The 56,769-nt window shown below is 55.5% G+C and carries 60 protein-coding genes (2 of these 60 running past the window's edge); 33 read left to right on the top strand and 27 right to left on the bottom strand.

The window, feature by feature from the left end:
- The 9 genes from JOE25_RS12375 to JOE25_RS12335 form a co-directional block, all read left to right on the top strand.
- Positions 1–1,272: the 3' portion of a methyl-accepting chemotaxis protein gene (locus JOE25_RS12375; RefSeq protein ID WP_209635599.1), read on the top strand. 399 nt of this gene lie to the left of the window's left edge; only the last 1,272 of its 1,671 coding nucleotides appear in the window; its start codon lies off the left edge, out of view; the stop codon is at positions 1,270–1,272.
- Between the two features lie 85 nt (positions 1,273–1,357).
- Entirely contained in the window at positions 1,358–2,983 is a 1,626-nt protein-coding gene (locus JOE25_RS12370) for a methyl-accepting chemotaxis protein (protein WP_209635597.1), read from the top strand.
- 28 nt (positions 2,984–3,011) lie between these two features.
- Complete coding sequence (gene cheR / locus JOE25_RS12365) at positions 3,012–3,884, top strand: protein-glutamate O-methyltransferase CheR (RefSeq protein ID WP_037418939.1); 873 nt, start codon at positions 3,012–3,014, stop codon at positions 3,882–3,884.
- The gene (locus JOE25_RS12360; protein WP_209635595.1) at positions 3,884–4,933 is read left to right on the top strand and encodes a chemotaxis response regulator protein-glutamate methylesterase; all 1,050 of its coding nucleotides are present in this window, start codon (positions 3,884–3,886) and stop codon (positions 4,931–4,933) included. The genes cheR and JOE25_RS12360 overlap by 1 nt, the downstream gene beginning before the upstream one ends.
- Positions 4,934–5,019: 86 nt before the next feature.
- Entirely contained in the window at positions 5,020–5,409 is a 390-nt protein-coding gene (gene cheY, locus JOE25_RS12355; RefSeq protein ID WP_012145701.1) for a chemotaxis response regulator CheY, read from the top strand.
- A 10-nt stretch (positions 5,410–5,419) separates the two neighbouring features.
- Entirely contained in the window at positions 5,420–6,064 is a 645-nt protein-coding gene (cheZ, locus tag JOE25_RS12350; RefSeq protein WP_037418947.1) for a protein phosphatase CheZ, read from the top strand.
- 174 nt (positions 6,065–6,238) lie between these two features.
- Positions 6,239–7,390, top strand: coding sequence for a flagellar biosynthesis protein FlhB (gene flhB / locus JOE25_RS12345; RefSeq protein WP_209635593.1), 1,152 nt, complete (start codon positions 6,239–6,241; stop codon positions 7,388–7,390).
- Positions 7,383–9,461: a flagellar biosynthesis protein FlhA gene (flhA, locus tag JOE25_RS12340; protein ID WP_209635591.1), complete on the top strand. Its 2,079-nt coding sequence runs from the start codon at positions 7,383–7,385 to the stop codon at positions 9,459–9,461. Before flhB ends, flhA begins: the two co-directional genes overlap by 8 nt.
- Complete coding sequence (locus JOE25_RS12335) at positions 9,461–9,865, top strand: flagellar protein FlhE (RefSeq protein WP_209635589.1); 405 nt, start codon at positions 9,461–9,463, stop codon at positions 9,863–9,865. The genes flhA and JOE25_RS12335 overlap by 1 nt, the downstream gene beginning before the upstream one ends.
- Positions 9,866–9,869: 4 nt before the next feature.
- Here JOE25_RS12335 and JOE25_RS12330 read toward each other — a convergent pair whose 3' ends face one another.
- The 5 genes from JOE25_RS12330 to flgA all read right to left on the bottom strand — a co-directional run bounded on the left by JOE25_RS12330 (position 9,870) and on the right by flgA (position 12,430).
- Complete coding sequence (locus JOE25_RS12330) at positions 9,870–10,172, bottom strand: helix-turn-helix domain-containing protein (RefSeq protein WP_209635587.1); 303 nt, start codon at positions 10,170–10,172, stop codon at positions 9,870–9,872.
- A 12-nt stretch (positions 10,173–10,184) separates the two neighbouring features.
- Positions 10,185–10,649, bottom strand: a complete 465-nt coding sequence (locus JOE25_RS12325; protein ID WP_245209863.1) for a type II toxin-antitoxin system RelE/ParE family toxin — start codon at positions 10,647–10,649, stop codon at positions 10,185–10,187.
- A gap of 119 nt (positions 10,650–10,768) precedes the next feature.
- Positions 10,769–11,203 carry a flagellar export chaperone FlgN gene (gene flgN / locus JOE25_RS12320; protein WP_209635585.1) on the bottom strand — a complete coding sequence of 145 codons (435 nt, stop codon included), beginning with the start codon at positions 11,201–11,203 and terminating at the stop codon, positions 10,769–10,771.
- 56 nt (positions 11,204–11,259) lie between these two features.
- Complete coding sequence (flgM, locus tag JOE25_RS12315) at positions 11,260–11,586, bottom strand: flagellar biosynthesis anti-sigma factor FlgM (RefSeq protein ID WP_209635583.1); 327 nt, start codon at positions 11,584–11,586, stop codon at positions 11,260–11,262.
- Positions 11,587–11,776: 190 nt separating this feature from the next.
- Positions 11,777–12,430, bottom strand: coding sequence for a flagellar basal body P-ring formation chaperone FlgA (gene flgA, locus JOE25_RS12310; RefSeq protein ID WP_209635581.1), 654 nt, complete (start codon positions 12,428–12,430; stop codon positions 11,777–11,779).
- Positions 12,431–12,590: 160 nt separating this feature from the next.
- Here flgA and flgB point away from each other — a divergent pair, with 160 nt between their 5' ends.
- The 11 genes from flgB (at position 12,591) to flgL (ending at position 22,988) form a co-directional block, all read left to right on the top strand.
- Positions 12,591–12,998 carry a flagellar basal body rod protein FlgB gene (flgB, locus tag JOE25_RS12305; RefSeq protein ID WP_209635578.1) on the top strand — a complete coding sequence of 136 codons (408 nt, stop codon included), beginning with the start codon at positions 12,591–12,593 and terminating at the stop codon, positions 12,996–12,998.
- An 11-nt stretch (positions 12,999–13,009) separates the two neighbouring features.
- On the top strand, positions 13,010–13,414 hold the full coding sequence (gene flgC / locus JOE25_RS12300) for a flagellar basal body rod protein FlgC (RefSeq protein WP_037418983.1): 405 nt from the start codon (positions 13,010–13,012) through the stop codon (positions 13,412–13,414).
- Between the two features lie 12 nt (positions 13,415–13,426).
- Entirely contained in the window at positions 13,427–14,104 is a 678-nt protein-coding gene (gene flgD, locus JOE25_RS12295) for a flagellar hook assembly protein FlgD (RefSeq protein WP_209635576.1), read from the top strand.
- A gap of 176 nt (positions 14,105–14,280) precedes the next feature.
- Positions 14,281–15,504, top strand: coding sequence for a flagellar hook protein FlgE (gene flgE / locus JOE25_RS12290; protein ID WP_209635574.1), 1,224 nt, complete (start codon positions 14,281–14,283; stop codon positions 15,502–15,504).
- Between the two features lie 12 nt (positions 15,505–15,516).
- A complete protein-coding gene (locus JOE25_RS12285; RefSeq protein ID WP_209635572.1) occupies positions 15,517–16,272 on the top strand; it encodes a flagellar basal body rod protein FlgF in 756 nt (251 codons plus the stop codon).
- Between the two features lie 18 nt (positions 16,273–16,290).
- On the top strand, positions 16,291–17,073 hold the full coding sequence (flgG, locus tag JOE25_RS12280) for a flagellar basal-body rod protein FlgG (protein WP_020827517.1): 783 nt from the start codon (positions 16,291–16,293) through the stop codon (positions 17,071–17,073).
- Between the two features lie 72 nt (positions 17,074–17,145).
- Positions 17,146–17,844 carry a flagellar basal body L-ring protein FlgH gene (gene flgH / locus JOE25_RS12275; protein WP_209636127.1) on the top strand — a complete coding sequence of 233 codons (699 nt, stop codon included), beginning with the start codon at positions 17,146–17,148 and terminating at the stop codon, positions 17,842–17,844.
- Between the two features lie 145 nt (positions 17,845–17,989).
- Positions 17,990–19,090, top strand: coding sequence for a flagellar basal body P-ring protein FlgI (locus JOE25_RS12270; RefSeq protein WP_209635570.1), 1,101 nt, complete (start codon positions 17,990–17,992; stop codon positions 19,088–19,090).
- Positions 19,090–20,031, top strand: coding sequence for a flagellar assembly peptidoglycan hydrolase FlgJ (gene flgJ / locus JOE25_RS12265; protein WP_209635568.1), 942 nt, complete (start codon positions 19,090–19,092; stop codon positions 20,029–20,031). Before JOE25_RS12270 ends, flgJ begins: the two co-directional genes overlap by 1 nt.
- A gap of 294 nt (positions 20,032–20,325) precedes the next feature.
- Positions 20,326–21,972, top strand: coding sequence for a flagellar hook-associated protein FlgK (gene flgK / locus JOE25_RS12260; protein ID WP_209635566.1), 1,647 nt, complete (start codon positions 20,326–20,328; stop codon positions 21,970–21,972).
- A 56-nt stretch (positions 21,973–22,028) separates the two neighbouring features.
- Complete coding sequence (flgL, locus tag JOE25_RS12255) at positions 22,029–22,988, top strand: flagellar hook-associated protein FlgL (RefSeq protein WP_209635564.1); 960 nt, start codon at positions 22,029–22,031, stop codon at positions 22,986–22,988.
- Between the two features lie 441 nt (positions 22,989–23,429).
- Here flgL and sra read toward each other — a convergent pair whose 3' ends face one another.
- The 14 genes from sra to fliF form a co-directional block, all read right to left on the bottom strand.
- A complete protein-coding gene (gene sra, locus JOE25_RS12250) occupies positions 23,430–23,561 on the bottom strand; it encodes a stationary-phase-induced ribosome-associated protein (RefSeq protein WP_209635562.1) in 132 nt (43 codons plus the stop codon).
- 380 nt (positions 23,562–23,941) lie between these two features.
- Positions 23,942–24,724 (bottom strand): flagellar biosynthetic protein FliR, encoded by a 783-nt coding sequence (gene fliR, locus JOE25_RS12245; protein WP_209635560.1) that lies wholly within the window; start codon positions 24,722–24,724, stop codon positions 23,942–23,944.
- A gap of 2 nt (positions 24,725–24,726) precedes the next feature.
- Positions 24,727–24,996 carry a flagellar biosynthesis protein FliQ gene (gene fliQ / locus JOE25_RS12240; RefSeq protein ID WP_037419012.1) on the bottom strand — a complete coding sequence of 90 codons (270 nt, stop codon included), beginning with the start codon at positions 24,994–24,996 and terminating at the stop codon, positions 24,727–24,729.
- A 33-nt stretch (positions 24,997–25,029) separates the two neighbouring features.
- Positions 25,030–25,806: a flagellar type III secretion system pore protein FliP gene (fliP, locus tag JOE25_RS12235; protein WP_245209862.1), complete on the bottom strand. Its 777-nt coding sequence runs from the start codon at positions 25,804–25,806 to the stop codon at positions 25,030–25,032.
- Positions 25,803–26,207, bottom strand: coding sequence for a flagellar biosynthetic protein FliO (gene fliO, locus JOE25_RS12230; protein WP_209635558.1), 405 nt, complete (start codon positions 26,205–26,207; stop codon positions 25,803–25,805). Before fliO ends, fliP begins: the two co-directional genes overlap by 4 nt.
- Positions 26,207–26,620: a flagellar motor switch protein FliN gene (fliN, locus tag JOE25_RS12225; protein WP_037419017.1), complete on the bottom strand. Its 414-nt coding sequence runs from the start codon at positions 26,618–26,620 to the stop codon at positions 26,207–26,209. Before fliN ends, fliO begins: the two co-directional genes overlap by 1 nt.
- Positions 26,617–27,618 (bottom strand): flagellar motor switch protein FliM, encoded by a 1,002-nt coding sequence (gene fliM / locus JOE25_RS12220; RefSeq protein WP_037419020.1) that lies wholly within the window; start codon positions 27,616–27,618, stop codon positions 26,617–26,619. Before fliM ends, fliN begins: the two co-directional genes overlap by 4 nt.
- Positions 27,619–27,623: 5 nt before the next feature.
- Positions 27,624–28,106 carry a flagellar basal body-associated protein FliL gene (fliL, locus tag JOE25_RS12215; protein ID WP_209635555.1) on the bottom strand — a complete coding sequence of 161 codons (483 nt, stop codon included), beginning with the start codon at positions 28,104–28,106 and terminating at the stop codon, positions 27,624–27,626.
- Positions 28,107–28,412: 306 nt separating this feature from the next.
- A complete protein-coding gene (locus JOE25_RS12210; RefSeq protein ID WP_209635554.1) occupies positions 28,413–29,630 on the bottom strand; it encodes a flagellar hook-length control protein FliK in 1,218 nt (405 codons plus the stop codon).
- On the bottom strand, positions 29,627–30,073 hold the full coding sequence (gene fliJ / locus JOE25_RS12205; RefSeq protein ID WP_209635552.1) for a flagellar export protein FliJ: 447 nt from the start codon (positions 30,071–30,073) through the stop codon (positions 29,627–29,629). Before fliJ ends, JOE25_RS12210 begins: the two co-directional genes overlap by 4 nt.
- Before the next feature lie 22 nt (positions 30,074–30,095).
- A complete protein-coding gene (fliI, locus tag JOE25_RS12200; protein WP_209635550.1) occupies positions 30,096–31,457 on the bottom strand; it encodes a flagellar protein export ATPase FliI in 1,362 nt (453 codons plus the stop codon).
- The gene (gene fliH, locus JOE25_RS12195; protein WP_209635548.1) at positions 31,457–32,155 is read right to left on the bottom strand and encodes a flagellar assembly protein FliH; all 699 of its coding nucleotides are present in this window, start codon (positions 32,153–32,155) and stop codon (positions 31,457–31,459) included. Before fliH ends, fliI begins: the two co-directional genes overlap by 1 nt.
- The gene (gene fliG / locus JOE25_RS12190) at positions 32,148–33,140 is read right to left on the bottom strand and encodes a flagellar motor switch protein FliG (protein WP_037419039.1); all 993 of its coding nucleotides are present in this window, start codon (positions 33,138–33,140) and stop codon (positions 32,148–32,150) included. Before fliG ends, fliH begins: the two co-directional genes overlap by 8 nt.
- Positions 33,137–34,828, bottom strand: a complete 1,692-nt coding sequence (gene fliF, locus JOE25_RS12185; RefSeq protein ID WP_209635547.1) for a flagellar basal-body MS-ring/collar protein FliF — start codon at positions 34,826–34,828, stop codon at positions 33,137–33,139. The genes fliG and fliF overlap by 4 nt, the downstream gene beginning before the upstream one ends.
- A gap of 483 nt (positions 34,829–35,311) precedes the next feature.
- On the opposite strand from fliF, the gene fliE reads away from it, so the two are divergent.
- The gene (fliE, locus tag JOE25_RS12180) at positions 35,312–35,626 is read left to right on the top strand and encodes a flagellar hook-basal body complex protein FliE (protein ID WP_209635544.1); all 315 of its coding nucleotides are present in this window, start codon (positions 35,312–35,314) and stop codon (positions 35,624–35,626) included.
- Between the two features lie 45 nt (positions 35,627–35,671).
- On the opposite strand, the gene JOE25_RS12175 is transcribed toward fliE, so the two are convergent.
- A complete protein-coding gene (locus JOE25_RS12175; RefSeq protein WP_209635542.1) occupies positions 35,672–36,271 on the bottom strand; it encodes an NAD(P)H-dependent oxidoreductase in 600 nt (199 codons plus the stop codon).
- Between the two features lie 145 nt (positions 36,272–36,416).
- Here JOE25_RS12175 and JOE25_RS12170 point away from each other — a divergent pair, with 145 nt between their 5' ends.
- On the top strand, positions 36,417–37,331 hold the full coding sequence (locus JOE25_RS12170) for a LysR family transcriptional regulator (RefSeq protein ID WP_209635540.1): 915 nt from the start codon (positions 36,417–36,419) through the stop codon (positions 37,329–37,331).
- Positions 37,332–37,882: 551 nt separating this feature from the next.
- Here JOE25_RS12170 and JOE25_RS12160 read toward each other — a convergent pair.
- The 4 genes from JOE25_RS12160 to fliD form a co-directional block, all read right to left on the bottom strand.
- A complete protein-coding gene (locus tag JOE25_RS12160) occupies positions 37,883–38,749 on the bottom strand; it encodes a helix-turn-helix transcriptional regulator (protein WP_209635538.1) in 867 nt (288 codons plus the stop codon).
- Between the two features lie 311 nt (positions 38,750–39,060).
- Positions 39,061–39,429 carry a flagella biosynthesis regulatory protein FliT gene (gene fliT, locus JOE25_RS12155; protein WP_209635536.1) on the bottom strand — a complete coding sequence of 123 codons (369 nt, stop codon included), beginning with the start codon at positions 39,427–39,429 and terminating at the stop codon, positions 39,061–39,063.
- The gene (gene fliS / locus JOE25_RS12150; RefSeq protein WP_209635526.1) at positions 39,429–39,839 is read right to left on the bottom strand and encodes a flagellar export chaperone FliS; all 411 of its coding nucleotides are present in this window, start codon (positions 39,837–39,839) and stop codon (positions 39,429–39,431) included. The genes fliT and fliS overlap by 1 nt, the downstream gene beginning before the upstream one ends.
- Before the next feature lie 27 nt (positions 39,840–39,866).
- On the bottom strand, positions 39,867–41,264 hold the full coding sequence (fliD, locus tag JOE25_RS12145) for a flagellar filament capping protein FliD (protein WP_209635524.1): 1,398 nt from the start codon (positions 41,262–41,264) through the stop codon (positions 39,867–39,869).
- A 280-nt stretch (positions 41,265–41,544) separates the two neighbouring features.
- Here fliD and JOE25_RS12140 point away from each other — a divergent pair, with 280 nt between their 5' ends.
- The 7 genes from JOE25_RS12140 (at position 41,545) to tcyN (ending at position 47,527) form a co-directional block, all read left to right on the top strand.
- Positions 41,545–42,600: a flagellin gene (locus JOE25_RS12140; RefSeq protein WP_209635522.1), complete on the top strand. Its 1,056-nt coding sequence runs from the start codon at positions 41,545–41,547 to the stop codon at positions 42,598–42,600.
- A 183-nt stretch (positions 42,601–42,783) separates the two neighbouring features.
- Entirely contained in the window at positions 42,784–43,506 is a 723-nt protein-coding gene (locus JOE25_RS12135) for an RNA polymerase sigma factor FliA (RefSeq protein WP_209635520.1), read from the top strand.
- A 58-nt stretch (positions 43,507–43,564) separates the two neighbouring features.
- Positions 43,565–44,074, top strand: coding sequence for a flagella biosynthesis regulatory protein FliZ (gene fliZ, locus JOE25_RS12130; protein ID WP_037419066.1), 510 nt, complete (start codon positions 43,565–43,567; stop codon positions 44,072–44,074).
- 127 nt (positions 44,075–44,201) lie between these two features.
- The gene (locus tag JOE25_RS12125; protein ID WP_209635518.1) at positions 44,202–45,194 is read left to right on the top strand and encodes a D-cysteine desulfhydrase; all 993 of its coding nucleotides are present in this window, start codon (positions 44,202–44,204) and stop codon (positions 45,192–45,194) included.
- 114 nt (positions 45,195–45,308) lie between these two features.
- Complete coding sequence (gene tcyJ, locus JOE25_RS12120; protein ID WP_209635516.1) at positions 45,309–46,109, top strand: cystine ABC transporter substrate-binding protein; 801 nt, start codon at positions 45,309–45,311, stop codon at positions 46,107–46,109.
- Positions 46,109–46,771: a cystine ABC transporter permease gene (tcyL, locus tag JOE25_RS12115; RefSeq protein WP_209635513.1), complete on the top strand. Its 663-nt coding sequence runs from the start codon at positions 46,109–46,111 to the stop codon at positions 46,769–46,771. Before tcyJ ends, tcyL begins: the two co-directional genes overlap by 1 nt.
- 3 nt (positions 46,772–46,774) lie before the next feature.
- A complete protein-coding gene (gene tcyN, locus JOE25_RS12110) occupies positions 46,775–47,527 on the top strand; it encodes an L-cystine ABC transporter ATP-binding protein TcyN (protein ID WP_209635511.1) in 753 nt (250 codons plus the stop codon).
- Between the two features lie 31 nt (positions 47,528–47,558).
- On the opposite strand, the gene JOE25_RS12105 is transcribed toward tcyN, so the two are convergent.
- From JOE25_RS12105 to putA, 3 genes are all read right to left on the bottom strand, one after another.
- Entirely contained in the window at positions 47,559–47,972 is a 414-nt protein-coding gene (locus JOE25_RS12105; protein ID WP_209635509.1) for a type II toxin-antitoxin system HicB family antitoxin, read from the bottom strand.
- Between the two features lie 29 nt (positions 47,973–48,001).
- Positions 48,002–48,184, bottom strand: a complete 183-nt coding sequence (locus tag JOE25_RS12100) for a type II toxin-antitoxin system HicA family toxin (protein ID WP_209635507.1) — start codon at positions 48,182–48,184, stop codon at positions 48,002–48,004.
- A gap of 149 nt (positions 48,185–48,333) precedes the next feature.
- Positions 48,334–52,305: a trifunctional transcriptional regulator/proline dehydrogenase/L-glutamate gamma-semialdehyde dehydrogenase gene (gene putA, locus JOE25_RS12095; RefSeq protein ID WP_209635505.1), complete on the bottom strand. Its 3,972-nt coding sequence runs from the start codon at positions 52,303–52,305 to the stop codon at positions 48,334–48,336.
- A gap of 568 nt (positions 52,306–52,873) precedes the next feature.
- On the opposite strand from putA, the gene putP reads away from it, so the two are divergent.
- The 4 genes from putP to efeB form a co-directional block, all read left to right on the top strand.
- Positions 52,874–54,358 (top strand): sodium/proline symporter PutP, encoded by a 1,485-nt coding sequence (gene putP / locus JOE25_RS12090; protein ID WP_209635503.1) that lies wholly within the window; start codon positions 52,874–52,876, stop codon positions 54,356–54,358.
- Positions 54,359–54,600: 242 nt separating this feature from the next.
- Positions 54,601–55,446, top strand: a complete 846-nt coding sequence (gene efeU, locus JOE25_RS12085) for an iron uptake transporter permease EfeU (protein WP_209635501.1) — start codon at positions 54,601–54,603, stop codon at positions 55,444–55,446.
- Between the two features lie 18 nt (positions 55,447–55,464).
- Positions 55,465–56,601 carry an iron uptake system protein EfeO gene (efeO, locus tag JOE25_RS12080; RefSeq protein WP_209635499.1) on the top strand — a complete coding sequence of 379 codons (1,137 nt, stop codon included), beginning with the start codon at positions 55,465–55,467 and terminating at the stop codon, positions 56,599–56,601.
- Positions 56,602–56,612: 11 nt separating this feature from the next.
- A protein-coding gene (gene efeB, locus JOE25_RS12075) for an iron uptake transporter deferrochelatase/peroxidase subunit (protein WP_209635497.1) crosses the window boundary here: on the top strand, positions 56,613–56,769 show its start. It continues 1,142 nt past the right edge of the window; the window shows 157 of its 1,299 coding nt (coding positions 1–157); it begins with the start codon at positions 56,613–56,615; its stop codon lies off the right edge, out of view.

The following is a 56,769-nucleotide window of genomic DNA, read 5'->3' as shown; positions in this document are numbered from 1 at the left end:
GGTGCACTCACCGAACTGACCGTATTGCTGGGTGAGGGCAAGATCAACGCCTTCTTTGACCAGCCGACGCAAAGCTATCAGGACGCCTTTGAGGATATCTACAACACCTATCTGGCTCAGAACGACAAGCTTTACCAGAGCGCAGTGGAAGACAGCAATAACTCCTTCAGTTTCGCCATCTGGACATTGGTGGTTGTGCTGGCGGTCGTGTTGGCAGTCATTGTGCTGGTGTGGAGCGGTATTCACCACATTCTGGTACGCCCGCTGAACCGCATGATCGAACACATCAAGATGATCGCCGCCGGCGATTTGACCCAGCAGATCGCCGTGACCAGCCGCAATGAAATGGGCGTGTTGGCCGCCAGCCTCAAGCACATGCAAAGCGAACTGATCGAGACCGTCAGCGGTGTACGCCAGGGGGCCGACGCTATTTATAGTGGCGCATCCGAAATTGCCGCCGGCAACAACGATCTCTCTTCACGCACCGAACAGCAGGCCGCCTCACTGGAAGAAACCGCTGCCAGCATGGAGCAGTTGACCGCCACGGTGAAACAGAACGCCGAGAACGCCCGCCAGGCCAGCCAACTGGCATTGAGCGCGTCCGAAACCGCGCAGAAAGGCGGGAAAGTGGTCGCCAATGTGGTGCAGACCATGCATGACATCGCCGGTAGTTCGCAGAAAATCGCTGATATTACAGGCGTGATCGACGGCATTGCCTTCCAAACCAACATTCTGGCATTGAACGCCGCGGTAGAAGCGGCACGTGCCGGTGAGCAGGGCCGTGGTTTTGCGGTCGTGGCTGGCGAAGTGCGCAATCTGGCGCAGCGCAGCGCACAGGCGGCGAAGGAAATCAAAGGCCTGATTGAAGACTCTGTCAACCGTGTTGATATGGGATCGGTACTGGTGGAAAGCGCCGGTGAAACCATGGGCGACATCGTGAATGCGGTCACTCGTGTTACCGACATCATGGGTGAGATTGCATCGGCATCCGATGAACAAAGCCGTGGTATCGATCAGGTGGGCCAGGCCGTGGCTGAAATGGATCGCGTCACACAACAGAACGCCTCGTTGGTGGAAGAGTCCGCCTCGGCAGCCGCGGCACTGGAAGAACAGGCCAGCATGTTGACGCAGTCAGTGGCGGTATTCCGCCTTAAAGCGGCAGGCCAGGACGAGTTCAAAATGCCCGTCACGAGCAAGGCAGCAGTAGCACCGGTACTCAATCATAAAAAAATGAACGCCAGCGATCCGCAGGATAACTGGGAAACGTTCTAACCGGCATTTGGGCCTCCTTCCGTCTCTGGGGGAGGCCTATTCCCCGTCGTAAGCTGGCCATCGGCCGGCTGCAAGGAGGTTCACAGTGTTTAACCGAATCCGCGTCTCTACCAGTCTGTTTCTGTTGTTGATGACTTTTTGTGTTATGCAGTTGGCCACCAGCGGCTTGTCGTATACCGCTTTCCGTTCCGATAACCATAATCTGAACCTGATCACCCTCGGTAGCCAGCAGCGCGACGCCCTTAGCTTAAGCTGGGTGTCGTTACTGCAGGCACGCAACACGCTGAACCGAGCCGGTACCCGTTCAGCGCTCAAGTTGCCGCAAGATCAGGTGAATTCACTGATGGGCAATGCGCGCAGTTCGTTGCAGAAAGCAGACCTCTATTTTAACCAGTTCCTGGCGGTGCCGCGTAATAGCGAACAGGAACAACAACTGACAGAAACCACCAAGGCAAGCTATGACCGGCTGCGCAGCGCGCTGCGGGAGCTGATCACCTTCCTGGAGAACGATAATTTGCAGGCGTTTATGGATCAGCCGACGCAGAAAACCCAGGATCTATTTGAAGCTGACTTTGTTCAGTATCTGCAGCTGGTGAACGCGAATGTCAGCGAAGCCAATGCGTCGAATCAACGCTCGTTCACCCTCTCGGGCTGGTTTGTGGCGGGTGCCGTGCTGATGTTGGTCGTGGTTACCGGCAGCGCCATGTGGTGGTTACGTAACATGCTGGTGCAGCCGCTGAATATTATGCGCAGCCATTTTGATCGCATTGCCGCCGGTGACTTGGCCACGCCGATCCAGGTGTATGGGCGTAATGAGATCAGCCAATTATTCGCCAGCCTGCAACGGATGCAACAATCACTGATTGGCACTGTGGGTGCGGTGCGCGACGGTGCCGAGTCGATCCTGATTGGCTTGCAGGAAATCTCTGAGGGTAACAACGATCTTTCTTCACGCACTGAACAGCAAGCCGCTTCGCTGGAAGAAACCGCTGCCAGCATGGAGCAGCTGACCGCCACGGTGAAACAAAACGCCGATAACGCACGTCAGGCCTCACAGTTGGCACGGGATGCGTCAACGACCGCAGCCAAGGGCGGTGAACTGGCGGGCGATGTGGTGACCACGATGCATGACATTGCCAACAGTTCTCAGAAGATTGGCGCCATTACCAGCGTTATCGACGGCATTGCCTTCCAGACCAATATTCTGGCGTTGAATGCAGCGGTAGAGGCAGCACGTGCCGGTGAGCAGGGCCGTGGTTTTGCCGTGGTCGCCGGAGAAGTGCGCAACCTGGCGCAGCGTAGTGCACAGGCGGCGAAAGAAATTAAAGGCCTGATCGACGAGTCAGTCAGCCGCGTTAAGCAAGGCTCAGTACTGGTGGAAAATTCCGGTGCCACCATGCAGGACATCGTGCGTTCGGTCACCCGGGTTACTGACATCATGGGCGAGATCGCTTCCGCGTCAGACGAACAAAGCCGCGGCATCGAACAGGTGACTCAGGCGGTAACCCAGATGGATCAGGTAACTCAACAGAACGCCGCATTGGTGGAGGAAGCGGCTTCGGCGGCGACTGCACTGGAAGATCAGGCAATTACTCTGGCTGACGCAGTATCGGTGTTCCGCTTGGCGGACGATAACTTCGCTGCCCCTGTTAACGCGAAAGACGCCGTTTCACCCGTGGTAAAGGAAGCCTCAGATTGTCAAACCGCATAAGCAGCCCGTTTTTTCTAAGTGAGATGGTATGAAACCGGCACCGTCGATTCCTCATCGTGACCCTGCGACACTACTGACGCAGATGGTGCAACGTTTGCCGTTGCTGGACGTGCATTTTCGGCGTATCAGCCAGCTGATTTATCAGCGTGCCGGCATTGTGTTGGCGGAGCACAAACGAGAGATGGTTTACAACCGTTTGGTGCGTCGCCTGCGTTTATTGGGCCTGAATGACTTTGGCGACTATCTGGCATTGCTGGAAAGCGATCCAAACAGTGCCGAATGGCAGGCATTTATCAATGCGTTGACCACCAACCTGACGGCCTTTTTCCGCGAAGCGCACCACTTCCCCATTCTGGCGGAGCATGCGCGTCAGCGGCCAAACGGCTATAGCGTGTGGAGTACTGCGGCATCGACGGGGGAAGAGCCCTATTCGATTGCGATCACCCTGAGTGATGTGCTGGGGCAACGTGCCACTGGCTGCCAGGTATGGGCCAGTGACATTGATACCCAGGTATTGGAAAAGGCCGAAGCGGGGGTATATCGACAGGAAGATTTGCGCACCCTGACGCCGACGCAGATGCAGCGTTACTTTTTGCGCGGCACCGGCCCGCATCAGGGACTGGTACGGGTACGACCTGAACTGGCGGGGCGCGTGAACTTCCAGTCACTTAACCTGTTGGCTCCCGAGTGGGCGCTGCCGGGCCAGTTTGACGCTATTTTCTGCCGCAACGTGATGATCTATTTCGATAAGGCGACACAAGAGCGCATTCTGCGCCGCTTTGTACCCTTGCTTAAACCGGGGGGCCTGATGTTTGCCGGTCACTCCGAGAACTTTAGCCAGATCAGCCGGGATTTCTACTTGCGTGGGCAGACCGTGTATGGCCTGACCAAGGAGAGGTAATGAATAAAATCAGAGTATTGTGCGTAGACGATTCGGCACTTATGCGGCAGTTGATGACCGAGATTGTCAACGGTCATTCCGACATGGAGATGGTAGCCAGTGCTCCCGATCCACTGGTTGCTCGCGATCTGATCAAAAAGTTTAATCCACAGGTGCTGACGTTAGACGTCGAAATGCCGCGTATGGATGGGCTCGATTTCCTTGAAAAACTGATGCGGCTGCGCCCGATGCCGGTGGTGATGGTGTCATCGTTGACCGGTAAAGGTTCGGAAATTACCTTGCGGGCGCTGGAGCTGGGGGCGGTTGATTTCGTGACGAAACCGCAGCTGGGTATTCGCGAAGGCATGCTGGCTTACAGCGAACTGATTGCCGAAAAAATCCGTACGGCGGCCAAGGCGCGGTTACCACAGCGCTCTAACAGCCCGGCACCGGCGATCCTCAGCCATGCCCCCTTGCTCAGCAGCGAAAAGTTAATCGCCATTGGGGCTTCTACCGGGGGAACGGAAGCCATCCGTCAGGTACTGCAACCGCTGCCGGCGACCAGCCCTGCGTTGCTGATCACTCAGCATATGCCACCGGGCTTTACCCGTTCATTTGCCGAACGGTTGAACAAGCTTTGTCAGATCACGGTGAAAGAAGCCGAAGACGGCGAACGCGTGCTGCCGGGTCATGCTTATATCGCGCCGGGTGACCGGCATATGGAGCTATCGCGCAGCGGGGCCAACTACCAGGTTAAGCTGCACGACGGCCCGGCGGTGAATCGCCATCGGCCATCGGTGGACGTGCTATTCCGCTCGGTGGCGCAGTATGCAGGGCGCAATGCGGTGGGGGTGATCCTGACCGGTATGGGTAATGACGGTGCGGCAGGGATGCTGGAAATGCACCGTGCCGGTGCCTATACGCTGGCACAGAACGAAGCCAGTTGCGTGGTCTTCGGAATGCCGCGTGAGGCAATTGCCTCGGGCGGGGTTAATGAAGTGGTGGAACTGGATCGCATGAGTCAGCGCATGCTGGCGCAAATTGCCGGTGGCCAAGCGCTGCGTATTTGATTTTATGCCCTTATTGAGAGGGCTATCGCTAATGGCTGCCGTGAGGTGGCTATTGTTTGGAATAATTTAAAAGGTTAGGAATAAAAATGGCAGACAAGAGCCTCAAGTTTCTGGTGGTGGATGACTTTTCCACTATGCGTCGTATCGTCAGAAACTTGTTGAAAGAGTTAGGATTCAATAATGTAGAAGAAGCCGAAGACGGTGCGGATGCGCTGAATAAACTGCGTGCCGGCGATTTCGATTTTGTGGTTTCCGACTGGAACATGCCCAACATGGACGGTCTGGAATTACTGCAAACTATTCGTGCTGACGGTGCGTTGGCGAGTATGCCGGTGCTGATGGTGACGGCAGAAGCCAAAAAAGAAAACATTATCGCGGCGGCTCAGGCTGGCGCCAGCGGTTACGTGGTGAAACCTTTTACGGCGGCAACGCTGGAAGAAAAGCTCAATAAGATCTTTGAAAAACTGGGCATGTAAGGAGAGGGCGATGAGAGACATTCCAATGCCTGCCAGCGATGCGGCAACCGCGGGGGAGATAATCTCCCGCATTGGCCAACTGACACGCATGTTGCGTGACAGCATGCGCGAACTGGGGCTCGATCAGGCGATCGCCCAGGCGGCAGAGGCAATCCCGGATGCACGCGATCGTCTTGATTACGTGGTCACCATGACGGCGCAGGCGGCGGAACGGGCGTTGAACTGCGTTGAGGCGGCTCAGCCGCGTCAGGCGGAGCTGGAGTCAGAGGCCAAAGCCTTAAAGGGCCGCTGGGACGACTGGTTTGCCGATCCCATTGAGTTGGACGACGCACGCGAGTTGGTGACCGACACCCGTCAGTACCTGGAACAGGTGCCAGAGCATACGGCGTTCACTAACGCCCAGTTGCTGGAAATCATGATGGCGCAAGATTTCCAGGATCTGACCGGTCAGGTGATCAAGCGCATGATGGACGTGGTGCAGGAGATTGAAAAGCAGCTGTTGATGGTGCTGATGGAAAATATTCCAGAACAGCCGGCGAAAGAGAAAAAGCCGAACGACAGCCTGCTCAATGGCCCGCAGCTCGACCAAAACGGTGCCGGCGTCATTGCCAACCAGGCGCAAGTCGACGATCTGCTCGATAGCCTCGGTTTCTAACGCGCTCAGGGACGCGGCCTGGCTGCGTCCCTGATGTTTTCAGCGACAGGATATGGCCCACTTACCTTCATCCCTCAAATAACCCGTCTTTTTCCCCGCTGTTCCGCCAATGAAATCGGCATTTTTTTGGCATGCTGACCGCAATTTTATTCCCCCCGCACAGGAAGCGCGCCCGTGGCTGAAGACAGCGATCTGGAAAAGAGCGAGGCCCCCACGCCCCACAGGGTGGAGAAGGCGCGCGAAGATGGCCAGATCCCACGCTCACGTGAACTGACATCCGTCCTGATGCTGGTGGCAGGGCTGTCGATCATCTGGGTCTCCGGCGGCAACATGGCGCAACAGCTGGCGGCAATGTTGACGCAGGGCCTGAATTTCGATCACGGCATGGTCAGCAACGACAGGCAGATGTTGCACCAATTGGGCATGCTATTGCGGCAGGCGGTGTGGGCGCTATTACCGATCATGGCGGGGCTGACGCTGGTGGCGCTCACGGCTCCTATGCTGCTGGGCGGCGTGCTGCTAAGCGGTAAATCACTCAAATTTGATTTAAAGCGCATGAACCCGCTGTCGGGGTTGAAACGGATCTTTTCCAGCCAGGTGCTGGCGGAGCTGCTGAAGGGCATCCTGAAGGCGACGTTGGTCGGGTGGATCACTGGTTTATTCTTGTGGCACAACTGGGCAGCGATGCTGCATCTGGTGACGCAACAACCGCTCGATGCATTGGGTAACGCGCTGCACATGATCATCTTTTGCGGCCTGTTGGTTGTGCTTGGGCTGACGCCAATGGTGGCGTTCGATGTGTTTTATCAGCTGTGGAGCCACTTCAAAAAGCTGAAGATGACCAAGCAGGACATCCGTGACGAGTTCAAGGAACAAGAGGGTGATCCGCACGTCAAAGGGCGCATCCGTCAGCAGCAGCGTGCCATCGCTCGCCGACGCATGATGGCGGACGTGCCCAAGGCTGACGTCATCGTCACCAACCCGACGCATTACGCTGTCGCATTGCAGTACAACGACAAAAAGATGAGCGCGCCGAAAGTGCTGGCCAAGGGGGCCGGCGAGATTGCACTGCGCATCCGCGAACTGGGTGCGGAGCACCGCATCCCTATGCTGGAAGCGCCGCCGTTAGCGCGTGCATTGTATCGGCACAGCGAGATTGGACAACACATTCCCGCTACCTTGTATGCCGCCGTGGCCGAAGTTCTGGCCTGGGTTTACCAGCTAAGACGCTGGCGGCGTGAAGGGGGATTGATCCCGAAAAAACCTGAACGTTTACCGGTGCCGGAAGCACTGGATTTTGCTGGAGAAAGTAACTCTGATGGCTAATTTAGCCGCCTTGCTTCGTTTGCCGGGCAGTTTTAAAGATACGCAGTGGCAGGTGCTGGCTGGCCCAATACTGATTCTGATGATCCTGTCGATGATGGTGTTGCCGTTGCCGGCATTTATCCTCGATCTGCTGTTCACCTTCAATATTGCCTTGTCGATCATGGTGCTGCTGGTGGCGATGTTCACCCAGCGTACGCTGGAATTCGCTGCATTCCCCACCATATTGCTGTTCTCGACCTTATTGCGCCTGTCGCTGAACGTCGCCTCGACACGAATCATCCTGATGGAAGGGCACACCGGCTCAGCCGCTGCCGGTCGCGTGGTGGAGGCCTTTGGTCACTTCCTGGTCGGCGGTAACTTCGCCATCGGTATTGTGGTGTTTATCATTTTGGTGTTAATCAACTTTATGGTTATCACCAAGGGTGCCGGGCGTATTGCCGAAGTGGGCGCCCGCTTTGTGCTGGACGGCATGCCGGGTAAGCAGATGGCGATCGACGCCGATCTCAACGCAGGGTTGATCGGTGAAGAGGATGCGAAAAAACGGCGTTCTGAAGTCACACAGGAAGCTGATTTCTACGGCTCGATGGACGGCGCCAGTAAATTTGTGCGTGGCGACGCGGTAGCCGGTTTAATGATCATGGTGTTGAACGTGGTCGGTGGCCTGTTGGTCGGCGTACTTCAGCACGGGATGGAGCTGGGCACTGCAGCAGAAACTTACACCTTGCTGACTATCGGTGACGGCCTGGTTGCGCAGATCCCCGCATTGGTTATCTCCACTGCCGCGGGTGTTATCGTCACCCGTGTGGCCACCGATCAGGACGTTGGCGAGCAGATGGTTGGCCAACTGTTCAACAACCCACGCGTCATGTTACTCAGTGCGGCTGTGCTGGGTTTGCTGGGGCTGGTCCCGGGAATGCCGAACCTGGTCTTCCTGCTGTTCACCGCAGGCCTGTTAGGGCTAGCCTGGTGGCTGCGCGGGCGCGATCAGCAAGCGCCGAAGGTGCAAGACGTGCCGGTAGCGCAGGACAATCCGCAGGCGGTGGAAGCCAGTTGGTCAGACGTACAGCTGGAAGATCCTTTGGGTATGGAGGTCGGTTACCGCCTGATCCCGATGGTGGATTTCCAGCAGAACGGCGAGCTGCTCGGCCGTATCCGCGGTATCCGTAAAAAGTTTGCCCAGGAAATGGGGTACCTGCCGCCGGTCGTGCATATACGCGATAACCTGGAATTGCCCCCTGCGAGCTACCGTATCCTGATGAAAGGGGTCGAAATAGGCAGTGGTGAAGCGCAGCCGGGACGTTGGTTGGCCATCAACCCAGGCAACGCCGTGGGTGAGCTGGCCGGAGACAAAACCACCGATCCTGCCTTTGGCCTGGAAGCCGTATGGATTGATAGTGCGCTGCGCGAACAGGCGCAGATCCAGGGCTTTACCGTGGTTGAGGCCAGTACCGTGGTAGCCACCCACCTTAATCATTTGATTGGTCAGTTCGCCAGCGAGCTGTTTGGTCGACAGGAAACGCAGCAACTGTTGGATCGTGTCGCCCAGGATATCCCTAAACTGACCGAAGATTTTGTGCCCGGTGTGGTGTCGCTGACTACGTTGCATAAGGTGTTGCAGAACCTGCTGGCTGAACGGGTTTCGATCCGCGATATGCGTACCATTATTGAAACCTTGGCGGAGCATGCGCCGTCGCAAACCGATCCTTATGAGTTGACGACCGTGGTACGCGTTGCATTGGGACGGGCGATAACCCAGCAGTGGTTCCCGGGCAATGGTGAAATTCAAGTTATTGGTTTGGATACTCAACTTGAGCGCTTGTTATTGCAGGCGCTGCAGGGCGGTGGAGGGCTCGAGCCGGGGCTGGCAGATCGTTTACTGGAACAGGCCAGGCAGGCGCTCCAGCGACAGGAAATGCTCAGTGCCCCGCCGGTACTGTTGGTGAACCACGCACTGCGGGCGCTGCTGGCACGCTTCCTGCGCCGCAGTCTGCCGCAGATTGTGGTGCTGTCAAATCTGGAAATTAATGACGATCGACAAATCCGTATGACGTCCACGATAGGGGCAGCTTAATGAAACGGCTTTTGGCGCTGATTTGCCTGCTGGCGCCGATGAGCGTACAGGCGATATCCGGTTCCTGGGTGGCCGACAGTGTCGGTGCCACGCTGGAGTACGGGGGGGAGCGGGGGGAATCGCCAGGGCTACGTGCGCCTAATGCGTTACCGGACGGGAATGCGCGTATCACCAGCGTCAGTTGGCGCTACCAACTGCTGGCTGGCGAACCGGCGGGTATGCAAGCACAGCTCTGCACCTTAACCCGCTGTATTGTGCTGGGCGGCGGCAGCGGTAGCAGCAGCGGGTTACAGGGCGAACCGGCCAACGCCGAGCTGCGCTTTGTTTATTACGTGCAGGCGCGCGGTAGCCTAAACCCGCCACTGCGCGTGATAAGCAATCAGGTGATTGTTAATTACGAATGACGGATTAGGCAAGGATTGCCAGCCCGTTGTGTTCGACCAGCGAAAGTAGCTTCATTGCGGCGGAATTTGGAACAGCCTCACCGCGCTCCCATTTTTGCACCGCTTTTTTGCTGACGTTCAGGTGCAAGGCAAACACCGGTTGACTGACGTTTTCGCGCTCGCGCAGGGCGCGGATGTCGGCAGCGGTGTACTGTTTTACCGGGCGTAAACACAGCATGTTGAAGGTTCGCATAGTGACATCGTCAACAAAACCCGACTGATGCAGTTCCTGAACCTCTTGATGGATCTCAGCAAGGATTTTGCTCATAGGTCAGTCTCCTCAACTTCTTGTCATTAACCAACGGATAAAGCCTGAAGGGCGAGAAATCCAGATAGAGTGCAGCCAGACACTGCAACCCGGCGAGCTCATCATTAGCGATATTGTTCTTTTCATTTTTTTGGCAAACCCCCGCATGAAAAACAGGTGTTCTTCCTCCCGAAAAGCGATAAGCACTCGGTAACCGCCGCGTTTTCCACCCCCGGCTCTGGCAACGCGTTTTGTATACACGCAACTGCCCAAATTGGCATCGTACAGTTTGTTTTGTATTTCACGAGCGGCCTTAATCACCGTAGCGTCGCTGATACGTTCATGAGCGGCGAATGCCTGAAACGTTTTGGTGAGATAAATATCGGCTATCCATCCTCCCTGTGAAATTATACCCTTTAAGGGTATAGATAAAGTAATTTGAAAACCAACACAGGGTGAGGGAAGGCGTTGGGAAGGTAAAAGTCCAAATGCCGGCATTGCGCAGCACTCTGCAAATAAAAAGCGGCTAATAAGATAGGGTGATAATAAGAGTGCGAGTGCGATCGCAATAGAAGCAGAGCACCCGGTTGAAGGGCAACCGGGTGGCATCTCGTAGGTCAAACGCCGATTTTTCGGCCTAGCAGGCTGGTGTTGCGTGACTGGCCATCCGGGCCGTAAAGCGATTTATTTTGCTTGCCGAGGATCGCCAACGCCTGAGTGTTGTGATCGATCTGCTGATTGAGCAACATGCCGTTATGCTGGTTTTTATCGCGCAGCTGTTGGCTGAGCCTCTGTACGTGTTGCCATGCCTCTGCCAGGGGCGGATGTGCAGAATAAGGGGCCTGCTGCCCTTGTGCACTTTCCTGGCGTAGCCGTTGCTGTTCCAAATAGTTTACCGTGGCCAATAACTGGCTCTTCGCGTCGGTCGCGCGTTGCAACGCCACACCCGGTAATTGGCCTGAGCAGAGCAAATCATGTTCTTCCGTCAGCACTGTATCCAGCGCATTCAGGGTTTCCAGCAGCTTATTGATCAATTGCGCCAGATTATCCATTGCAAATAGTCACCTTTCAAAGAGTCCCTGAGTCTTAATCTGGCGGCAATGCCTGATTAAGCCTCTGGCGTTGGGCTGCCGTTTGACATCCACTGCGCGTCGTTTTGCACGTCTTGCAGCAGCGCATCGGCAATTTTGCCCGCATCCATTTTCAGCTCGCCGTTACGGATCGCCTGTTTAATGGCATCCACTCGGTTCATATCAATATCTTGCGTGCCCGGTTGCATTAATCGCGCTTGCGCGTCGCTCAATTTAACCTGGGTGCCGCTGACGGTGCTTTCTGTCTGTGCGGCCTTGCGCGGCTGAAGTGGATTTTCAGCTGGCGTTTCACGCGGTTGCACCGTCGGAACGGGGTGCAGCCGTTGGGTGCGATCGATACTCATGGTCAATCTCCATCGTTGCCGTCGCCGCGCAGGCAATGGCTGATATTTTTTTGCGGCCCTGGCGGCCAATAAAATACTGCTTATGTTTTTCTTATCGGCAGGTTTTAAGAAACCTTTATACCCGTCATGCTTGAAGTTGCATCTTTGTTGACTGCATTGAGACAACGCCCATGATCTTGGGGAGACATTTTTATAATGTGATGCGGATAGTGCCGTCGTCACCGGCAATACCACTGACAATTTGCCCGGAAGCCATGCGAACGCGGATGCTGTCTTCAGCGGCAGCATTGTTCATCGCCTTGCCCGAACCCGTGATATTAAATCCGCTTCCTTGTGCCGTCACCTGAACTGACTGACCGGCCTTGATCACCCAGGCCCGGCGTAACATCGCGAAGGTCAGCGGTTGGCCAGGGCTGATATTCCGCAGGCTGATGGCCCCGAGGGCCTTGCCGGGTTCGCTCAATGTCCGTGGCGGCAGTGTGTCGAGCCGCCCACTTTTCAGCGTGATGTCCGCCGCCGTGAGCTGGCGACCTGCACTGATGCCGCGCGCCGACACCAGGTATTTCCCGATCACCTGAACCTGCGTCTGGATAAAACGCCGTTCCTGCCCACAGCGTGCCGAGACGCTGATATTACCCCATCGGCGCGCACTCTGCGGCAGAGAAAGCTGCGGAAATTCGCACTGTGGCCACTGGGATGGTGGCGTGCGCACCAGCACCTTGACCTGCACCGGACTGCCACTGAACTGGCTGCTGATGAAGCGATCGATCTGCACCGCCAGATCGTCGGCGTGCGCGTTCATGCTGAACATCAGCAGGGTAAACAGCCGCATTTTACCTTTCATCATCGCTTCCTCAATAGCCATCAGGGTGCGCGTAAGTGTACCCGGACTGCGCGCAGGCTAAGCAGATAAATAGCGACGCATTTTGCTCTTATTCCCACGATAGGCTGGCGGAAGGGACGTTTATGCTGTCGGCTCCAAATTCTAACCTCGCGGAGGGAGCATGATCGACAAACTGGACGCTGCTCTGCGCTTTGGTCAAGAGGCGCTGAACCTGCGCGCCCAGCGGCAGGAAATTCTGGCCGCCAACATCGCCAACGCAGACACACCGGGCTATCAGGCGCGGGATATCGATTTCGCCAGCCAACTGAATAAGGTGCTGGAACAGGGCCGCGTCAGCGGCAGTGGTATTGCGCTGAATATGACGTCCGCACGCCACATCCCGGCGCAGAACATGCAGCCACCGCAACTTGATCTGCTGTTCCGCGTACCGGATCAACCGTCGATGGACGGCAATACGGTGGACATGGATCGTGAGCGTACCAATTTCGCCGATAACAGCCTGAAATATCAGACCGATCTGACGTTAATTAACGGTCAGATCAAAGGGATGATGTCGGTGCTGCAATAAGGATAAGGTTCATGTCATTACTGAATATATTTGATATCTCAGGCTCTGCGCTGTCCGCACAGTCGCAGCGCATGAACGTCAGTGCCAGCAACATGGCCAACGCCGACAGTGTGACCGGCCCGGACGGTCAACCCTACCGTGCCAAACAGGTCGTGTTCGAAGTAGCGGCCGCACCTGGGCAGCCAACGGGCGGTGTGCGAGTGGCACAAGTGGTGGATGACCCCGCACCGGAGCGCATGGTGTATCAGCCCGGTAATCCGCTGGCCGATGCCAAGGGTTACGTACGTATGCCGAACGTCGACGTGGTAGGCGAGATGGTCAACACCATTTCTGCCTCCCGGAGTTATCAGGCCAACGTCGAGGTGCTTAACACCACCAAGTCGATGATGATGAAAACCCTGACGTTGGGTCAATAACCGGAGACCACCATGGCTATTGCCGCAACGACGAATGAAACGCTGGATAACACCGTTATCGGGGCTAACAGCAAAACCACCAACAGCCAGGATCTGAACAACAGCTTCTTGACACTGCTGGTGGCGCAGCTGAAGAACCAGGATCCCACCAACCCGATGCAGAACAATGAACTGACCAGCCAGTTGGCACAGATCAATACCGTTCAGGGCATCGAGAAACTTAACACCACACTGGGGTCGATCTCCGGGCAGATCAACAGCAATCAGTCTCTGCAGGCCACTGCGTTGATCGGCCATGGCGTGATGGTCCCCGGCAGCAACATTCTGGCCGGCAGCAAAGAGGGCAAGGTCAGCACCACGCCATTTGGCGTTGAGTTGGAACGTGCCGCAGACCAGGTCACCGCGACCATCACCAATGCTAACGGACAAGTGGTACGTACCATTGAGATCGGCGGTCTGACCGCCGGCGTGCATTCGTTCACATGGGATGGCTCGTTGGATGACGGCAGTGCCGCGCCCGACGGTGCCTACAAAGTGGCGATCAACGCCAAGGGCAATGGCGAACAGCTGGTGGCCCGCAGCCTGCATTTTGGCATGGTCAACGGCGTAATCCGCGATGGCAACGGCGCCAAGCTGGATCTTGGTCTGGCGGGTAGCGCCACACTGGAAGATGTTCGACAGATCTTATAGCACAACAATGTATTTCACTCGGTTATACCCAAAATAATTCGGGTCGCAGGGGCGGCCACTGAACGATTCCCGATGCGCTTCCTCAGGTAGCCGATTCGGGTGAGTCAAGGCGGTCTGCACACCTGCAGCTTGAAGTATGACGGGTATGGATGCCTAAACACTATTCGGAGAATAACATGGCCTTTTCTCAGGCAGTAAGCGGCTTAAACGCGGCAGCAACCAACCTGGACGTGATTGGTAACAACATCGCCAACTCTGCCACTTCCGGCTTTAAATCTGGCAGCGTTTCTTTTGCCGACATGTTTGCTGGGTCGCAGGTTGGGCTGGGCGTTAAGGTGTCCGGTATCACCCAGAACTTTAAGGGCGGCACCACCACCGGTACGAGCCGTGCGCTGGACGTGGCCATCACCGGCAACGGTTTCTTCCGCATGCAGGACAAGGATGGCGGTATCTTCTACACCCGCAACGGCCAGTTCAAACTGGATGAAAACCGTAACCTGACCAACATGCAAGGTCTGCAACTGACGGGCTACCCGGCAGCCGGTACGCCACCGACCATTCAGCAGGGCGCTAACCCGGTGCCGCTGAGCATTCCTGAAGGCATGATGAACGCCAAGGCTTCTTCCTCTGGTTCTATGGTGGCTAACCTGAAGTCCACGCATAAAGTGCCGGAAAACAAAACGTTCGATCCGACCAAGCAGGACTCCTACAACTACGTCAACACCATCACCGCTTATGATTCACTCGGCAATGCACACAACATCAATGCTTACTTTGTGAAGACCGACGATAACAAGTGGCAGGTCTATACCCAGGACGGCAGCGAGAAACCGGTGGATGCAGGGACGATGCAGTTCAGCACCAGCGGTAATCTGGTCAGCACCACCAGTACCCAGGGTGCAGTGGGTGATTTCAGCATGTTGATCCCGATGGGCAGCAAAGACGGTGCCCCGGCGCAGAACTTCACGCTGAGTTTTGCCGGCAGTATGCAGCAGAACGTTAGCAGCGACTCGGTGAGCAAAGTCTCGCAGGACGGCTACGCGGCAGGTGAATACACCAACTTCCAGATTAACAACGACGGTACGGTCGTGGGGATCTACTCCAACCAGCAGACGCAGGTACTGGGGCAGATCGTGATGGCTAACTTCTCCAACCCGGAAGGCCTGGCTTCTCAGGGCGATAACGTGTGGCAAGAAACCGGCGCGTCAGGTCAACCGCGCGTGGGTCTGGCAGGCGGCGGCGGGCTTGGCAAATTGGCCAGCGGTGCGCTGGAGTCGTCCAACGTCGATCTTAGCCAGGAGCTGGTGAATATGATTGTTGCCCAGCGCAACTATCAGTCGAATGCTCAGACCATCAAGACGCAGGACTCCATCCTGCAAACGCTGGTTAGCCTGCGCTAATAGGATTGAGTTATGGATCACGCGATTTATACCGCGATGGGTGCGGCACGGCAGACGCTGGACCAGCAGGCGGTCACCGCCAATAACTTGGCCAACGCCTCGACGCCGGGTTTTCGTGCCCAGTTGTCGGCGCTGCGCGCGGTGCCGGTAGACGGCCCGAGCCTGGCGACGCGTACATTGGTAACGGCTTCCACACCGGGTGCTGACATGAGCCAAGGGGCGCTGAACTACACCGCGCGTCCGCTGGACGTTGCGCTGCAGCAGGACGGTTTTTTGGCCGTAAGCCTGCCGGACGGCAGTGAAGCCTACACCCGTAACGGCAATATTCAGATCTCCCCCACCGGGCAACTGACGGTGCAGGGCGTGCCCCTGATGGGCGACGGCGGGCCGATCGAGGTACCGCCATCGGCGGAGATCACTATCGCCGCAGACGGCACTATCTCGGCGCTGAACGCGGGCGACCCGCCGAACAGCATCGCTCAGATCGGCCGACTGAAACTGGTGAAGGCCGATGCGCGTGAAGTGACGCGCGGCGATGACGGCCTGTTTCGTTTGACGCCGGAAACCCAGCAGCAGCGTGGCAATCAGTTGCCGAATGACCCGCTGGTGCAGGTGATGCCGGGCGTGCTGGAAGGCAGTAACGTCAAACCGATGGAAACCATGGTCGATATGATCGCCAACGCCCGTCGTTTTGAGATGCAGATGAAGGTCATCCACAGCGTGGATGAAAATGAACAGCGCGCCAACTCGTTGTTATCAATGAGTTAATAAGCAAGGAAATAACCCATGATCCCATCTTTATGGATTGCCAAAACCGGTCTGGATGCGCAGCAGACCAATATGGACGTGATTGCCAACAACCTGGCTAACGTCAGTACCAACGGCTTTAAGCGTCAGCGCGCGGTGTTCGAAGATCTGCTGTACCAGACCATGCGTCAACCGGGGGCACAGTCCTCCGAGCAGACGACGTTACCGTCCGGGTTGCAGATCGGTACCGGCGTTCGTCCGGTGGCGACCGAACGTCTGCACAGCCAGGGCAACCTGTCGCAGACCAACAACAGCAAGGACATCGCCATCAAGGGGCAGGGTTTTTTCCAGGTGATGATGCCGGACGGCACCCTGGCTTATACCCGTGATGGTTCGTTCCAGAGAGATCAGAACGGACAATTGGTGACGGCCAGTGGCTTCCAGGTGCAACCGGCGATCACCATTCCGGCCAATGCCTTGAGTATTACCGTAGGCCGTGACGGTATCGTCAGCGCTACCCTGCAGGGGCAAACCGCCGCCCAGCAGGTAGGCCAACTGACACTGACCACCTTTATCAATGACAGCGGCCTGGAAAGCATGGGTGAGAACCTGTATCAGGAAACCGAAAGTTCCGGTGCGCCGAACGAGAGCACGCCCGGATTAAACGGTGCCGGTCTGCTGTATCAGGGGTACGTGGAAACCTCTAACGTCAACGTGGCGGAAGAGTTGGTCAATATGATCCAGACCCAGCGTGCCTATGAGATCAACAGCAAAGCGGTATCGACTTCCGATCAGATGCTGCAAAAACTGACGCAACTGTAATTGACGGGCGCTGTTGCGCCCGTAACCCTATTTTGTGAAACAAAGGCGATACCCGTGGTAACCACATATCTGATGGAAAAGCAGCCGCAAGGAAAACGCTGGCTGGCGGCAATGGCGATGCTGACGCTGAGCGGCTGCGCTTACATTCCACATAAACCCCTGGTGGACGGTGCTACCACGGCGCAGCCAGCACCGGCGGGTGCGCCCGTGCCGAACGGCTCTATTTTCCAGACGGTGCAGCCGATGAACTACGGTTATCAGCCACTGTTTGAAGACCGTCGTCCGCGCAACATCGGCGATACCTTGACCATCGTGCTGCAAGAAAACGTCAGTGCCAGCAAAAGCTCCTCCGCCAACGCCAGTCGCAACGGCGCCAGCAAATTCGGCGTTGCCACATCACCGCGTTATCTGGACGGCCTGCTGGGCAACGCGCGTGCCGATATGGATATTTCCGGCGACAGCACCTTTGGTGGCAAGGGCGGGGCCAACGCCAATAATACCTTCAGCGGTACCATTACCGTGACGGTCAACCAGGTCTTGGTCAACGGCAATCTGCACGTGGTAGGGGAAAAACAGATCGCCATCAATCAGGGCACCGAGTTCATTCGTTTTTCCGGGGTGGTCAACCCGCGCACGATCAGCGGCAGTAACTCGGTTACCTCCACCCAGGTGGCGGACGCACGTATTGAATACGTCGGCAACGGCTATATCAACGAGGCGCAGACCATGGGCTGGTTGCAGCGCTTCTTCTTAAATGTCTCTCCGTTTTGAGTACAGGCTATTTTACGTGCCATTTTGAGGTTGGGCAGTGCTCGGGGCCGTCACGTACCGCGTGTAAGCTCCGCTCCCTGCGCGCTGTCAGCCCTCAAACTGCCTGCGACAATAACGCCTTGTGGCTAAGGTGAATGAGGTTCCAATGTTAAAGAAATTTCTAATGGTGCTGGTGATGGGCGCGCTTAGCCTGCCGGCCGCGGCGGAGCGCATTCGCGATCTGGTTACGGTGCAGGGGGTACGTGATAACGCCCTGATTGGTTACGGGTTGGTGGTAGGGCTGGACGGATCTGGCGACCAGACCATGCAGACACCGTTCACGACCCAGAGCCTGAGCAACATGCTGTCGCAACTGGGTATCACCGTGCCGCCGGGCACCAATATGCAGTTGAAAAATGTGGCGGCCGTTATGGTCACCGCCAAGCTGCCGCCGTTTTCACGTACGGGTCAGAATATTGACGTGGTGGTGTCCTCAATGGGCAACGCCAAAAGCCTGCGTGGCGGTACCTTGCTGATGACGCCGCTGAAAGGGGTGGATAATCAGGTCTACGCATTGGCGCAGGGCAACGTGCTGGTCGGGGGGGCAGGCGCGTCGGCCGGTGGGAGCAGCGTGCAAGTCAACCAACTGGCGGGTGGCCGCATCAGCAATGGCGCGACCATTGAACGAGAGCTACCGACCACCTTCGGTGCCGGTGGCGTGATTAACCTGCAACTGAATGATGAAGACTTTACGCTTGCGCAGCAGATCAGCGACGCGATCAACCGCCAGCGTGGGGGCGGGACGGCTTCACCGCTGGATGCCCGTACGATCCAGGTGCTGGTGCCGCAGGGCAACAGCTCACAAGTCCGCTTCCTGGCCGAAATCCAGAACATTAGCGTCAGCGTGGGGGCGATTGACGCCAAGGTGATCATCAACTCACGAACCGGTTCTGTCGTAATGAACCGCGACGTAATCCTGGATTCTTGTGCCGTCGCGCAGGGCAACTTGTCAGTGGTGGTCGATCGACAAAATACCGTCAGCCAGCCAACGACGCCGTTTGGCGGCGGGCAGACGGTAGTGACGCCAAATACCCAGATCTCCGTGCAACAGCAGGGGGGCTCGCTGCAAAAGGTGAATGCCAGCGCTAATTTGAACAACGTGATCCGTGCGCTGAATGCGCTGGGTGCGACACCGAACGATTTGATGTCGATCCTGCAGGCGATGCAAAGTGCCGGTTGTTTACGCGCCAAGCTGGAAATCATCTGATGGCTGGGGATTTGATGGCGATGTCGGGCGCGGCCTATGACGCCCAGACGCTAAACGGCTTGAAGCGTGATGCGGCGGCGGATCCGCAAGGCAACCTGAAACAGGTGGCGCAGCAGGTTGAAGGCATGTTCGTGCAGATGATGCTAAAGAGCATGCGCGCCGCGCTCCCGCAGGATGGCGCGCTAAGCAGCGATCAAACGCGGCTGTATACCTCAATGTACGACCAGCAGATTGCCCAGCAGATGTCGCAGAAAGGCCTGGGGCTGGCCGACATGATGGTCAAGCAGATGGGCAATGCCAATGCTGTGCCGAGTGAAACCGCAGGCCTGTCGCCGATGGCGTTGGACAACGAGGTGCTGCAAGCGCTGCCAAATCAGGCACTGGAGCAGATGATCCGCCGTGCGGTGCCGAAGGCCCCCTCGGCGGCACCAATGACGCTCAATAACGGCAACTTTGTTGCTCGACTGTCTATCCCGGCGCGGGTCGCCAGTCAGCAGAGCGGTATTCCGCATCAGCTGATTGTCGCGCAGGCCGCGCTGGAATCAGGCTGGGGGCAACGCGAGATCCCGACCGCAGAAGGGGCACCGAGTTATAACCTGTTCGGCATCAAGGCAGGCGGGAGTTGGGACGGTCCGGTGACCGAAATCACCACGACCGAGTTTGAACAAGGGGCAGCGAAGAAGATTAAGGCGAAATTCCGCGTTTACGGGTCTTACGTCGAGGCGATGGCCGACTACGTCAAACTGCTGACGAATAATCCGCGCTACGCCGACGTTGCCAATGCCCGCAGTCCTGAACAGGCGGCGCATGCATTGCAACGGGCCGGGTATGCCACCGATCCTCAATACGCCAACAAGTTGGTCAGTGTGATTCAGCAAATGAAAAACACGGGTGAGCAGGTGATAAAAGCCTATACCCATGACTTGAAGGACCTGTTCTAAATCCCCCTTCATTCCTGACGCGATAACGGTGTGGGGTGAAGGTGCTATTCGGCCCATTCGTGGGCCTTACTCCTGACGGACCAGTGCAGGCCGGTGGGTTACCCCGCTTGAGGCCGCCTTGTTGCCACGCGCATTATTGGGGGATTTGCGAAAGTTATGAATCATGAATAAAGGCCAGCAATTCCCTATCAAGTTTCCCCGTTTTTTGCCGATAACCGAGACAGGCTGAGTGAACAAACTCAGCAGCTTAATAAAACCCTGTGGGCCACCGGCACCGCAGCAAAAGGAATTCTTATGTCCAATAGCTTAATCAATACCGCGATGAGCGGACTGAATGCGGCTCAGGTGGCGCTCAGTACCGTCAGCAACAACATTTCCAACTACAACGTGGCCGGCTATAACCGCCAGACCGCCATTCTGGCGCAGAACGGCGGCTTAAGTACCATGAGCGGTTTTATCGGTAATGGCGTAACCGTTACCAGCGTCAATCGCGAATACAACCAGTTCATTACCAACCAACTGCGTAGCGCACAGGGCAATGCCGAAGCGCAGGGTGCCTACTACGAGAAAATCTCTCAGATAGATAACCTGCTGGCGAGCAAAACCAACTCGTTGTCGACCAACATGCAGGATTTCTTCACTAACCTGCAAAACCTGGTGAGCAATTCTGGCGATGACTCTGCGCGTCAGACCGTGCTGGGCAAAGCCAACGGTTTGGTTAACCAGTTCAATAACACCGACAAATACCTGCGTGATATGGACAGCGGCGTCAACCAGCAGATCAGCGACAACGCACAACAGATCAACAGTTACAGCCAGCAGATTGCCCGCCTGAACGACGAGATCACTCGCCTGCGCGGCAGCGGCGGCGAGCCGAATGCGTTGTTGGATCAGCGCGATCAACTGGTGACGGATCTGAATAAAGTGGTTGGTGTCCAGGTGACCCAACAGGATGGTGATGCCTATACGGTTTCATTCGCTAACGGCCTGACGCTGGTGCAAGGCAGCACCACTTATCAGGTGTCGGCAGTCCCTTCCAGCAGCGATCCTGCACGATTGACCCTGGGCTATGACCGCGGCCACGGTGCCAGTGAAGTGCCTGAGGGCCAGATCAATAGCGGCAGTTTGAGCGGCGTGTTCAAGTTCCGCAGCGAAACGCTGGACGGCGCACGTAACCAACTGGGGCAAATTGCACTGGCGTTGGCAGATAACTTTAATCAGCAGCACCGCGCAGGTTTCGATCTGAACGGCGACGCTGGTACCGACTTCTTCAGCTTTGGTGGAGGCCGTGTGGTGGATAACACCCGCAATACGGGTGACGCCTCACTGTCGGTTTCTTATACCGATACCAGTAAAGTGAAAGCCAACGACTACCGCGTTGAGTTCGACGGCAGCAACTGGCAGGTGAGCCGCCTGCCGGACAACGTTAAGGTGAACGCTACAGCGGGCACGGGTGCCGACGGTAAGCCTACCTTGAGTTTTGATGGCCTGCAGGTCAGCATCGACGGTAGCGCCAAAGCCAAAGACAGCTTTACCGTGAAGCCGGTCAGTGACGTGGCGGGTAGCCTGAAAGTCGCCATCAGCGACACGTCGAAAATTGCTGCTGCCGGCAAGGATGACAGCGGTCGCGGCGACAATGAAAACGCCAAAAAACTGATCGATCTGCAAACCCAAAAGCTGGTGGACGGTAAAGCCACGTTTAGCGGTGCCTACGCCAGCATGGTCAGCAGCATCGGCAACCAGACCGCCGCCGCCAAGGTGGCGACGACCTCGCAGGGCAACATTGTCACGCAGCTGGCCAAGCAACAGCAGTCGATCTCCGGCGTTAACCTGGATGAAGAGTACGGTGAGCTATTGCGTTTCCAGCAATATTACATGGCTAATGCGAAGGTGGTTGAAACTGCCAGCTCGCTGTTTGACACCCTGTTGAGTATCCGTTGATTTAATTGCCGACCGGCCTTGATGGTGCCGGTCGCTCACAGTGAGGAACCTACAGCATGCGCATGAGCACCAGCATGATGTACCAACAAAACATGTCCGGTATCACCGGCAACCAGTCGTTGTTTATGAAGGCTGCCGAGCAGCTGGCGACGGGCAAACGGGTGATCAACCCCTCTGACGATCCGCTGGCGGCATCGCAGGCGGTGATGTTGTCGCAGTCACAGGCCGAGAACAACCAGTATACGCTCGCGCGCACCTTTGCCCGGCAGAGCGTTTCGATGGAAGAAAACGTGTTGGCCGGTGCAACGTCCACCATCGCCGACATCAAAACGTTGATCGTCAACGCGGGTGGCACCAAAAGTGATAACGACCGCGACTCGTTGGCAACGCAGTTACAGGGGTTGAAAGATCAACTGCTCAATCTGGCTAACAGCACAGACGGCAATGGCCGCTACATGTTTGGCGGTTACGTGAACGATAAGCCACCCTTTGTCGATGAAGGTGGAACCGTAAGCTATAAAGGCGGTGACAAGGCGGTCGAACAGAAGGTGGACGCCAACCGTACTATGACCATCGGCCATACCGGTGATGGGGTGTTTATGGCGCTGACCAGCAACCCGAAACCTGAGCCGGACGGCAGTGCCCCGGTTGCCAACGTGTTTGAGAGCATCGACATTGCCCTGAAGGCGCTGAAAACGCCGCAGCAGGATGCGGACGACGCCACCAAGCAGCAGGTGACTGATGCCTTGGCCAAGGCGAGTCGCGGCATGGATAACTCCTACAACAAGGTGCTCAGCGTGCGTGCCGAATTGGGGAGCCAACTGCAGGAAATGGATCAGTTGGACAGCATTGGCAAAGAGCGCGACATGACCAACCAGGTGCAAATGAGTGCGCTGACGGATGCGGATCTGGCCGAGTCGATCTCTGCTTACTTTATGCAACAGGCCGCGTTGCAGGCGTCATACAAGACTTTCGGCGATATGCAGGGTATGTCGCTGTTCCAGATGAACCGCTAATTCCCGCCGATACCCGCCGTCTTTCAAGCCGCAGCGTGGTTGCCTGCACGACAAGGCCCATTCACGGGCCTTGTTTCTGGCTGCAGCCTGAAATCGATAGGCATAGCGATGATAAATCGCCTTTAGTGAGGGCGCAGCAGGCAGCGCGCGCTCAGAATGAACGGCAATAATAAACACCCGTTGTGAAGCCATAGCGGGTAACCCTTTGGGTGTGCTTAGAAGACTCTATCTCTGTAGAGAATTCTTGAAACCGGGCGCACTTGTTTGGCACGTCACTCTTTCCCCCACTAAGGTTTGAGTGACGTGCCTTTTTTTCGACAGACACAAAAAATAGATGTGTCATATCCGCCTTATTTAACGCGGTGAAACGCCAAGGTATTTATTGTGGACTGAGGAATAATTATAGATGTTATATATCTATATTTAATGATAACGGCAGCGTTATTTTTTCTTTTTAACCATTTTCCATTTCCCGTCTTTTTCCGACGGGCAGAGGGCAATCTGAATCCGGTTGGTTGCCCAGTGCGTCAGGCCCAAGGTTCTTCGTGCTCTTCGGTTGGTTTTTGCTTTCATGTCTATGCTCCTGAGAATAGAGGTAAAAACACCGCAGACAATAAATATGCCTGACCCGCCGGCTGACCCCGGTGAGTGGCTGTTTTATCCTTGCGGAGATGGAATGTGTTTTATATTTCTACTTCCCTATGCGTTCTTTTTTAATCGCGCTCCTGTATTTTATCCTGTGAAAATTAATGGATGGCAGGGTGGTTTTCTACTGATGGCTTTATATTTAACAAGGCCATTCTAAGGGGGGTATTTTATTATTCAAGGCAATAAGATTAATTGAAGCCAAATAGTGTTTATCTGTTTTTTTCAACTTTTTATAGCGAGAAAGGGGGTTTACTGCCAGTTTGTTCGGAGAGGGGCGGCCGTTAAGCCGCACGGGTTGGCTAACATTAAGGCGTCATGTTGCCGATGACGCTGGCCAGACGATCGAAGAATTCGCCGAAAAGGTGCTCACAGAACGGTGCCAGCATCGGCATCATCATACCTATGGTCATGATACCTATCGTCATGGTGACCGGGAAACCGATAACAAACACCGACAGCTGAGGGGTCATGCGATTGAGCAGGCCCAGCGCCAGGTTCAGCGTGAGCAACAGGCATATCAGCGGTAACGCCAACATCATGCCGTTGATAAAGATCAGCGAGCCTGCTTGGGTGAGCGCCAGAAAACCATTGCCATTCAAGGGTTCCGCCTGGATAGGCAGGGTATGGAAACTGTCCACCAACAGTGAAATCAGCCACAGGTGGCCGTTGAAGCTGAGGAACAGCAGCATGGCCAGCAAATTGAGTAGCCGTGCCAATACCGGCGTATTCGGCCCGCCACTGGGGTCAAAGAAGGTGGCGAATGACAAGCCCATCTGCATGCCGATCACTTCGCCAGCCAAGCGTATCGCCGCAAAGGCAAATTGCATCGTCAGGCCCAGCGCCACACCGATCAGTATTTGCTGAGCCGCCAGCCACAACCCGGCTGCGGAAAAAATGGGGACAGTACTGATTGGCAATCCGGGCGCAATCAGTATCACGATCAGCCCGCCGAGGCCAATTTTCACCTTCTTGCTGATTTGCTTTTCGCTGAAGACCGGAGCAGTACTGATGAGCGCCAGAATGCGTAGCAATGGCCAGAAGTATTGACTCAGCCAGACGCCGAACTGCGCGCTATCAAATGTGAGCATGATTAACCAATCAGATTTGGCAGATTAGTGAACAGCGTACGCATGTAATCCAGCAGCAGGTTCAACATCCATGGCCCGGCGATCACGATGGTGGCGACCACCGCCAGAATTTTTGGAATGAACGACAGCGTCATTTCGTTGATCTGGGTGGCGGCCTGCAGCAGGCTGACCACCAGGCCGCTGACCAGCGCGGCGAGCAGCATGGGGGCTGCCAGCGCCAGCGCCACTTTCATCGCTTCGGTGCCCAGTGCCATGACCGATTCGGGTGTCATTATGCTTCCTTCAGAGGTGGCGTGAGCGCCGGGTTACGAGTAAAAACTCTGCGCCAGTGAGCCGAGCAGTAACTGCCAACCATCTACCAGTACGAACAACATCAGTTTGAACGGTAGCGAGATGGTCGCCGGCGGTACCATCATCATCCCCAACGCCATCAAAACGCTGGCGACCACCAGGTCGATAATCAGGAAAGGAATAAACACGGTGAAACCAATCTGGAACGCCGTTTTTAGCTCGCTGGTGACGTAGGCAGGCAACAGAATGCGCATAGGCACCGCTTCCGGCCCCGCCAGCGGGGGTTGGTTAGCGAGTTTGGCGTACAGCGCCAGATCGGTTTCACGCGTTTGGCGCAGCATAAACTCGCGTAGTGGCTGCGCGCCTTTATCCAACGCCACATCCAGGCTGATTTTATCCTGGCTAAACGGCAGATAAGCGTCCTGATAAACCTTGTCGAACACCGGTGACATGATGAAAAAGGTCAGGAAAAGTGCCAGTCCAAGCATCACCTGGTTCGGCGGCGCTGACGGGGTACCCAGCGCATTGCGTAACAGCCCAAGGACAATGATGATGCGGGTGAAACTGGTCATCATCAGCAACATGGCGGGCAGGAAACTGAGCGACGTCAGCAACACCAGCGTTTGCACCGGCAATGACCAACTTTGGCCGCCGTTAGCCAACGGTTGGCTGATCAGCCCAGGCAGCTGTGCGAAAGCCGCCGGGCTGACTAACAGCAAGGCCGCGGTGATACCGCAAAGGCATTGCTTGCCCCGCGCAAATGAGGCGATATAAGGAACGAGGAATTTCATGCCGATTTTTCCGGGCGTTTCAGAACTTTTTGCATCAGTTGGCGAAAATCCGCCGGCGGCACCGTGTCGGCTACCGTGCTGTCTTTCGGTGGTGCGGGCAGGGTATGTAACGGCGTGATTTGCTGTGCAGTGACGCCGAGCACCAATAAGGTGTTATCCACCTCGATCACCACCACGCGCTCACGTTGTCCCACCTGACAACTGGCACGCAGGTTAAGCAGTTTGCTGTTGCGTGCCTGTGGGGCAAATCCCAGACGACGGAAAAGCCAACCTGCCAGCAGGATCAAGAGCAGGATACTGCCAAGCGCGGTGCTGACTTGCGTCAGCACCGAACCGGCCGGCAGCGCCGGCGCGGAGGATTGCAAAGTGCCTGCGTTAGGCGTGGTCGTGCTTGGATTCATCAGCGGCTCAGGCGGCGCATGCGCTCGGAAGGGGTGATGATGTCGGTAATGCGCACGCCAAACTTGTCGGCCACCACCACGACTTCGCCTTGGGCGATCAGATAACCGTTGATCATGATGTCCAGCGGTTCACCCGCCAGCCCGTCCAACGCCACGACAGATCCCTGCGACAGACGCAGCAGTTCCTTGATGGTCATTTTGGTACGGCCCAGTTCGACGGTTAATTTGACCGGGATGTCCAGGATCAGATCGATATCTTGCAGGCTGCCGCTTGCATCTTGCGGTTCCAGCGATTTGAACACGGCGTCACTTGCAGACGTTTTTTCAGTAGCTTGCTGTTCGTTAAACGCATCAGCCCACAGATCGTCCACGGATTCCTTTCCTTCGCCAGACGGTTGCTTAGGATCACTCATTTGGGCTGTTCCTCACTCAGAGCATTCAAAATAGGGTTAATCAAATGTTCAACACGCAGGGCATATTGCCCGTTTAACGTGCCGTATTGGCTGGTCAGAACGGGTACGCCGTCCACGTGGGCAATCAGGCGATCCGGCTTATCAATCGGTAATACGTCCCCTGGCTGCAACTTCAGGATCTTTGACAGCCGCATTGGGATATCGACGAAGTTGGCAATCAGTTCCAGCTCGGAATGTTGCACCTGCTTCACTAAGGTTTCACGCCAATGGCTGTCTTCCTGCCGTGAGTTTTCCAACGGCGGGTTGGTCAGCAGCTCGCGTAACGGCTCAATCATCGCAAACGGAATACAGATATTGAATTCACCGCTCAGCGCACCGATCTCCACCTGGAACGGCGTAGTCACCACAATGTCGTTCGGTGAGGTGGTGATATTGGTGAATTTCACCTGCATTTCTGCGCGCACGTATTCCACATTGATCTTGTAAATCGCGCTCCAGGCATCGCCGTAGGCGTCCAGCGCCAGGCGTAACATGCGTTTAATCACCCGCTGCTCAGTGGGGGTAAACTCACGGCCTTCCACTTTCGTTGGAAAGCGGCCGTCGCCGCCGAACAGGTTATCGACGGCGATAAATACCAGGCTCGGTGCGAACACGAATAACGCGGTGCCACGCAGCGGATTCAGGTGCACCAGGTTGAGGTTGGTTGGCACCGGCAGATTACGGGCAAATTCGTGATACGGCTGGATCTTGATCGGGCCGACGGTAATGTCCGGGCTACGACGCAGCAGGTTGAACAATCCCATGCGGAACTGCCGGGCAAAACGTTCATTGATGATTTCCAGCGCGTGCAGACGCTCGCGTACCACGCGGCGCTGGGTGGTCGGATCGTACGGCTTGACCTCGCTCTCGTTGCTGGTGACGGCTTCGGGTTCATCACCCGCGCTGTCTCCATTGAGCAAGGCGTCGATCTCTGCCTGTGAAAGAATGCTGTCGCCCATAGTGATTACCGCAATATGAAGGCAGTGAACAGCACATCGCTGACCACCTGCTTCGGTTGTCCCTTAACCAGCGGTGGGCTAAGCACGTCCTTAATTTGCGCCACCAGTTGCTGCTTCCCTTGTTCGCTACTCAGTTGACCCGCTTCCTGACGTGACAGCAGCATCAGCAGACGGCTGCGCACTTCCGGCAGGAAATCGTTCAATTGGCGGCGGGTGTTTTCGTCCGGCAAGCGTAATGTCAGGCCGATATACAACACGCGATCCGGGTTGTTATCGGGCGTCATCAGATTGACGGTGAAGGTGTCCAGCGGCATGAATACCGGTGCGGCCGGCGGTTGTGGTTTGGCGGCAGGTTGCGCGCCGCTCTGATGTTGCTTGAGCTGCCACCAGCTGTAACCGGCCGCGCCGCTGGCGATGACGGCGATCAACACCAGCAGAATGACCAGAAGGGAGCGTTTAGGGGCTGCCGGTAGGGTATTTTGAGACATAGCTAAATCAAATTCCTGTTGTTATACCCGTCGTCTTTCAAGCTGCAACCTAAGATCTCGCGGGTATATAGCGCGTGTAAAAGCCGCACGCATGACATAATTTATCCAAAATAATTGGAGTTGCGTCGCGACGGCCTGGTTGTCAGTCCCCAAGCGCATAGATAACTATGTGACCGGGGTGCGCAAACGCAGCCAACAATGATGCAGCTTCAACTATGACGGGTAGCGGTATTATCGCGTCTATTCCGGCGTGCAATAGCCAGAATAGACAGAGAAAAGCGTGCCAGCTTGGACGTTTGCGGTGGCTCAGGCGAAAATATCAACGCCGCTGACGGCGCGGGCCATCGCCTGCAATTCCAGCGGCGCGCTGAGAGCCTCACCGGTCAGATTGCTGTCACCGTGGCGATCGCGGTAATCCGGTCGGCCCTGCTGCTCAGCGTTTTGTTGCTGTGCCTGTTGCCACTGGGGTGTGGATTCCCCCCCGACGCTGCTTTGCCCCAGATTGATGCCGCTCTCTGCCAATGCATGACGCAGTTGCGGCATGGCGGCTTCGACGGCGGCACGTACCTGACCTTGTGCGGAGGCAATGTGCAGGTGGGCCTGATTGTCATCCAGCTTGAGGGTGATTTGCAGCGCCCCCAGTTCTTGCGGATGCAACCGCAGCTCGGCACTTTGCTGGCCGTTGCGATGGAACATCAGGACCTGTTGGTTCAATGCCTGCTGCCATTCTGGGCTGCCAAGTTGGGCGTTCAACTGGGGGGTTGGCGGCGCAGTGACCAGCGAGGTCGCGGGTGCCGATGCGGCTATCGGGCTGGACACCGGTGGAGCCATGTGAGGATTAACCGCTGCCTGAGGTTGCGCGTCCGCGCTGAATTTCAACGCGGCGGTATCCATCTTGTCGTGCGTTGCGGCTGTCTGTTGCGGGCTGTCCGCGCGGCTTTCAACGTTGAGCGGATCTTTGGCCAGCGTTGCCGGGGTTTTCTGTACGTCGGCTATCGGGCTGCCCTTGGCGTCTGGTTGTTTACCCAGTGCGGCGGTCAGCAGGGCGGCAGGTTGAGTGGCATCCTGATCACCTTCAACGGTAAGTTTGGCGGTGCCTGGTACAGAAGGGGGAGTGGCGATGGGCAGCATCGCGAACAGGGCTTGCAGTGTGGCTGCGTCGATCTCACCGGCAGGCCGCAGAGCAACGTCTTGAGGCTGCTGATCTGAGGGCAGCTCTTCGTCGGCGTCGCTGGCTAACGGCTGATTACCACGTAATAACGAGGGCGTAATAAGCCCATCGCGCTCGCCGAAGGCGGCCAGAAGCTGCGTCAGTTGGTTGTGGCTGAGCGGGCTTGATTCACCTTCTGCGTCCAGTGCCGTCGGTGACAGTTTTCCTGCGGACTTGTCGGCAGGTAGCACGCGTGCACCGAGCAGTTGGGCAAAGGCGGAGGAGAGCGCTGACTCGTCCAGCGGCGCCTGTGCGTCCGGCAGTAAACCGGTCTCGCTCTGAGACGATATGCCCGGCAAAGCGTTGAGATTCATTGTTGTAGATTCCTTTGTGCACTGCGTTGAGCGAACTCATCCATCAGTTTTTGATCCCGTTTGTTCTCCAACTGCTGCTCCGCGCTCTGGGCACGGGAGTGCAGGGTTTCGAAGGCATTCAGCCGTTGCTGCTTGTCTTGCCAGTGCTTCATGGCGTGGTCGACCTTCTGCCCCCACTGCGTCAGCTGTTGGCGATGTTGGGTAATGGCCTGTTCCAGCGTGCCGATAAACTGCTGGTAGTTCTGCCAATTTGACGACTCCATGCCGCCACTCAGTTGGTTATTCAGCTTCTGGCGGTACTCATCCTGATAATTGAGCAACATGGAAAGCTGCTGCTCAGCGGCTTGTTGTGCCTTGCGTACCTGACCCAATTGCTGCGTTGCCTGTTCCACCGCATCCTGCGCCAGATCGCGCAGGGTAATGAGGGGTGACTGTGGTTTCATCGGATTTGCGCCTTTAGTGACGTTAAACGATCAACTGTTGTAGCTGTTGGCAGGCGTCGTCGTAACCGCTGCGCTCGAAAATACCCTGTTGCAGATAGGCCTCCATCTGCGGATACAGCGTCATGGCTTTGTCCAGCAGTGGATCGCTGCCGGCGACGTAGGCACCGACGCTGATCAGGTCACGGTTACGTTGATAGCTGGCCAGCATCTGTTTGAAGTTGCGTACCCGGCGGTAATGCTCGTCGTCAATCAGTGACGTCATGGCGCGGCTGATCGACGCTTCGATGTCGATAGCCGGGTAGTGACCGGCTTCGGCAAGCCGTCGCGATAGCACGACGTGACCGTCGAGAATGGCGCGCGCCGAGTCGGCAATCGGATCCTGCTGGTCATCGCCTTCCGTCAGGACGGTATAAAAGGCGGTAATGGAACCACCGCCGCTGATGCCATTACCGGCACGTTCTACCAGCGCCGGCAGTTTGGCAAAGACGGAAGGTGGGTAGCCTTTGGTTGCCGGGGGTTCGCCAATAGCCAGGGCGATCTCACGCTGCGCCATGGCATAACGGGTTAGCGAATCCATAATCAGCAGCACGTGTTGACCACGATCGCGGAAGTCCTCGGCGATACGGGTGGCGTAGGCGGCCCCTTGCATACGCAGTAAGGGGGAAACGTCTGCCGGTGCGGCAATGACCACCGAACGTGCCCGGCCTTCAGGGCCAAGGATGTTTTCGATGAAGTCTTTGACCTCGCGGCCGCGTTCACCGATGAGGCCGACGACAATCACATCGGCCTGGGTATAACGCGCCATCATGCCCAGCAGGACGCTTTTCCCCACGCCAGAACCGGCAAACAGGCCCATACGCTGCCCGCGCCCGACGGTCAGCAGGCCATTGATGGTGCGTACGCCGACGTCCAGCACCTGTTCGATCGGCGTGCGTTGCAGTGGGTTGAACGGGGCTGTGATCAAAGGTGCACGGTAGCCGGTTTCCGGTGCAGGCAGGCCGTCGAGCGGTTTGGCACTGCCGTCGAGCACGCGTCCCAGCAATGCCGGGCCAAGTGGCAATTGTTTGCCGGCACTTTGCCCTTCGGGCGAGATGCGGGCGTAAACCCGGGCGCCGGGGACAATGCCTTCCACTTCTTCCAGAGGCATCAGAAACAGCCGCTGACCGTTAAAACCGACCACTTCGCTTTCCACTTCCTGCACTTCACTGGCGTCGTGACGTTCGATCAGGCAGGTGGCGCCAATCGGCAATTGTAGCCCGGTGGCTTCGAGCACCAGCCCGGTAGCGCGTGTCAGACGGCCATAGCGGCGTACCGTCGGGGTGTGGGCAATGCGTTTCTCCAGCTGGTCCAGGGACGTCAGCCAGCGACCGAGGCGCAGGGTCATTACACGTCCCCCGGCGCGGCAAGGCGGCAGAGTTCGTGCCAGCGTGTTGCCAGGCTGGCGTCGAGATCGCCTTCATCGGCACTGACCTTGCAGCCACCCGGGTGCAATTGGCCATCCGCCAGCAACCGCCAGCCGTGCAGGCTGAGGGTCGCACCTAATTGCTGCTCTATCCGCTGATAGTCATCCGGATGAACGCGCAGCTGCGGTTTGCCGCTGAACATAGGCTCTTGTTGGATCAACTGCTGGATTTGGGCCAGCAGAGCGGTTCCGTCACACACCGGGGGCTGGCCGAGCACTTGCTTGGCGGCGGTTAAGGCGAGTTGCATAAGGCGCGAGGCTATTACGCTGTCGAGCGCATCCAGCGTGTGCTGGAATTCGGTCACCAACTGTTGCCAGTGGGCAGTCAGAGGCTGTTGCTGCTGTTGCGCCTCCAGCAAGCCCTGCTGGCGACCGTCCTCCATGCCGGCCTGAAATCCTGCGTCGTAGCCCTTTTGCTGACCGTCCGCATAGCCCATCTGCTGGCCCTGTTGCTCGGCCTGCAGGCGCAACTGGGCCAATTGCTGCTCCTGGACGACAGTGTCGTCCACCGGGATGCCGTAAGTCTCTGCCACCGGCAGAGGGGCAATCTCTGGCTTGGGTTCGGTCAGATCGTTAAGCGACCATGGCTGCCAGGGCAGGGTGTTGATGCGATCAGACATAGGTGTCCTCGCCACCGCCGATAATCATTTCGCCGGTTTCTGCCAAACGACGGACCACCAACAGGATGGCTTTCTGTTCGTTCTCTACCTGCGACATACGTACCGGGCCACGGTTGGCCAGGTCGTCGCGCAGAATGTCGGCGGCGCGTTGCGACATGTTCTTGAGGAACTTCTCGCGCAGCGGCTGTTCCGCACCTTTGAGCGCGACCAGTAAGGATTCGCCTTCCACTTCCTGCAACAGGCGTTGGATGCTGCGATCGTCGACTTCCACCAGATTTTCGAACAGGAACATCTCGTCGATGATTTTCTGCGCCAGTTCGCCATCGTACTCGCGCATGGCGTCGATAACGGCTTCTTCCTGCTGCGTTTTCATCAGGTTGATGATCTCGGCTGCAGTGCGCACCCCACCCATTTTGCTGCGCTTGAGGTTTTGGCCATCGAGCAGGTTGTTCAGAACTTCGGTCAGTTCTGCCAGCGCGGCCGGTTGCACGCCGCCGAAGGTCGCGATACGCAACATCACGTCGTTGCGCAGGCGCTCGTCGAACAGCGCCAGAATATCTGCCGCCTGACCCCGTTTCAGGTGGACCAAAATGGTCGCGATGATTTGTGGATGCTCGTCGCGGATCAGATCGGCGGCGCTCATCGGCTCCATAAAGTTCAGTGTTTCCATGCCGGTGGTGGTTTCGCGCGATTCGAGAATATCCTCCAACAGGCTAGAGGCACGTTCTTCGCCCAATGCCTTGACCAACACAGAACGCAGATAGTCGCTCGCGTTGACGCTCAGCGCTGCATATTGTTCGGCGTCGTCTTCAAACTCGCGCAGTATTTCGTGCAGCTGTTTGTGGGACACCTGGCTCATGCTGGCCATGGTGCCACTCAACTGCTGGACTTCACGCGAGGAGAGGTGTTTAAACACCTCGGCAGCGCGATCTTCACCTAGCGTCATCAGCAGGATGGCGCTTTTTTCGGTTCCGGTCAGACTCATAGTTCGTTACTCATCCATTGGCGGATTACCAGAGCGACCACACGCGGGTCTTTATCAGCCAGATCGCGGATCCGCTGGCTCTGGACTTCTGCACTGACGCGCTGCTGCGATTTACGGTGCTGCGCCAGCTCCTCATTACTCGGTTTAGTGCTGTCGGCCGGTTTAGCCATTGGCGCATTGGCAGCGGCGAGCGCGGCTTTTTGCACGGCCTGACGGTTTTGCAGTTGCGGGCGTACCAGCTTGCGCCAGAGTAGCCAAGCGACCAGCAGGACCAGCAGATAACGACCTGCGTCGAACAGACGATCGATAAAGGCCTGGCTTTGCCAGAACGGCAACTCGGCACCCGTGACGTCGTTATCAGTAAACGGCGCGTTGACCACATTAAGGGTATCGCCACGGGCACTGGAGAAGCCCATGGATTCACGTACCAGGGATTCAATCTGTGCCAACTGCTCTTTGCTCATCGGCAATGGCTTGCCGCTTTTATCCGTGCCGCTGTAGTTGACCACCACCGCAACCGACAGCCGCTGCACTGTCCCGGCTTTTTGCTGGGTATGGCGAATGGTGCGATCGACCTCGTAGTTGGTGGTTTCATCGTGACGGCTGTTCTGCGGCCCAGTACTGCGCGGCGCGGTAGAGGCGGCGGCCGTATTGGCCGTGTTGGTGTTATTGCCTGCGGCAGCCGGTTTGGCGGTTTCGATCGGCGCGGTAGCAGGGGTGCTAGGCTGATTTGACAACGCACCCGGTACACCGCCGACCTGTGGCCCACCAATTTGATCGCTTTGGCTCATTTGCTTTGAGCGCACGGCAGCTTTGTTCGGCTGCTGGTTGGGTTGATATTCTTCGTCGGTTTGCTCGCGGGTCGCAAAATCGATCTGTGCAGTGACCTGAGCACGCACGTTGGCGCTGCCGACCATCGGTGCCAAAATGGCTTCTATCCGGCGTTGGTAGCGGCTTTCCACTTCGTTGGCGTATTTCAGCTGTGCTGCGTTCAGATCGCGACCTGCGCCGTCAGACTGGGTAAGCAGCCGACCTGATTGATCGACCACCGTAACGTTGCCTGGCGGCAAACCGGCAACGCTGCTTGAGATCATATAAACGATGGCGTTGATCTGGCCGTCATCCAATGCGCGACCGGGTTGGAGCGTCAGTGTCACCGAGGCAGATGGGGATTTTTGCTCGCGAACGAACAGGGAAGGTTTTGGCAGTGCCAGATGCACCCGGGCGTTTTGTACTGGCCCCAGTGATTCGATGGTGCGTGACAGTTCACCTTCCAGCGCACGCTGGTAGTTGATTTGCTCACTGAATTGACTGATGCCGAATTTTTCCTGATCCAGCAGTTCGAAGCCGACGGCTCCCCCTTTAGGCAGGCCCAATTGCGCCAAGCGTAAACGGGTTTCATGCACTTTCTCTGCGGGGATCAGCAGCGCCGCACCGTTCTCGGCGAAGCGGTAAGGGATATTCATCTGCGTGAGTTGAGTCACGATGGCCCCGCCGTCGCGATCGTTAATGTTGCTGTACAGAACGCGGTAGTCTGGGCTTTTCACCCATAACAGCAGTGCAACCACAATGGCGATGGCAGCGGAAGCGGCGATCAGCAGTGGGATTTTTGGGTTGGCGCGCAGACGATTCCACATGGCTTGCAGGCCATTATCGCGGCTTTCGGTGGCGGTAATTGAAGCACTCATTTTAGCCAGTGTCCTTCAATGACGCTCAGGATCCGGTGCAGGCCACGGCGTAGCTCCCTGCCAGGCTGATGAACGATGTGGTTAGCGTTGTGTGACAAAACAGACTCCCTGATACACATATAAATATACCCTATGCCTTTCAAGTTACAGCTAGGCTGCCGGCTCGCTCATTCCCTGGTGTTGTAGGGGCGCAGCATGCTGCACCTGAGTTAATCGGGGCGAATTCATTTGCCCCCTACAGCAGCCATTGAGGTGAGCGCGTGCAGATAAAACGCTGCAACTTGAAAGACGACGGATATAGCGGCGCTCCCATTTCTGGGCATGCCATTATTTCCTCTTGAGGGGAATTTCGATGGCCCGATAAGCCGGGTTTTTTGCAGTTAATTAACGGCTTTAGGATAAAAACGCTGTGATAGGGTGTGGATCATCAAAGTAGTGCCTGATGCAACAACGTCCGGCAACAACGTTTTTATTGAGGTCAGAATGGCAATTCAGGGCATTGAAGGGGTATTGCAGCAACTGCAGGCCACGGCGATTCAGGCGGGAACAATGGGGCAAAGTGCGCCGGCACAGGGCGTCAACTTTGCCAGCGAACTGAAAGCCGCGATCGGCAAGATCAGTGATACCCAGCAGGCCGCACGCAAACAGGCGCAGGATTTTGAAGTGGGTGTGCCGGGCATAAGCTTAAATGACGTCATGGTTGATTTGCAAAAATCCTCAGTCTCACTGCAGATGGGCGTACAGGTGCGTAATAAGCTGGTTTCCGCCTACCAGGAAGTGATGAATATGGCGGTGTGATGAGCATGGCCTCGTGTTTGAGGCCATGTTTGTTGGAAATGACGATCAGGAAAGTAACGCAGCAAGTTGATGGTGGGCACTTTCCATACCCCGATCTCGTCCATGTGGTTTCATATCCAGGCCTTCCGCATAAACGAATTCCACTTCACTGATGCCCATCAAGCCTAAAACGGAACGCAGGTAGGGGGTGACCGCATCGGTTTCGTTACCCACATGTATGCCGCCGCGCGAACTGATCACCAGGGCACGCACGTCTTCAACCAGACCGACCGGATAAGTCGACGTGTAGTTGAACGTGACGCGGGCACGTGCCACCAAATCAAACCAGTTCTTTAAATGTGTCGGCACGTTAAGGTTGTACATCGGCGCACCAATCACCACCAGATCGCTGGCTTTAAGCTCGGCAATTAATTGATCCGAGAGTGCCACCACCTCTTTGGCCCGCGGGCTGGGGGACTCGCTGCCACGTAATGCGCCAAACAATTCGGCGTCCAGCACGGGTAAGTCGAGCGAAACCAAGTCGCGTATTACGACGTTATCCTGAAGCCCCTTGGTGTTGCGTTCGGTCAAAAAGGCGTCGATCAATGTATTCGTGTGGGATTGATCGCCCATGATGCTGGATTTGAGTACCAAGATATTGTTCATGATCTTTTCCTGATGAGTGTCTGCATAAGCCCCAATGCGTCAGTTGGCCCCTTGGGGTGTTCGAGATAACGCATGTTAACATTGCTGAATATTCACCAGTGGTGATAGTGTTTCACATCATTGATTCCAAAAAGGAAGCAATACGGTGAGAACAGAACTAAACGGCATCCCGGTATTTGTCGCCGTAGCGGAGGCGGGTAGCTTCGCCAACGCGGCTGAAAAATTGCATCTGACACGCTCTGCCATCAGTAAAATTATCTCTCGGTTGGAGGCGCGTCTGGGGGTCATGCTTTTCCTGCGCACGACGCGCAGCCAAAGTCTGACGGATGAGGGGGTGTTGTTCTATGAGCATTGTCGACAGGCACTGGCGACGATCAACAATGCCGAGGCTTTGCTCGATAGCGGCAAAGTGCAAGCCAGCGGCAGGTTACGTGTGTCAATGCCCGTGCTGTTCGGCCATTTGTGCATTGCGCCGATACTGACGGAAATGGCGATACAGCATCCGCAATTGACGCTGGAACTCTCCTTTAGCGATCGCACAGTGGACTTGATCGACGAAGGGTTTGATCTGGCTATTCGTATTGGCGCCTTGCCTGACAGCAGTCGCCTGATAGGTCGGCAGTTAGGCCACCACGGCATGACATTTTGTGCGTCACCGGCCTATTTACAGCGCTATGGCGAACCGCAGTCGTTACAAGCACTGAGCCAACATCAGGCGGTAGGGTATTTACGTGCCGGCAGTGTCCAGAAATGGCAACTCAGGGACGGCAACAACAGCCTGCAAGAAATCAGGCCGCAGGCAAGAATCGTGATGGATGATATGCAAGCTATTGTCAATGCTGCGGTAAGCGGTGCCGGCGTGGTTTGGCTACCGTATTGGCTTGCTCGTGAGCACCTTGCTGAAGGTCGCCTGGTGGCGATAATGCGCCGCTTTGGCAGCGTAGATTTCCCCGTTAGTGCCGTTTGGCCCCATGCCGCTTACCAACCGTTAAAAGTCAGGTTGGCGGTGGACCAATTAGTTGCGCAACTTCCTGCCCGATTGGCCCTTGTTGCGCCTTGATCACCGAATGACTGTGCTTTAGTGATGTCATTGTGAATAATCAGTGGCTTGATCATGGCGATAACGGCAACGCAACGAACATCAATCGCCGGAGTAGAAGGGGAGAAAGTACGATGTAACGCAAATTGCCATGTTTATCGCTGCATTATAATTCCAGGGTGTAAAGACCTTTCAATTACCAGGTAATATAATGAGCGGTAAAAGTGAACGCAGATGGCGGTTGTTAAGTATTTTAATACTTATCGTTTTAACTGTATTAATAAGCATTTTAATTAAACAAAGTTAAAACAATTGGGGCCACGTTTGTGGCCTTACTGTTTTATTTTCCCGCCAACATTCGCATGGCTTCTTCTTCATACAGTAAGCCAAACAACCACATGCCGAGTAGTAATACAACCAGGGAAAACAGCAGCTTTTCGTTGAGCATGGTTTATTCACTTCTGACCGTTTTAATGCTGCGTTGATGCTATCCCACCTGGTCGTTTTGTGCCAATCCTGTTTACAAAAACAACGACTTCATTGTCCAATGATTTAATTTACGCGTGTGGCCATCACTCCTGCGCTTGCATCATGCTGAAGTGATCGGGGCGAGGCGTGCTGGGTTCCATTGCGCGCTGGTGCCCGCGGATTGCCGTGGGAGCAAAACCGAAACGCTTGCGAAAACGCTCTGCGAACCGTGACGAGCTTTCATAACCCACATGTTGTGCAATGACGGATATCGGCCAATCTGTAGATTGCAGAAGCGCCAATGCACTACTCATACGCACGTCGATCATCAGATTGCGCAACGACGTATTCTCTGCCGACAACTTGCGACGCAACATCACTTCACTCATCGACAATGTTTCCGCTACCTCGGCCGCCGTCCAGATATTATGGGGATCGGTTGCCAGGCAACGACGCACGCGCTGGGTTAAATTCCTAATCTCGTTATGCATAAAGTGGACGTTGAATTGTTTTAACCAGAGCAGGATTTCTAACATTTTGTGGCGAATGATAACCGTTGGGAAACGATGCTTAAGAGCCAGTGCAAGGCTGGTGGTCTCGAAACTGTGCATCAAGGCACAGGGCAGGTTGCGTAACGCCAGCACCGCATCGAAGGGGGTTGAGGGGGCGGTTTCGACGGTGGCTGATGGTGTGGTGAACAACAGGGGATCGCAGGTCAGCAACTGGCAACTGAAAACCCCATCTTTTGAGGGGCCGTTAATTATATCTACGGTTTGGCCTCCGTCGATGATCAACAATTCGCCCGCATGAGCGATGATTTCTCGTTGTTGCCAACGTATACGCTTGTGGCCTTGTTGTACCAGATACAGATGTGGTTGCTCAAAATAAACTGAAGGGAATAATAATTCAGTATGCTGAATGATGTGTGCCGATGCACCAATTCCAGGACAAATATTAATTGTACGTTCCATCGATATTCATTTCGCGGCCATTATCTGTGAATATCTTTACGCTTTGATGGGCGTTGGAGCAACTTTTTTCCATACGTTGTGAAGCACAACGACGTGTTTTATCTATCAAAAATAAATTTCCTGCTGAACAGAAAACGTCCGTGTTGGAGTGATGCTTATCCGTTAAAGTGAGAGCAAGGCTCAAATTGTGCATTTTTACTAATTACCCATTATCTGAATAATTCAAATGCCATGGATTAATATCCTGACTTAACCGGGGAATAATAGTACATGCTGCTCCTTATCCCAACGTCGCCGTTATTGTTACGATTTCACCTGATTTGTGGCTCTCCTAGCAGCAGAGCGCGATCGTGAAACTGACCGTAGGTGTTGTTGACCACGTTTTGGCGCGTTGATTGGCCGATTAATTCTTTCAATTGGTCCATGCGTTGCTGCAGCAAACGTTTCAACTCGGTTTCGTTGTCCAGGATTTGCTGCAGTTTATGATGCAGCAACTCCTGCAGTGCCATCGACGGGCCAGCCTGACCGGTAAAGGCGGCGGTTTTTTCTACCGCCGTCACATAGGCCAGTTCCTGCTCAACCAGTTCTTCCCACCGGCCGGTTTGTGCCAGCACAATCATATGGCTACTCAGGGTAAAAATTTGCTGATAGGCGGCTAACAACTGCTGTTGACGTTCCATTACACGGCGTCCTGAGAAGGGTGATAATTAGGGCCAATCTGGCGCCAGGCGTCAGCAATATTTTCCAACAATTTGACCACTTCGGTGATCGCCGCTTCGTCGTTGTGCAGGTTGGCCTGCATCAAGCGCCGCTTCATATAGTCATACAGTGCCGCCAGACTATCGGCCATTTCACCGCCTTGCTGGTGGTCAAGCCCGCCTTTCAGGCCGTTATCAATAATATTGATGGCCTTTGACAGTGCCTGACCCTTGCCGGCGATATCCCCCTGGTTCATCAGTATCCGTGCGCGTAATAGGGCGCTAAGCGCCCCATCGAAAAGCATCACGATTAACTGATGCGGGCTGGCGCTCATCACGCCGCTTTCCAAACTGACCTGCGCATAGGCCTGAGTGCCGCTACGGTTATACATGCTTTTTTTTACCTGGTTAAAAAGTGGTTATTTAAATTGTTGATTCAAATAGTTACTGGTGCCATTCATTTTGGACATCATGGTGTCCAGTTGTACGAATTGTTGTTTATAACGATCTATGGTGTTTTGAATGCTGGCGGTGACCGTAGTTATCTGGCTGTTCAGGCGGTCGAGGTTGGTATTGATGCTTTTGGTCGAGTTTTCGATGATACCGCCGGACTTGATATAACTCTGGATCTCGTTATGGATCTCGGTGGCCATACCCGTGTCCTTGCCGTTCCCGACGAAGAAGTTGGTGACCTGATCGGGTTTATCATCCAGCGCTTTTTTCAGCTTGGTGCTGTCGATTTCCAATTTGCCGGTTTTGGTATTTGTTGAGATCCCCAGATTGCCCAGGCCTTTCAGCTCGGGGTTATCCTGTGCGGCACTGAGAGCGCTTTTAATCGATGACTGAATACCGCGCAGCGTGTTGTCCCCTAACAGGGGGCCGTTGCTGGCATTCTGCGCCTCGCCGGTTTTGACCGGAGTATATTTGGTCAGCGAGTTAAAGGTATCCAGCAGCGAGTTATAGCCGTCGACCCACTCTTTGATCTTGTCGGTGGTGCCGGCGGTATTGGTGCTGATCACCAGGTTTTGCGGCTCGGCGTCTTTGGTTTTTGTCTTCAGATCGATGGTTACGCCCTGCAGGGCATCGTTGATCGAGTTGGTGCTGCGCTTAATGGCGGTACCGTTCACCACCAGCTCGGCATCCTGCGCTTTCACCGTTTCTTTCATCGGGCTGGTGCTGCGTTTGGAGTCGTAATTCAGGATATCACCCAGTTGGTCATCATTATTGACCTGAATAGAGACCCTGTTGTTTTCGCCAGTGGTGGAAGAACTGATCGCCAACTGATACTGATTGTCGCCCACGCGCATGATACTTGCGGTGACGCCAGCCTTGGCACCATTGATGGCGTCACGCATTTCCACCAGCGAGGTTTGATCGTCGCTCAGCGGGATCTTGGTTTCTTTTGGCGGGTTGCCGGCGGTGATACTGATGGAGCGATCGGTTGCACCCTCTGCACCCAGTTGGGTGGTCTGATCGCCGATCGCGGCCTGCGTTGTTAAGGTTTGAGCCTGCGCAAGCTTGGTGACTTCCACCACATAGTTGCCTGGGACCGCCTTTGCGTTAGTGGTGATCTTGAATGCATCGTGTTCGCTGGCGGTAGTGCTTTTAAAGAAATCTTCTTTCTCCAGTTCTTTGCTCAAGTTGTCAAACTTTTCCAACGAGCTTTTCAGCGTCCCGTAGGCGGTGATTTGAGAGTTGTAGCTCGACTGCTTGGTCGTATAAGGGGTCAGACGCTGCTGTTCCGCTTTGGTCAGCTTATCCAGTAAACCGTTGAGGTCAAGCCCTGAGCCGAGGCCTAATGAACTGATCGATGCCATTGGTAATTCTCCTTGATAATGACTTTATTCGCTTTACGCGTTATCGGCCCAGTGGAGAAAAAGTTTACCGAAAAAATAAAAAACCGATGGCGCAATAGAAGAGGGAAAAACTGCGTTAATTACCCTATTGCTGAATATGCAAAAAAAAATAAAAAATTTCTAAAGGTTGCAGGGGGAGGGCCGATACCTGATGGGACGGTGGTTGACGCCGTGGGCAAAGCAGCCCGAACCTTTTAACTACGTTGCGAAGATCGCAACTGACTCGTAAGGAAAGCATATAATGGCACAAGTAATTAACACCAACAGCCTGTCTCTGATGGCGCAGAACAACCTGAACAAATCTCAGTCCTCTTTGGGTGCTGCGATTGAGCGTCTGTCTTCTGGCCTGCGTATCAACAGCGCCAAGGATGACGCCGCGGGTCAGGCAATCTCTAACCGCTTCACTGCTAACATCAAAGGTCTGACTCAGGCTTCCCGTAACGCCAACGACGGTATCTCTCTGGCGCAGACCACTGAAGGCGCTCTGAACGAAGTTAACGACAACCTGCAGAACATCCGTCGTCTGACCGTACAGGCGCAAACCGGTTCTAACTCAAGCAGCGACCTGAAATCCATCCAGGACGAAATCACTCAGCGTCTGTCTGAAATCAACCGTATCTCTGAGCAGACTGATTTCAACGGCGTGAAAGTCCTGAGCAGCGATCAGAAACTGACCATCCAGGTTGGCGCTAACGACGGTGAAACCATCGATATCGACCTGAAAAAGATCGATTCTAAGCAACTGGGCCTGGACACCTTCAACGTGACCGACAAAGGCACCAAAATTGGCGCTGAAGTTGCTGACGGCGCGACGCTGAAAGTGACCACTGGCGGTGCAGATGTAGCTTATGACAAAGCAGGCTCTGCTCTGGCAGCAGGTAAAACTGTTGTTGCCGGTAAAGACAAAGACGGTAAAGATGGTTTCTACGTGCAAACTGTTGCTACAGACGGCACTAAATCATACAAAGCTGCTACCGTTGCTGCTGATGGTAAAGTTACCGAAGGTGCAGCTGTAACCGACGTTAAAACCCCACTGGACACCCTGGACAAAGCACTGTCTCAGGTTGACGGCCTGCGTTCTTCCCTGGGTGCGGTACAGAACCGTTTCGATTCTGTTATCAACAACCTGAACAGCACCGTGAACAACCTGTCTGCTTCCCAGTCTCGTATTCAAGATGCTGACTACGCGACCGAAGTGTCTAACATGAGCCGTGCAAACATCCTGCAACAGGCTGGCACCTCTGTTTTGGCACAGGCTAACCAGTCTACTCAGAACGTGTTGTCCCTGCTGCGTTAATCGACTCTCCTCGATTAACCTGTCGCAAAGAACCCCGCTCCGGCGGGGTTTTTTTATGGTCGCGCGCTGCGTGGATGTTGCATGGCGCAAATAAGGCCTGTTTTGTACGACTGTTCAGCCGATTGGCATTTTGCCCCCTACGGATAATAGCGCTGACTCTCTTATCCGCAGGTTTTAGACATAGTGAGCGATCTGTATACCGCCGAAGGCGTGATGGACAAAAATTCTCTCTGGTTGCGCTACGTACCGTTAGTGCGCCACGAGGCGTTGCGCCTGCAAGTCAGGTTGCCCGCCAGCGTGGAGCTTGACGATCTGCTGCAGGCAGGCGGAATCGGGTTGTTGAACGCCGTTGAGCGTTATGACGCCCTGCAAGGAACAGCCTTTACCACCTACGCGGTGCAACGCATCCGCGGTGCCATGCTCGATGAGCTGCGCAGCCGTGACTGGGTGCCGCGCAGCGTGCGTCGCCATGCGCGTGAAGTCGCGCAGGTGATGCGACAACTGGAACAGCGGCTAGGCCGGCCGGCCAGTGAAGTAGAGGTCGCACAGACGCTGGATATATCACTGGATGAGTACCGTCAAATTCTGTTGGACACCAATAACAGCCAGCTTTTTTCCTACGACGAATGGCGGGAAGAGCATGGCGAAAGCGCGGAACCGCTGCTGGAAGGGCACGAAGAGGCCAATCCGTTACATCATCTGTTGGAGGGGAACCTGCGCCAACGGGTGATCGACGCCATCGAGGCGTTGCCGGATCGCGAGAAAATGGTGCTGACGTTGTATTACCAGGAAGAGTTGAATCTGAAAGAGATCGGCGCCGTGCTGGACGTGGGGGAATCGCGTGTCAGCCAATTGCATAGCCAGGCGATTAAACGCCTGCGTGCGCGTCTGGCGAGCGAAAACTGACATGTCTTCAACCGTTACCCTTCAACCTGATCACCATTGCGATAATCGGACTGTCCCTATGCCAGGAATATTATTGAAAAAACGGCCGCTGAGCCGTTATTTGAAAGATTACAAACACAGCCAGACCCACTGTTCCCAGTGTGGCAAGCTATTGGATCGTATGGCCTTAGTGTTTCGCGGCAAGATCATTAACAAAGACGCGATTGCGCGCATGGACCAGCCAATTGATGACCATGTTTGGCTTAATGTGCAAAATGAACTGACCGCGTTGTGCCGTTTCTGCAGCGAGATTTCCTGTAATAGCCATCCGAGCTATTTCGACATTATGGCGTTTAAACAGTACCTGTTTGAGCAGACCGAAATGAGCCACAGCACCATCCGCGAATACGTCGTGCGCTTGCGCCGGTTGGATGAGATGTTGGTGGAGCGCAACTACCCGGCAGACAAGTTCGCCAACAATGCCAGCCATCAGCGCATTATCGAAGAGCTGCCTTCTGCGGCACATAACAATTACCGTATTGCCCTGCGTAAATACGACCAGTATCTCGCCTGGCAAAAAAGCTATTGATCTGCTCTCCCCGGCGCACCAGCCGGGGTTTTCGTCTATCCCCCATCACGAATAAAGAGTGATTATTAAGTCCACATCTGCTAAATCTATCTTTTAGATGTTGATACTTTATTCCCTGGGGGAAGTTGTGAATCTGCAACAACAACTGGCGCAGTTCCCGCGCCTCGATTTTGTCGGCTCTGCGACACCGCTCGAAAAACTGTCTCGCCTTTCAGATTATCTCGGCCGTGAAATTTACATCAAACGTGACGATGTCACGCCGATGGCGATGGGCGGTAACAAGCTGAGAAAACTGGAGTATCTGGCTGCTGATGCTTTGCGTCAGGGTGCAGATACGCTGGTGACCGCCGGCGCTATTCAATCTAACCACGTGCGCCAAACGGCAGCGGTAGCGGCCAAGCTGGGCTTGCACTGCGTGGCGTTGCTGGAAAATCCGATCGACACCAAAGAAGAAAACTACCTGACCAATGGCAATCGCCTATTGCTTGGGCTGTTCAATACGGAAGTGGTGATGTGTGATGCGCTGCACGATCCCCAGCAACAGCTCGCCGATTTGGCGATTCGTCTTGAAGTGCAAGGTTTCCGGCCTTACGTGGTGCCTGTGGGGGGATCTAATGCATTGGGTGCGCTAGGTTACGTCCAGTGTGCACTGGAAATTGCCGAGCAGAGCCGCCGCAGCAACGTCGAATTTAGTTCTATCGTGGTAGCTTCCGGCAGTGCGGGTACACATGCCGGACTGGCGGTTGGCCTGCAGCAACTGTTGCCGGAGGCTGAGCTGATTGGTGTGACCGTATCACGCAAGGTGATTGATCAACTGCCCAAGGTTGAGCTGATCCAAAAAGCGCTGGCCTGTTCGTTAGACATCGACGAACTGAGCCCCATCCAACTGTGGGACGATTACTTTGCGCCGCAGTATGGAATGCCAAATGAAGAAGGCTTGGCGGCGATACAGCTGTTAGCACAGCAGGAAGGGGTGTTATTGGATCCGGTATACACCGGCAAAGCGATGGCTGGCTTGATTGACGGCATTGCCCAACAGCGTTTCCGCGATGACGGCCCGATTCTGTTTATTCATACCGGCGGTGCGCCAGCGTTGTTTGCCTACCACCCGCAGGTGTGAACGCAATCTGTTATTCCATTTTGAACTATATTTATAAGGTTATATTCCTTCATGCAGGCGGTCACACTGTTAAAGTGCTGATATCAAAAAAGATAAACAACAGATGGGGTGTTTATGGTCTTTTCTAAAGTTCGTCGTCAATTGCTAATGGGCGTGATGACCGTGGCACTGACAGCCGGGTTGAGCACGCAAACCTATGCCGCCGATAACCTGCTGGAGCAGGTAAAGCATCACGGGACGCTGGTGGTTGGGCTGGAAGGCACCTACCCGCCGTTCAGTTTCCAGGGGGAAGATGGCAAGCTGACGGGCTTCGAAGTGGATTTCGCCAATGCACTGGCACAGCATCTTGGTGTTAAAGCCAAACTAAATCCGACCAAGTGGGACGGTATGCTGGCCTCGTTGGATTCCAAACGTATCGATGTGGTGATCAATCAGGTGACCATTTCTCCAGAACGCCAGAAGAAATACGATTTCTCCACGCCTTACACCGTCTCCGGTATTCAGGCGCTGGTGAAGAAGGGCAATGAAGGCACCATCACCAAGCCGGAAGATCTTAAAGGCAAGAAAGTCGGTGTCGGTCTGGGCACTAACTACGAACAATGGCTGCGCGACAACGTGCAGGGTGTTGACGTGCGTACTTATGATGATGACCCAACCAAGTACCAGGACCTGCGCGTAGGCCGCATCAACGCCATTTTGGTTGATCGTCTGGCCGCATTGGATCTGGTGAAGAAAACCGGTGATACCCTGGCCGTCGCCGGCCCGGCGTTCTCTCGTCAGGAATCAGGCGTTGCGGTTCGCAAAAACAACCCGGAACTGCTGGCCGCGATTAACCAGGCCATTGCCGAGATGCAAAAAGACGGCACGATGGCGAAGATTTCTGAGAAATGGTTTGGCGCGGACGTAACTAAATAATGCACGAAAGTATCCAACTGGCGCTGGATTCAGCGCCATTTTTATTGCGGGGCGCGATACTCACTCTCCAGCTCAGCCTGGGGGGCATGGCGCTTGGCTTACTGCTCGGTTTTGTGCTGGCGCTGATGCGCCTTTCGCCGTTATGGCCGCTGTCGTGGCTGTCGCGCATTTATGTGTCGCTGTTCCGCGGCACGCCGTTGATCGCGCAGCTATTCATGATTTACTACGGTTTGCCGCAGTTCGGTATCGAGTTTGATCCCTTCCCGGCGGCGTTGATTGGCCTGTCGCTCAATACGGCAGCCTATACCTCAGAAACCCTGCGAGCGGCAATTTCGTCGATCGAAAAAGGGCAGTGGGAAGCCGCGGCCAGTATCGGTATGACCCGCTGGCAAACGCTGCGCCGGGTGATCTTGCCGCAGGCGGCGCGTACCGCATTACCACCATTGGGCAACAGCTTTATCGGCCTGGTGAAAGACACCTCGCTGGCGGCGACCATTCAGGTGCCGGAGCTGTTCCGTCAGGCGCAGCTGATTACCTCGCGCACGCTGGAAGTCTTTACCATGTATTTGGCGGCGTCGTTGATTTATTGGGTGATGGCGACGTTGCTCTCAGCGCTGCAAAACCGTCTGGAAGCCCACGTAAACCGCCAGGATCAGGAGTAATGCATGAGTGCCATTGAAGTAAAACATTTGACCAAGAAATTCAAAGGTCAAACGGTGCTACATGGGATTGATCTGGAGGTCGCTACGGGCGAGGTGGTCGCGATTATCGGGCCCAGCGGCTCGGGTAAAACCACGTTGCTGCGTTGTATCAACCTGCTGGAAGTGCCGGATTCTGGCACTATTCAGGTTGGTGATATTAAAATCGACAGTTCAAAACCGCTGAGCAAACAGAAAACCTTGGTGCGTGCTTTACGCCAACAGGTGGGCTTTGTGTTCCAGAACTTCAATTTATTCCCGCATCGTTCGGTGCTGGAGAACATTATTGAAGGCCCGGTCATCGTTAAAGGTGAATCAAAGACTACGGCTGAACAACGTGCACGGGCACTGTTGGCCAAAGTGGGTTTGAACGGCAAAGAGTCGGCCTATCCGCGTCGTCTCTCTGGTGGGCAGCAACAGCGGGTGGCGATTGCCCGTGCGCTGGCGATGCAACCGGAAGTGATCCTGTTTGATGAACCGACCTCCGCGCTCGATCCCGAGCTGGTGGGCGAGGTGCTCAACACCATTCGTTCGCTGGCGGAAGAAAAGCGCACCATGGTGATTGTGACGCATGAAATGAGCTTTGCCCGCGATGTGGCCGACCGCGCCATCTTTATGGATCACGGTCGCATCGTTGAGCAAGGTCCAGCGAAAGAACTGTTCGCTAACCCGCAACACCAACGCACTCAACAATTCCTCGATAAGTTTTTGAATCAGTAAGAAGGGGGGCATTTTGCCCCCTGGCTCTCGACTAACCGACTTTCAATAATTCATTACGGGCAGCTGCGGCCAAAAAGGCACTGCGGCTACCGTAGCCCGGATGCTGTTGTACCAGTGAATCGATCCGGTTCAGCAGACGATGCGGCAGGGTGATATTGATGCGTTCCGCACGCCCATCGAACTTATCCATATTGATATCGACCAACAGCCACTGCCCGCCGTTCAGGCTGTCGTTATCCTGTGCCAGATGGAAGGAAACAGCCTGCGGATGCGGAATGGGCTGGTTGTCTTCGCTCAGGAGTTCGAAATGCGCATCCAGTGCGTTTTTGGCGTCCTCAAAGGCTTTGTCGAGGGTATCACCGGCAAAATAGCAGCCCGGCACATCGGGGAAGAAACCGCTGGCGCTGCCGTCGTGTTCTGAATGTACATAAGCAGGGTAGAACATAATTTTTCCTGTTAACTTAAGGTGCTCTGTCAGCACAGTCCGGCATCTTTCATGATTTGGCGCAGTGTCCCTGGTTTCAGATCTTTACGCGGGTGTGGAACGGTGATCACCAGGCGGGATCTCGGGTGTTTAAACTGATGATGGCTTCCCTTTATTCGCTCTAAAACCCAACCTTCCCGTTCTAACAGCTCGATCAGTTCTGAACTTTTCACGCACTTACCATCCCTTAATGATACGCACCATACACACTCATTGGCAACGAGATTGATACGCTAGCGTTCTGCTGTGGTACAGACAATAAAAAACCCTGCATGAGTGCAGGGTTTGCGGGAAGGTTCGCAGATTGGAGGCGTGCTACCGATTAACCGATCGTCATCAGGCTGGCGTTGCCGCCGGCGGCGGCGGTATTCACGCTCAGCGAGCGTTCTATCAGCAGGCGCTCCAACAGGATATTGGTTTCGCCGTGAGCAAAGCCCTGCACTGACACGATTGCACCGCTGCGCTGGGCGATTTGCTCACACAGGATACGCAACTGATCGGCGTCGCCGTGGTAAATGGCGGCGTCGAATTCGACCTTATCCTGCTGCCAATCTTTGCTGAAGCTGATGCTGGCCTGAACGGCTGCCGGCAGGCGGCGATACAGGCTGCGTTGCAGCTCGGCTTCTGGCCACAACACGCTGCTGCCTACTGCCAATACCGCCGCCAACTGCGTCAAGGCATCGGCCTCGTTATCGGCCAGGCACAGAACGCGCTCACGCGGTAGCAGGGCATAAGTATTGCGTTCGCCGGTCGGGCCTGGCAGAGGACGCATGGTGCCACCTTGGCCCAATTCGGCGTAACGCTGTGCCAAGGCAACCAGTTCCGGTTGTTTATCGGCTACTGCCCACTGTTCCAGCGCGTGATGTGCTTTTAGCAGCTGTGGTCGTGCGGTGGCTTCCAGCGGGCGTTCGTCATCCTGACGGTTTAGGGTACGTTGTACGGCGTCATCCGGGCGGTTAGCCAGCAAACGATACAGGTACAGCGGACCACCGGCTTTCGGACCGGTGCCGGACAGGCCTTCGCCGCCGAACGGCTGCACGCCGACGACTGCACCGACCATGTTGCGGTTGACGTACAGGTTACCGACCTTGGCGCGCTCAGTCACGCGGGCAATGGTCTCATCAATACGCGTGTGGATACCCAGCGTCAGGCCATAACCGGCGGCGTTGATCTGATCGACCAGCGACTCCAGATTGGTGCGTTGGAAGCGGACCACGTGCAGCACTGGGCCGAAGATCTCTTTTTGCAGCTCATCAAAGCTGTCCAGTTCGATCAGCGTTGGTTTGATGAAGGTGCCGCGTGACCACTCTTTCTCATCCTGCGCATTGCCTTTCGCTGCCTGATAAACCTTGCGGCCTTTGGCGCGCATCGCCTGGATATGGCGTTCGATACCGGTTTTGGCATCGGCATCGATCACCGGACCGATATCGGTAGACAGGCGTTCCGGGTTACCCATGCGGCACTCGGCCATCGCACCGCGCAACATTTGCAACGTGTGATCTGCCACGTCTTCCTGAATGCACAGGATACGCAGGGCAGAGCAACGCTGGCCAGCGCTGTCGAAAGCGGAAGCGACTACGTCGGTTACGACCTGTTCAGTCAGCGCCGAAGAGTCCACGATCATGGCGTTCAGGCCGCCCGTTTCGGCGATCAACGGGGTTGGACGCCCTTGCGGATCCAGACGGCCGGCGATGCTGCGCTGCAGGATACCGGCGACGTCGGTAGAACCGGTAAACATCACACCGCGGACGCGGGCATCGTTAACCAGTACCGAACCAACGCTCTCGCCCTGGCCTGGCAACAGTTGCAGCACGCCTTGCGGAATACCGGCTTCCAACAGAATACGCACGGCCTGCGCGGCAACCAGTGGGGTTTGTTCTGCCGGTTTGGCCAGCACGCTGTTGCCTGCTGCCAGTGCCGCGGCAATCTGGCCGGTGAAGATTGCCAGGGGGAAGTTCCACGGGCTGATACAGACGACCGGGCCCAGAGGGCGATGGCTGTCATTGGCGAAGTCATCACGTACCTGGCCTGCGTAGTAATGCAGGAAATCGACCGCTTCACGGACTTCTGCGATGGCGTTATTAAAGGTTTTACCGGCTTCGCGTACCAGAATACCCAGCAGGCTCTGCAACTGACCTTCCATCAGTTCAGCGGCGCGTTCAAGGATCGCGGCGCGTTCGGACGGTGGGGTAGCAAACCAGATTGGGCCGGCGGCGGCGGCGGCATCAAGCGCCCGGCTGACTTCCGCTTCGGTGGCTTCACGTACGTAACCGACGACATCGCCCGGTTCGGCAGGGTTAATCACCGGTTGCTCAACACCTTGATCCAGCTCAGCGTCGATAATTGGCTCTGCGCGCCATGGATGCGTGGCGCTGGTCAAGAGTGCGCTGGACAAGGAGGCCAGACGCTGTTCGTTGGACAGATCCAGGCCGCTGGAGTTGGTGCGTTTCTCGCCGTACAGTTCGCGTGGTAGCGGGATGCGTGGATGCGGCAGGCCAATTTGACCTTCCGTCGCAGCCAGAGTTTCGACTGCGCTGACAGGATCGGCAACCAGCTCGTCGAGCGGCAGCGTGGCGTCGGCGATGCGGTTAACGAATGAGGTATTGGCGCCGTTTTCCAATAGGCGACGTACCAGATACGCCAGCAGCGTTTCATGGGTGCCGACCGGGGCATAAATACGGCAAGGGCGGTTCAGCTTACCGTCAGCCACTTTACCCACGACTTGCTCATACAGGGGTTCACCCATGCCGTGCAGGCATTGGAACTCATACTGACCTGGGTAGTAGTTATTGCCCGCCAAATGGTAAATGGCGCTCAGGGTATGGGCATTGTGAGTAGCGAACTGTGGGTAAATCAAATTTGGCACAGCCAACAGTTTGCGCGCGCAGGCCAGATAGGAAACGTCGGTGTAGACCTTGCGGGTATATACCGGATAGCCCTCCAGACCGTCCATTTGGGCGCGTTTGATCTCGCTGTCCCAGTAAGCGCCTTTCACCAGACGGATCATCAGACGGCGGCGGCTGCGTTGTGCCATGTCGATCACCGCATCGATGGCGAACGGGCAACGTTTCTGATAGGCCTGGATAACGAACCCAATGCCGTTCCAGCCTGCCAATTGTGGCTCAAAGCACAGCTTTTCCAGCAGATCGAGTGAGATTTCCAGACGGTCGGCTTCTTCGGCATCGATGTTAATGCCGATGTCATATTGGCGCGCTTGCAGCGTCAGTGACAATAAGCGCGGGTAAAGCTCTTCCATGACGCGTTCGTACTGCGCGCGGCTGTAGCGCGGGTGCAGTGCAGAAAGCTTGATCGAAATACCCGGGCCTTCATAGATGCCACGGCCGTTGGATGCTTTGCCGATCGCGTGGATGGCTTGCTGGTAGGACACCAGATAAGCCTGGGCGTCAGCTTCGGTCAGGGCAGCTTCACCCAACATGTCGTAAGAGTAGCGGAAACCTTTATCTTCCAGCTTGCGGGCGTTAGCCAGCGCTTCGGCGATGGTTTCACCGGTAACGAATTGTTCACCCATCAGGCGCATCGCCATATCCACGCCTTTGCGGATCAGCGGCTCACCGCTTTTGCCGATAATACGGTTCAATGAGCGAGACAGGTTAGCTTCGTTATGGGTCGACACCAGTTTGCCCGTAAACAGCAGGCCCCAGGTGGCGGCGTTAACAAACAGAGACGGGCTGCGGCCGAGGTGGGAATGCCAGTTGCCGTTGCTGATTTTGTCGCGGATCAGCGCATCACGGGTTGGCTTATCTGGAATACGCAGCAGGGCTTCTGCCAGGCACATCAACGCAACGCCTTCCTGTGAGGAAAGCGAGAACTCTTGCAGCAAACCTTGCACCATCCCGGCGCGGCCGTTTGCACTTTTTTGGTTACGCAATTTTTCTGCGATGCTGTAAGCCATCTTATGGGTAGCTTTGGCAAGATCGGCAGGTAATCGCGCTTGTTCAAGTAACATCGGCACCGCTTCGGTCTCAGGGCGGCGATAAGCCGCCGTGATGGCAGCGCGGTTAACCGACTGGGGCAGAATCTGTTCTGCAAATTCAAGGAATGGCTGGTGGGACTCTTCTTGCACTTGCGGCATAATGTCGTCCGCTTCGGCCTGGCCGGCGGCGGCAAGTGCAGGAATTTCAGGAATATCGGAACCGTTCTCGAGACGTTCGAGATAATTAAAGATGGCTTGTTTGATCAGCCAGTGTGGCGTGCGATCGATACGCTGTGCTGCGCTTTTGATGCGATCGCGCGTTGCCTCGTCGAGCTTCACGCCCATTGTGGTAGTGCCCATGCCAATCCAACTCCTGTGTTTAAGAACCTATCCCATCAGGCTATACACACTGCGGGCCAAATAGCCTGTGGGGATAGGTTCGTGCGTTGTGTGCTGTGATGAATGCAGACAATATCCTGCATGTTGCAACTTTGTGCAACCTTGTTAAATCAAGCTGATGAGCGAAGTGTGAGTTTCATCAGTTTTTTAACATCGATAACCGGCACGGTTCTTGCTGCTGCTTTTGACAGACAGGATAAACAACGGGGGTGAATAGGGCATTTAGGCGTGTTATCCCCAGTAATTTCAGGGGTAAGGCCGCGTTTATATGAGGTGCAACTCTTTTGGGGTGTAGCTGGTGCAACTTTGAGAGCGGTTAAATGTGACGCAGGGTAAACTTTGTGTAACTTTGTTGTTAAATGTCTTGTTGGGTAATGAACAGGTCAACTAGGATAGCCAGCGGTCAGACAATTACGGGTGGAAACTATATTTCACCTGCGGGGTGTCCGCATTTCGCCACGTTCCGGCGGATTGGCAAGCAGTAACTATCGCAATACAGCGCGAAATAATAATGAGAGTGGAGAATTTCATGACAATGAGCACACCAATGCTGGTGACTTTCCTGGTGTATATCTTCGGGATGGTGTTAATCGGCTTACTTGCCTACCGGGCAACCAATAACTTTGACGACTACATTCTGGGCGGTCGTAGCTTGGGTAGCGTAGTGACCGCGCTCTCTGCCGGCGCATCAGATATGAGCGGCTGGTTGCTGATGGGCCTGCCGGGCGCCATCTTCCTGTCCGGCATTTCAGAAAGCTGGATTGCCATTGGCCTGACGATCGGCGCTTACTTTAACTGGAAACTGGTGGCGGGGCGGCTGCGTGTTCACACCGAGGCCAACAATAACGCCCTAACGTTACCGGATTATTTCACCAGCCGTTTTGAAGACAGCAGCAAGCTGTTGCGGGTGATTTCAGCCATTGTCATCCTGGTATTCTTCACCATCTATTGTGCCTCCGGTATCGTGGCCGGCGCGCGCCTGTTCGAAAGCACCTTTGGGATGAGCTACGAAACGGCGCTGTGGGCCGGTGCTGCGGCTACCATCCTTTATACCTTTATTGGCGGTTTCCTGGCGGTGAGCTGGACTGACACCGTACAGGCCAGCCTGATGATTTTCGCGCTGATCTTGACGCCGGTGATTGTGATCTTTGCCGTTGGGGGGATCGACACGTCAATGCTGGTGATTGAGGCGAAGAATCCGGCCAATATCGACATGCTGAAAGGCCTGAACTTTGTGGCTATTCTTTCGCTGCTGGGTTGGGGCTTGGGGTATTTCGGTCAACCACACATTCTGGCGCGTTTCATGGCCGCAGACTCTCACCGCACTATCCGCAGCGCACGCCGTATCAGCATGACCTGGATGATTCTGTGTCTGGCTGGCACCATTGCCGTTGGTTTCTTCGGCATTGCCTACTTCGCCAACAACCCGGAATTGGCGGGTAATGTGTCGCAGAACGGCGAACGCGTGTTTATCGAACTGGCGATGATTCTGTTCAACCCGTGGGTTGCGGGCATTCTGCTGTCGGCGATTCTGGCGGCCGTAATGAGCACCCTAAGCTGCCAACTGCTGGTTTGTTCAAGTGCCATTACCGAAGACCTGTACAAAGCCTTCCTGCGTAAAGGTGCCAGCCAACGTGAGCTGGTGTGGGTAGGGCGTATCATGGTGCTGGTCGTGGCGTTGGTGGCTATCGCACTGGCAGCAAACCCGGAAAACCGCGTATTGGGTCTGGTGAGCTACGCGTGGGCCGGTTTCGGCGCGGCCTTTGGCCCGGTCGTCCTGATCTCTGTGATGTGGTCACGCATGACGCGTAATGGCGCATTGGCCGGTATGCTGGTGGGAGCGGGCACCGTGATCGTCTGGAAACACTTTGCCTGGTTGGGGCTGTATGAAATTATCCCTGGCTTCCTGCTTGGCTGCGTCGCCATCGTCGTGGTGAGCCTGATGGGGCGCAAACCTTCGACGACCATTACCGAACGTTTCGAACAGGCTGAAGCCGAGTTCAAAACCGTTTAACGCTCTCGTCGTGCAAGACCAAAGGACGCTTAATGCGTCCTTTGTCATTTCTCGCCTTGCTATCATCTGCCTGAAACAACTGGCGACATTTGATTAGAAAAAATCACCCTTGCCGCTCTTGTATTTCCGCCAGCCAGAATGATAATCACTATCGTTGTGTTTTACTTTTCTTTACATTGGCGTTGCCGCCGTTTCGGCGTGCGGGCGCTTTGCAGCAGATGCCTTTTTAGGGGTTATTACTTATGTTTGTTCCCTTCCTTATCATGTTCCGTGAGGGGTTGGAGGCTGCGTTAATCGTCAGCCTGATCGCCAGCTACCTAAAACGCACGCAGCGGGGTCAATGGCTAGGCGTGGTATGGATAGGGGTGATTGTTGCCGCTGCCCTGTGCCTGGCGCTTGGCATTTTCATCAATGAAACCACCGGTGAATTCCCCCAGAAGCAGCAAGAACTGTTCGAGGGCATTGTCGCCGTGGTGGCCGTGTTTATCCTGACTTATATGGTGTTCTGGATGCGTAAAGTGTCCAAGTCGGTCAAGGTGCATCTGGAAGGGGCGATCGACAATGCGCTCAACTCCGGCAAAGGCCAGGGCTGGGCGCTGGTGGCGATGGTGTTCTTTGCCGTTGCCCGCGAAGGGCTAGAGTCGGTGTTCTTCCTGCTGGCGGCCTTCCAGCAAGACGTGGGGATTGCGGCCCCGATCGGTGCGGTGCTGGGCCTGGTTGCCGCGATCATTCTGGGCATGGTGATCTATTGGGGCGGTGTGAAGCTGCACCTGGCCAAATTCTTCAAATGGACCAGCCTGTTTATTCTGTTCGTTGCTGCCGGTCTGGCCGCAGGCGCGATTCGTGCTTTCCACGAGGCCGGGCTGTGGAACCATTTCCAGGATATTGCCTTCGATTTCAGCAACCACCTTTCAACCCATTCACTGTTTGGCACCCTGCTTGAGGGGATTTTCGGCTACCAGGAAGCACCGACGGTGAGTGAAGTGGTGGTCTATTTCTTGTATCTGATCCCGGCTCTGATTTTCTTTTTCCTGCCGCAGCGTGCGGAACCGGCTGCGGTTTCGGCGCAACGTAAAATCAATCATTAATTTAAGAGGGAATCTTGTATGTCTACTCCGTTATTCCGCCGCAAGGCGTTGCACGCAGCATTACTGGCTCTCCCGGCGTTCGCGCTGAGCACCAACGCCTTAGCGGCGGACGTGCCGCAGGTAAAGATAACCGTAAACGACAAACAGTGTGAGCCGATGCAATTGACCGTGCCGGCCGGTAAAACCCAATTTGTGGTGCACAACACCAGCCAGAAAAACGTTGAATGGGAAATCCTGAAAGGGGTGATGGTGGTGGAAGAGCGCGAGAATATCGCGCCGGGCTTCACTCAGAAAATGACGGCCAATCTCGATGCGGGTGAGTACGACATGACCTGCGGCCTGCTCAGTAATCCGAAGGGTAAATTGATCGTGACGGCTGCTGCCGGCGCGGCCACTGACGGCAAACCTAATGCGATGGATTTGGTTGGGCCGATTGCTGAATATAAAGTTTACGTGACCAAGGAAGTGGAAGGGCTGGTCAAACAGACCAAACTGTTCACCGATGCGGTAAAAGCCGGCAACGTGGAGCTGGCGCGCAAACTCTATGCCCCGACACGTCAACACTACGAGCGCATTGAACCTATTGCTGAGCTGTTCTCTGATCTGGACGGCAGTATCGATGCCCGTGAAGATGATTACGAGAAGAAAGCGGAAGATCCGAAATTCACCGGTTTCCACCGTCTGGAAAAAGCGCTGTTTGCCGACAACACCACCAAAGACATGAGCAAATACGCGGAGCAACTGTATAACGACACCGTTGAACTGCAAAAACGCGTGAACGATCTGACCTTCCCGCCAAGCAAAGTGGTCGGTGGTGCAGCCGGTTTGATCGAGGAAGTGGCCGCGAGCAAAATCAGTGGTGAAGAAGATCGTTATAGCCGTACTGATCTGTGGGACTTCCAAGCCAACGTCGACGGTGCACAAAAAATTGTGAACCTGCTGCGCCCGCTGTTGGTTAAGGCCAACAAGCCGTTGTTGGACAAGATTGACGCCAACTTCAAAACCGTGGATACCATCTTGGCGAAATATAAAACTAAAGAGGGCTATGAGTCTTACGAGAAGCTGACGGATGCCGATCGTAAAGCCATGAAAGGGCCAATCACCACCCTGGCGGAAGACCTGTCACAACTGCGTGGCGTTCTGGGTCTGGATTGAGGCAAAGCACTATGAGTAACAAGATCGGCCCGGAAAACGGGCCGCATCAGCAACCCCAGGGCGCGGCGTCACCGTCGCGTCGGCGTTTGCTGCAAGGGTTAGGGTTCGGCGTTTTGGCGTTGGGCAGCAGCCGTTTGGCTCAGGCAAAAGATAGCGCCGCTGAACCGC

This window comes from Serratia sp. PL17, assembly GCF_017832355.1.
Classification (GTDB): Bacteria; Pseudomonadota; Gammaproteobacteria; order Enterobacterales; family Enterobacteriaceae; genus Serratia.
This window is presented reverse-complemented; position numbering and strand designations above follow the sequence as displayed.

Bases quoted from the DNA above. Each gene is read 5' to 3' on its own strand.
- cheR (WP_037418939.1), top strand. From the start codon at position 3,012: ATGAAACCGGCACCGTCGATTCCTCATCGTGACCCTGCGACACTACTG.
- JOE25_RS12360 (WP_209635595.1), top strand. From the start codon at position 3,884: ATGAATAAAATCAGAGTATTGTGCGTAGACGATTCGGCACTTATGCGG.
- cheY (WP_012145701.1), top strand. From the start codon at position 5,020: ATGGCAGACAAGAGCCTCAAGTTTCTGGTGGTGGATGACTTTTCCACT.
- cheZ (WP_037418947.1), top strand. From the start codon at position 5,420: ATGAGAGACATTCCAATGCCTGCCAGCGATGCGGCAACCGCGGGGGAG.
- flhA (WP_209635591.1), top strand. From the start codon at position 7,383: ATGGCTAATTTAGCCGCCTTGCTTCGTTTGCCGGGCAGTTTTAAAGAT.
- JOE25_RS12335 (WP_209635589.1), top strand. From the start codon at position 9,461: ATGAAACGGCTTTTGGCGCTGATTTGCCTGCTGGCGCCGATGAGCGTA.
- JOE25_RS12330 (WP_209635587.1), bottom strand. From the start codon at position 10,172: ATGAGCAAAATCCTTGCTGAGATCCATCAAGAGGTTCAGGAACTGCAT.
- JOE25_RS12325 (WP_245209863.1), bottom strand. From the start codon at position 10,649: ATGCCGGCATTTGGACTTTTACCTTCCCAACGCCTTCCCTCACCCTGT.
- flgN (WP_209635585.1), bottom strand. From the start codon at position 11,203: ATGGATAATCTGGCGCAATTGATCAATAAGCTGCTGGAAACCCTGAAT.
- flgM (WP_209635583.1), bottom strand. From the start codon at position 11,586: ATGAGTATCGATCGCACCCAACGGCTGCACCCCGTTCCGACGGTGCAA.
- flgA (WP_209635581.1), bottom strand. From the start codon at position 12,430: ATGAAAGGTAAAATGCGGCTGTTTACCCTGCTGATGTTCAGCATGAAC.
- flgB (WP_209635578.1), top strand. From the start codon at position 12,591: ATGATCGACAAACTGGACGCTGCTCTGCGCTTTGGTCAAGAGGCGCTG.
- flgC (WP_037418983.1), top strand. From the start codon at position 13,010: ATGTCATTACTGAATATATTTGATATCTCAGGCTCTGCGCTGTCCGCA.
- flgD (WP_209635576.1), top strand. From the start codon at position 13,427: ATGGCTATTGCCGCAACGACGAATGAAACGCTGGATAACACCGTTATC.
- flgE (WP_209635574.1), top strand. From the start codon at position 14,281: ATGGCCTTTTCTCAGGCAGTAAGCGGCTTAAACGCGGCAGCAACCAAC.
- JOE25_RS12285 (WP_209635572.1), top strand. From the start codon at position 15,517: ATGGATCACGCGATTTATACCGCGATGGGTGCGGCACGGCAGACGCTG.
- flgG (WP_020827517.1), top strand. From the start codon at position 16,291: ATGATCCCATCTTTATGGATTGCCAAAACCGGTCTGGATGCGCAGCAG.
- flgH (WP_209636127.1), top strand. From the start codon at position 17,146: ATGGAAAAGCAGCCGCAAGGAAAACGCTGGCTGGCGGCAATGGCGATG.
- JOE25_RS12270 (WP_209635570.1), top strand. From the start codon at position 17,990: ATGTTAAAGAAATTTCTAATGGTGCTGGTGATGGGCGCGCTTAGCCTG.
- flgJ (WP_209635568.1), top strand. From the start codon at position 19,090: ATGGCTGGGGATTTGATGGCGATGTCGGGCGCGGCCTATGACGCCCAG.
- flgK (WP_209635566.1), top strand. From the start codon at position 20,326: ATGTCCAATAGCTTAATCAATACCGCGATGAGCGGACTGAATGCGGCT.
- flgL (WP_209635564.1), top strand. From the start codon at position 22,029: ATGCGCATGAGCACCAGCATGATGTACCAACAAAACATGTCCGGTATC.
- sra (WP_209635562.1), bottom strand. From the start codon at position 23,561: ATGAAAGCAAAAACCAACCGAAGAGCACGAAGAACCTTGGGCCTGACG.
- fliR (WP_209635560.1), bottom strand. From the start codon at position 24,724: ATGCTCACATTTGATAGCGCGCAGTTCGGCGTCTGGCTGAGTCAATAC.
- fliQ (WP_037419012.1), bottom strand. From the start codon at position 24,996: ATGACACCCGAATCGGTCATGGCACTGGGCACCGAAGCGATGAAAGTG.
- fliP (WP_245209862.1), bottom strand. From the start codon at position 25,806: ATGAAATTCCTCGTTCCTTATATCGCCTCATTTGCGCGGGGCAAGCAA.
- fliO (WP_209635558.1), bottom strand. From the start codon at position 26,207: ATGAATCCAAGCACGACCACGCCTAACGCAGGCACTTTGCAATCCTCC.
- fliN (WP_037419017.1), bottom strand. From the start codon at position 26,620: ATGAGTGATCCTAAGCAACCGTCTGGCGAAGGAAAGGAATCCGTGGAC.
- fliM (WP_037419020.1), bottom strand. From the start codon at position 27,618: ATGGGCGACAGCATTCTTTCACAGGCAGAGATCGACGCCTTGCTCAAT.
- fliL (WP_209635555.1), bottom strand. From the start codon at position 28,106: ATGTCTCAAAATACCCTACCGGCAGCCCCTAAACGCTCCCTTCTGGTC.
- JOE25_RS12210 (WP_209635554.1), bottom strand. From the start codon at position 29,630: ATGAATCTCAACGCTTTGCCGGGCATATCGTCTCAGAGCGAGACCGGT.
- fliJ (WP_209635552.1), bottom strand. From the start codon at position 30,073: ATGAAACCACAGTCACCCCTCATTACCCTGCGCGATCTGGCGCAGGAT.
- fliI (WP_209635550.1), bottom strand. From the start codon at position 31,457: ATGACCCTGCGCCTCGGTCGCTGGCTGACGTCCCTGGACCAGCTGGAG.
- fliH (WP_209635548.1), bottom strand. From the start codon at position 32,155: ATGTCTGATCGCATCAACACCCTGCCCTGGCAGCCATGGTCGCTTAAC.
- fliG (WP_037419039.1), bottom strand. From the start codon at position 33,140: ATGAGTCTGACCGGAACCGAAAAAAGCGCCATCCTGCTGATGACGCTA.
- fliF (WP_209635547.1), bottom strand. From the start codon at position 34,828: ATGAGTGCTTCAATTACCGCCACCGAAAGCCGCGATAATGGCCTGCAA.
- fliE (WP_209635544.1), top strand. From the start codon at position 35,312: ATGGCAATTCAGGGCATTGAAGGGGTATTGCAGCAACTGCAGGCCACG.
- JOE25_RS12175 (WP_209635542.1), bottom strand. From the start codon at position 36,271: ATGAACAATATCTTGGTACTCAAATCCAGCATCATGGGCGATCAATCC.
- JOE25_RS12160 (WP_209635538.1), bottom strand. From the start codon at position 38,749: ATGGAACGTACAATTAATATTTGTCCTGGAATTGGTGCATCGGCACAC.
- fliT (WP_209635536.1), bottom strand. From the start codon at position 39,429: ATGGAACGTCAACAGCAGTTGTTAGCCGCCTATCAGCAAATTTTTACC.
- fliS (WP_209635526.1), bottom strand. From the start codon at position 39,839: ATGTATAACCGTAGCGGCACTCAGGCCTATGCGCAGGTCAGTTTGGAA.
- fliD (WP_209635524.1), bottom strand. From the start codon at position 41,264: ATGGCATCGATCAGTTCATTAGGCCTCGGCTCAGGGCTTGACCTCAAC.
- JOE25_RS12140 (WP_209635522.1), top strand. From the start codon at position 41,545: ATGGCACAAGTAATTAACACCAACAGCCTGTCTCTGATGGCGCAGAAC.
- fliZ (WP_037419066.1), top strand. From the start codon at position 43,565: ATGCCAGGAATATTATTGAAAAAACGGCCGCTGAGCCGTTATTTGAAA.
- tcyJ (WP_209635516.1), top strand. From the start codon at position 45,309: ATGGTCTTTTCTAAAGTTCGTCGTCAATTGCTAATGGGCGTGATGACC.
- tcyL (WP_209635513.1), top strand. From the start codon at position 46,109: ATGCACGAAAGTATCCAACTGGCGCTGGATTCAGCGCCATTTTTATTG.
- tcyN (WP_209635511.1), top strand. From the start codon at position 46,775: ATGAGTGCCATTGAAGTAAAACATTTGACCAAGAAATTCAAAGGTCAA.
- JOE25_RS12105 (WP_209635509.1), bottom strand. From the start codon at position 47,972: ATGTTCTACCCTGCTTATGTACATTCAGAACACGACGGCAGCGCCAGC.
- putA (WP_209635505.1), bottom strand. From the start codon at position 52,305: ATGGGCACTACCACAATGGGCGTGAAGCTCGACGAGGCAACGCGCGAT.
- putP (WP_209635503.1), top strand. From the start codon at position 52,874: ATGACAATGAGCACACCAATGCTGGTGACTTTCCTGGTGTATATCTTC.
- efeU (WP_209635501.1), top strand. From the start codon at position 54,601: ATGTTTGTTCCCTTCCTTATCATGTTCCGTGAGGGGTTGGAGGCTGCG.
- efeO (WP_209635499.1), top strand. From the start codon at position 55,465: ATGTCTACTCCGTTATTCCGCCGCAAGGCGTTGCACGCAGCATTACTG.